The following is a 57,671-nucleotide window of genomic DNA, read 5'->3' as shown; positions in this document are numbered from 1 at the left end:
GATCGGCGAGGTCTTCAGGATGATCGCCGAACTGGCGTCCGCGCACACCGGGCGGCCGCCCGTCCCGGTGGTCTCCGTCCCGCCGCCGGCCGACGCCCCGGGCACCGACTTCGCCGGCGTGTCGGTGGACGCCTCGGCCTTCCGCTCGGTCACGGGATGGCGCCCCAGGCTGCCCCTGGACGAGGCGCTCACCATGATGACGCGGGCTCTTGCCGAAAGTGCGCGGTAAGTTCGCGGCAGCGCCGGTAGTCGGGCAGCATGCCCGCGCTCCGGGCCTGTTCGAGGCTCGGTGCCGCCCGGTCACGGTCGGACAGGATGCCCCCGGCGCCGTCGGGCAGGGGAAGCCGCAGTGCGGGGTCGAAGGGCGACAGCGCCAGCTCGTTCTCCGGCACGTACTCCTGGGACAGGGTGTAGGACATCATGCTGTCGTCCTCCAGCGCGACGAACAGGTGGCCGACGCCCACGGGAAGGTAGAGGGAGGCACGGTTGGCGGCGTCGAGGGTGACGCTGTCCCACCGCCCGAACGTGGGAGAACCGACCCGCACGTCCACGACCACGTCCAGCACCCGCCCCCGGGGACAGCAGACGAGCTTGGCCGTGCCCGGCGGGGTGGCCGTGAAGTGCACACCCCGCACGACGCCCCTGCGGGAGACGCTGTAGCTGATCTGGCCCACCGGGAACAACGGATGCCCGACCGTCTCGGCGAACACCGACTTCAGGAACGGCGAGAGGAAGAAGCCCCGCTCATCCGGGTAGACGGCCGATGCGAAGACGAAGGCGCCCTCGACCGCCAGCTCACGCGCCTGCAACGTGGACCTCGGGAACATAGAGGATCCACTGGCCGCCCGCCCTGCGGAACTCCTGCTCCTTGGCCATGATCTCCTCGGCGTGGTTCCAGGCGAACAGCAGCGCGTAGTCGGCGGGTTCGGCGGCGAAGGCGTCCGGCGGCCGGATGGGGATGTGCATCCCCGGCGTCAGCCGTCCCTGCTTGGCCGGCGTCGTGTCGCACACCCACGCCACCAGGTCGGGGCCGATGCCGCAGAAGTTGGTCACGGTGGCGCTCTTGGCCGTCGCGCCGTACGCGACGACTGTCTTCCCCTCGTCCTTCAGCCGGCGCAGCAGGCCGACCAGATTGTCGCGGATGTCGTTGATTTCAGCGACGAAGCGGCGCAGCCGGTGCAGGTCCGACAGGCCGCGCGCATCCTCCTCGGCGATCAGCCGCGCAAGAGCCTCCGAGGGGCGGCGCGCGCCGCCGCGGGCGATCGTGTAGCGCACCTCGCCGCCGTGCACCGGCAGCCGCTCGACGTCGATCAGCTCGAACCCGAAGCGCGCCGCCGCCGCCTGCACCGATCGCGCGGTGAAAAAGAAGAAGTGCTCGTCGTAGATCTGGTCGAAGGACCTCTTCTCCAGAATGTCGCCCAGGTAGGGGTCTTCGAAGACGAAGACGCCGTCGGGGGCGAGCAGCGCGTCGACGCCGCGGAAGACCGACTTCAGGTAGGGGATGTGGCAGATCGTGTTGGCTCCGTAGATGACGTCGGCGAAGCCCTCGCTCCGGTGGACCTCGATCGCGTTCGCCTCTTCGAAGAAGTCACCGCGCACCCGCAGGCCGCTTGCCCGCGCCACGTCGGCCACCTTGCCCGACGGCTCGAATCCCAGGTGCCGGACGCCCGCCTCGTGGATGGTGCGCAGCAGCACCCCGTCGTTGGAGCCGATCTCGACGATGAAGGGGTCTTGTCCGGTCAGCTCGGTTTGCAGAAAGCGGCGCGCAGTGCCCTCGAAGTGCTTCTGCATCACCGACGAGCCGGAGGAGTAGTACGGGTAGTCCTCGTGAAACATCTTCTCCCGCGGCACCTCCTCCATGAGCTGCACCATCGTGCAGGCCTCGCACACGCCGACGGCGAGGCGATATAAGAACTCGCCGGGCAGGCCGGGCTCGCTCTGGAAGTGGTCGGAAAGCGGCTGGCGGCCGAGGTCGAGGAACTCCACGACGTCGCCGTCGCACACCCGGCACGTGCTCATCACGATCTCCTTCGGTTTCACAGTGTCGGCGGCACCTCACGCAGAGCGTCGGTGGACATCGACGGATACATGGGAAGGGAGAAGACGTCTTTGGCCAGTCGCTCAGTGACCCATCCCGGTATCCGGGACGCGCGAACCCCGACATCGTAGGGACTGGCCGTGGACGGCTGATATTCAGCGTCACTCAGCTTCTCGGCATACTGTGCGGCACCCGGCGGCGGCCCTCGATGTATCGGCCGATGAGTTTCCGCCGCAGTATTTCCGCCCGTAGCTCATCCAAGCGACTGTTGTGGCCGGGTGCCCTGGCCCCATAATAACCTCCATCCATCCCGCAAAAGCCAGACGAGCCCTTCCTGCCACGCGGACCGCTCCGCGAAGCCCCGGCACAGAGCACCATAAAATATGCCTGCGGGCCGATTTGAAAGCATCCAATTGGAGATGATCGAGAAGTCTAGGAAAAACACTTGACCTTACCGAGGCGTTGCGCGACGACCGGTCGGTTGAATATACATTTAGCCGACCCGGATCGGAGGACCTGTGAAGATACTGTTTGTCGCCGGACCGACGAAGTCGAGCGTATTCGGCCTCGCTCCCCTCGCGACCGCCGCCCAGGCGCGCGGCCATCGCATCATCCTCGCCTCCTCGCTGGAGGGCGTCTCCGCGGCCGTGGGCATCGGCGTGCCGGCGTACTCGATGACTTCGCTGACCCTGACGGAGCTGATGACGCTGGATCGCGCGGGCAATGACCTGCGCATCCCGCAGAACGAGGCGGAGCTGCCGCTCTTCCTCGGCGGCATGTTCGGGCGGATGGCCGCCGCCGGCTTCGACCGCCTGCACGACCTGGTGACCGACTGGCGGCCCGACCTCATCGTCGGCGGCCCGCATTCCTACGTCGCGCCCATGCTCGCCGGCCCGCTCGGCGTGCCCTGCGTACGGCACTTGCTGACCGGGAACACGGTCGACAGGGAAGGCGTCCACCCCGGCGTGGAGGAGGAGCTCCGCCCCGAGCTGGACAAACTGAAACTCGATCACGTCCCCGCCTTCGACCTGGCCGTCGACATCTTCCCGGCGAGCCTGCTGCCCGAGGGCGCCGGCCCTGTGCAGCCATTGCGGTGGACCCCGATGAACGAGCAGCGTCCGCTCGAACCGTGGATGTTCAGCCAGGGAGAACGCCGCAGGGTGGTGGTGACCGCAGGCAGCCTCGCGACCACCGACCACAACTTCGGCTTCCTCCTCGGCCTCGTCGACGCCTTCTCGGCCCTGGACGTGGAGGTGGTGATCGCGGCGCCGGACGAGGTGGCCGAAGGGTTGCGCGACGAGCGCGGCGTCGCCCACGCCGGCTGGTTCCCGCTGGATGTGGTGCTGCACACCTGCGACCTGATCGTCCACCACTCCGGCACCATGACCGCGCTGGCCGCGCTGCACGCCGGGGTGCCGCAGCTGATCATCCCGCAGGAGAGCAGGTTCATCGAGTGGGCGCAGATGCTGGCCGCCGCGCACGCCGCGATCACGCTGCCGCCCGGAGAGGACACCCCTGACGTCCTGGCCGCCGCCGGCCGGGAACTGCTGAGCGACCCCCGATACGTCCGGGGAGCGGGCGAGATCGCCAGGGAGATCGCCGAAATGCCCGCGCCCACCGACGTCGTCGGCGTCCTGGAAGAGCTCGTGAAAGCCTAGGAGTGGCATGCGTGTGCTCGTGACCGGCGGATGCGGGTTCATAGGTTCACACCTGACGGACGCGTTGTTCGAGCGGGGAGACGCCGTAACCGTTCTCGACGACCTGTCCACCGGCCTGGCCGGACGGGTGAACCCGCAGGTCACCGTCCACCGACAGTCGATCGCGGACGCCGCGGCGCTCACCGGCGTGGTCCAGCGGGTCCGCCCGGCCGTGATCTGCCATCTGGCGGCCCAGCCCGACGTGCGGGTCTCGGTCGCCGCGCCCGCGGCGGACGCGGGGATCAACGTGGTCGGCACCGTCAACGTGCTGGAGGCCGCGCGCGCGGTCGGCGCCAGGGTCGTCTTCGCCTCCACCGGCGGCGCCCTGTACGGCACCACCACCGTGAGCCCTTCCCCCGAAGAGCTCACGCCGAGGCCCGAGTCCCCCTACGGCACCGCCAAATACTGCGCCGAGCAGTACATCGGCCTCTACAACAGGTTGTACGGCACCGGTCACGCCGTGCTCCGGCTCGGCAACGTCTACGGCCCGCGCCAGGACCCGTCGGGAGAGGCCGGCGTCGTGGCGATCTTCTGCGGCCAGATCCTGCGCGAGCAACGGCCGACCGTGTACGGCGACGGCAGGCAGACCCGCGACTACGTCTACGTCGGCGACATCGTCGAGGCGTTCCTCGCCGCGATCGAGCATGGGGGCCCCGGGGTGTGGAACATCGGCACCGGGACCCCGGCCACCGTCTTGGACGTGCTGGAGGTCATCGGGCGGGTCGCCGGCCGTACCCCGGAGCCGTTGTTCGCCCGCCCCCGCGCCGGTGAACTGCTGCACTCCGCGCTGGAGGTGAGCAGCGCGGCCGCCGAGCTGAAATGGCGCACCCGCACCTCCCTCGATGAAGGGATCGCCCAGGTTTACTCATGGGCGGCGGCCGACAGCCCCGTGCGCGCCCAGCGCTAATATTTTGGGGTTTTCCTCAGTTTCCCGGAGATTTCCTCCGCGTACAGTGATGCTATGTCTTCATCGGGAAAGGTAGTTCTTTGACGAGCGCGCCGGAACGATCCCGTCACCTTTATCGAGAGATGCGCCTGATCCGCGAATTCGAAGAACTCTGCCTTGAAATGGCCCTTTCCGGGGAACTTGTGGGTGGAATTCATCCGTACATCGGCCAGGAAGCGGTAGCGGTGGGCGTGTGCTCCCGCCTGGCCGTGAACGACGTCATCACCAGCACCCACCGGGGACACGGGCATGTGTTGGCCAAAGGGGCCGATCCGAAGCGGATGCTGGCCGAGCTGTGCGGCAGCACCGAGGGCCTCAACCACGGCCGCGGCGGCTCGATGCACGCGGCCGACGTCAGCTTGGGGATCTTCGGCGCGAACGGGATCGTGGGAGCGGGCGCGCCCATCGCGGTCGGCGCGGCGTGGGCGGCCAGACGGGCCGGCCGCGATCAGGTGGCGGTGAGCTTCTTCGGAGACGGGGCGCTGAGCCAGGGGGTCGTGCTGGAGGCGTTCAACCTGGCCGCGCTCTGGTCGCTGCCGGTCGTGTTCGTCTGCGAGAACAACGGGTACGCGACCAGCCTGCCGGTCACCGCGGGACTGGCGGGCGATCCGGTGCGGCGGGCCGCCGGCTTCGGCGTCACAGCGCGCGCGGTCGACGGCATGGACGTCGAGGCGGTGGCCGAGGCGGCGTCCGAGGCGGTCGACGGCTGCCGACGCGGCGCCGGCCCCTACTTCCTGGAGTGCCGGACCTACCGCTTCAACGGTCACCACTCCTACGAGCACCAGGTGGGACTCAACTACCGCGACGACGACGAGGTCGCCCGCTGGCGGGATCGCGATCCGCTGACGCTGCAGGCCGGCCGCCTCCCGGCAGATGTCGTCGAGGCCGCGGACGAGGAGATCGCCGCACTCCTCGCCGACGCCGTGGCGTTCGCCCGATCGAGCCCGGCGCCGGATCCAGGAGACGCGCTGCGCTACCTCTACGCCAATCCGATGGGAACGCGGACCGGGGCGGTGCTCTGATGACGCATCTGACATACATCGGCGCGCTGCACCAGGCGCTGCACGACGAGATGGGCCGCGACGAGCGGGTGTGCGTCTTCGGGGAGGACGTACGGCTCGGCCTGACCGGCATCACGTCAGGGCTGGCCGCCGCCCACGGCGAGGACCGCGTGGTCGACATGCCGCTGTCGGAACAGGGCTTCACCAGCCTCGCGACCGGCGCGGCGATGGCGGGCCAGCGCCCGGTCGTGGACTACCAGATCCCGTCCCTGCTGTACCTGGTGTTCGAGCAGATCGCCAACCAGGCGCACAAGTTCTCCCTGATGACCGGCGGCCAGGTGAGCGTTCCCGTCACCTACCTGGTGCCCGGCTCGGGCTCGCGCTCCGGCATGGCCGGGCAGCACTCCGACCATCCCTACAGTCTCTTCGCGCACGTGGGGATCAAGACCGTCGTGCCGGCGACGCCGTCGGACGCCTATGGCCTGATGCTGTCGGCGATCCGCGACCCCGACCCCGTCGCCGTGTTCGTCCCCACGTTCCTGATGGGGGCGGCCGAGGAGATCACCGGAGAGCTGGGGCCGGTTCCGCTCGGCAGCGCCAGGGTCCACCGCGAGGGCACCGACGTCACCGTGGTCGCCGTCGGTCACCTGGTGCAGACCGCCCTGCAGGTCGCGGCCGAGCTGGCCGACGAGGCCTCGATCGAGGTCGTCGACCCCAGGACCGTCTACCCGATCGACTGGGCGACGCTGGGCACGTCCGTCGCGAAGACCGGGCGGTTGGTGGTGATGGACGACTCCAACCGCGCGTGCGGCCTGGGCGGCGAGATCGTGGCCACGGCGGCTGAGGAGTTCGCGCTGGTCACCGCGCCGAAGCGGGTGTCACGGCCGGACGGGGCGGTCATCCCGTACGCGCTCGCACTGGATCACGCACTGCTGCCCAGCGCGCAACAGCTCATCGGAGCCCTTCGCGCCGTACTGAAGTGACAGCCGGCGTCATGAAGGACTGACCGTCACACCGGTTCCGTACCGGCCGCCGGTCGTGGACCCCGCGTGGCCATGCGAGCTCGTCGCCGTCGGCAAGCCGCGGACAATGGTGAAAGCGCTGCGCTGGAATTCCGCCGGGGAAGCTCACCCGCGCTACTCCCCGCACGCAAAAAGCTCCGGCCACAGACGATACACGGGGCCAGGATATCGGTCGCGATTTTGCGCCGGAGAATAGGGAATCAACTAGTGATTCCCGACTACGGTCGATTATTCAATAATCGCCGTGCAAGACTCGCCACGATGCCCTGATGATGCTGGAGCGAGTTGCCGTGACTGGATACAGCGCCACCGCGTTGGACGTCGGCGGAGTCATTTACTATGACGAACCTTTCGAGCTGGCCTGGCTCCAGGGCACGTTCGAACGGCTGTGCGCCACCGACCCGGGAATGACTCTCGGGACTTTCACCGAACAGGTCGATCGGCACTACTCGGGTGATGAGATCCTCACCCGTTCCGAGGAGGCGGCGGAGAGCTGGATGCGCGTCCGCGGCGCCTGGAGCGAACTGGCCCAGGAGATTCCCGGGGCGGTGCGGGCCATCGCCGAGCTGTCCCGGGAGACGCGCACGGTCATCGTGGCCAACCAGCCGCCGGAGTGCGCCGGCGTCCTTTCGGCCTGGGGGGTCGGCGCCGCCTGCGAGGCGGTGTTCCTCGACTCGCTCGTGGGGGTGGCCAAGCCTGACCCGGCGCTGCTCGGGATGGCTCTGGACCACCTCGGCCTGCCTCCGGCCGACCTGCTGGTGGTGGGCAACCGGGTCGACCACGACGTCCTGCCCGCACTGGGCCTGGGGTGTGCCGTGGCCTTCGTCATGGAGGACGCGGGTTACCGCCGCCCATCTGGGGTGCATCCGGATCTGGACAGGGCGTATCGCGCGATCCGCTCGTCCAGGCCCGTTCCCACCGAGGGAGAGCGGGTCACGATCATCCCCTCCCTGGCCGAGCTGAGTACACGGGTCTGACTGACCGAGAGGAAGGAGCGCACGTGCGAAAGCGCCCGCCGGCAGTGATCGGGGCCACCGGATTCATCGGATCCCGGCTCGTGTCCGGGCTGCGCCGGGCCGGGCATGAGCCGGCCTCGTTCAACCGCACCCGCCCACCCGTGACCGACGGCCGTCCCGCGCTGGGGTTGCGCGAAGCCGAGATCGCCTTCTTCCTCGCGACGCGGACGACCCCGGCGCTCGCGGAGTACCGGCCCGGGGAGATCGCGGCGGAGCGGGCGCTGCTCATCAGCGTGCTGGAGGAAGTGGCGAAATCGGGCCGTCGGCCGGTGTTCGTGCTCGCCAGTTCGGGAGGCACGGTCTACGCCCCGCACGCCTGGCCGCCGCACGCGGAGTCCGCGCCCACGGGACCGACCTCCGCGTACGGCCGGGCGAAGCTGCAGTTGGAGCGCGATCTGCTGCACTACGCGGACCGGGTGCAGCCGGTGGTGCTGCGACTGGGCAACGTCTACGGGCCGGGCCAGCGGCCCACGCAGGGCTTCGGCGTGCTCGCCAACTGGCTGGCGGCCGCGGCCCGCGACGAGCCGGTCCGCCTCATCGGCGATCCTCAGGTGGTCAGGGACTACGTGCACGTGGACGACGTCACCGGGCTCCTGGCGACGCTCCACCGGTACGTCAGGGACGACAAGGCCGACCGGGTGCCCGCCATCCTGAACGTCGGCTCCGGCGTGCCCACCTCCCTGGCCGGGCTGCTGGACATCGTCTCGGCCTCGGTCGGGCGCGAGCTCACCGTGATCCGGGAGCGCGGCCGGCACTTCGACCAGCGCAGCACCTGGCTGGACTCCTCCTTGGCCGCCGCCTCGCTGGGGTGGCAGGCGACGACCAGTCTCGATGAGGGCGTGCGCCAGTACTGGAAGCAGGTGATGCAGGCCCAGTCGAGCGTGGACGTGATCGGCAGCCTGTGATCACATCTGGTCGGGCCGGTGCTGGGAGGAGATCGGCGTGCGGGACCGGCGCAGCCGCAGCAGAAGCCCGTGGACGGCGCCGGCGGCGGTGGCGGCGCCGTACAGGCAGGCCAGCGGCCAGCCCGCGGTGCGGTGCCTGTTCCACTCTTTGCGCAGTCCCGGGACCGTCTCGTTCCTGCCAGCCTCCGTCCTCCCCTGCCAGTAGGCCCGCCGCAGGAGATAGCGCAGCCGCAGCCTGCCGCGGTCCACGTCGTGCACGACGGAGTGCTCCGGCAGCAGCGCCTCCCGCCCGCCCGCCCGTCTCATCAGCTTGATGAAGGTGGTGTCCTCGCCGGACTGGAGGCTCTTTCCGGTACGGCTGAGCTTCAGGTCGAAGCGGAGGCCGTGGGCATGGGCGAAGGCGGTGTCCACCGCCATGCAGGCCCCCCAGATCTTGATCTCGCCTTCGTCGCGGTGCCAGCCGACGAGGTGGAACTGGCCCGGGGTGAAGTACCACGGCAGGCGGCACGGCGGCCGGCGCAGCCGGACGCCGGCCATGTGAGCGCCGGCGCGCAGGGACTCGCGGACGGCGGTGACGGCCGCCTTGTCGAGCCGGACGTCGTCGTCGGCGAACATCACATGATGCTCCGGCCATTCCGCGAGCACTTCGTTGCGGGAGGCCGACAGCCCCCGGGTGGCGCCGATGATGCGCATGGTTCCGCCCGCCGCGCGCACTTCGGCGGCCACCTTCTCCGCCTCCGGGCTGGCAGGCCGATCGAGGAGCACGAAATACTCGTCTCCGGACAACTGGGCCAGGTTATGACTCACATGCTTGAGCACGTTCTCACAGCGGAAAGCGCAAATCGCCACCACCATCGGCCGGTCCCGCGGGTCGTCGTCTCGCATCGTTCAGTCTCCACCGGTAGGCATTGAAAGTTCGAGGCCAGTCTTGCCGTAGTTTTATAGGGAAATTCCTAGCCTATTATCAAGCTTATTATGCGTATGCCTGAGAATATGAAAGTAAGCTTTCCGATGGAGGTCGGGCATGTTTCCACGGGCGCACCGAGTGGCTGCGGGAGATCCGCCGCTCACCTCTCGCGCGCAGTGTCGCCGCAGGAAACCGAGAACGGCGTCGCGCCATGGCGGATGCCTTTCGCCGACCTCCTCCTCTTCTTTCCGAAGGCGGCGCGGGCCGGGCGGCGACGCCCTCGGCGGTGCGGGTGACGCTCGCGACCGACGCGAGATGGCGGCACCGCCGTCATACGGCCAAGCCGGCGCCCGAGGCGGAGCAGCCGCCCATCGTCGGGCGGGTGGACGTCGTGGTGGACCAAGACCTCGTGGCGGGCGTTCCGATCGAGACGGGGAGGCGGTCCACGACTTCCCGGTGGACACGCTGCCCGCCTCATCGGCTCCCCGGTGGGTGCACTGCGGTTCTGCTGAGTCTCAGGGGCGGGGAACCCTCTCACCCAGTCGCACCTGGCCCGCCGCGGTCGCCCGGTCTCTGAAACCGGATCTGACCTCGCCGGCCATGGGAGCGGGCTGCCAGATACGGCCGTTCTGCAGTCCGCTGACGCGAGACCTGCCAGTGGATCTCATTTCCTGCTGCCCGGTCATCAACTTCTGCGACAGACGCCTTCCAGCGCAGCCTGATCGACTTCGTTCCAACTCTCAAGGAACGGTAAAGCGTTCCAAGCGGGGCGGCGGGATGCGGCCGTCGTGCCGCGGCGCTTCCGGCGGCCACGTGCCGGGGAGGAGAATTCCCATCGAATACGCTTTGGCGACGAGCGCCGGACGGTTCGGCACTCGAAGCTGCTGCAGGAGCTTGCTGACGTGGTATTCGACCCCTTGGCGACTCAGATACAGCTTGCCGGCGATCTTAAGGGTTCGCTCACCCGCGGCGATGCTTTCGATGATTTTGACGTGCAATTCCGATAAGGGGGTAGCAGAGTTGGAGTGCATGGTCCTCTTATCTATCGACCTTGTCCATGCCTGCTGGCGTCGATCAATGCGATCGACGTCCTCGTCCTCTAATTTGTTTTCACATGGCATCCCCCTCTCGTCGGACCGAGGGCCGGTCATGCCGCGTTACACAGTGATGTCATGCCGCTACACAAGAGAGCGCTGACCCACGCCAAAGGCACGATTTGGTGGCCCATACTCTATTGGGAACATAGTTGTCAAGCACTCGGTAAGTATGCCTAACTCAACTAGTTCGGAACACTTAGCAACGATAGCACGCAAAACCGGACCAATGATGATCTTGAAATCGCTCTAGTGGATTTACTAAACGCCACCCACCCGCGCCACAGAACGTCTCTGCGGTAGACCGTGTCCATCAGCGCGTGGAATCCACGTCCGGGGTCGGCCTTGGCCGCCCGGTACAGCGCATGCTGCAGGACTCGGACCGGATCACGCGGAACCCGTGGTTCCCGCGACCCCGACGCGGCGGGACTAACCTGACCGGCACTCACCGGGCCACCTCCGTGCACCATGACGCATCGACGAAGCAGCGGCCCTTCCCTCCCCGCCGGTTGTGTTGTCCGGTCAGGTCAAGCAGTACTATGGCCGTCTCCGACGCCCACCCGGCCGGCCATCCACTTCCCGGCTCGGACCGGTTATAGGACGCCACGCTCCGGCAACATCTTCCGCAGGTCACCGGACCGGGGAGGGCCTCCCCAGTTCCCGCCGCCACTGTCGATACGTTCCGCGCCCCATACGCGGGGAAGTTCTTCGCGGCAGCGCTCCAGGCTCTTCACCGCTTCCGTGGCCTTCCCCCTGGATTCGGGGGCTCGGCTCTTCCTGTTCCCGCCTTTGCAAGCGGACCTCTAACGACGCCGCAGGCTTCGCGTCCGTTCTGCTGGGCGCACGAATTCATGAGGTCAAGAAGAACGGCGAGGTCATCGGCCGGCAGCGAAGCCACAGCGGGGGGTGAGGAGCGATCCTGGCCACGGCGAGCAGGTCATCACCCGGCGAGATCCGCGCACCCCTGGCGTCCCAGGACACCTGTGCCGCCGAGCAGGACGACATGCCCTCCGCTCAGCTGTGTCTCCTGATCGGTTCGCGGAGCGAACTAAGCCTGCGCCCGATCCCTGATCTGGTCGACCAGCTGCGCCTGAACACGGATCGCCACCTCCGCGTCGGCGGGCTGCTCCGAAGTGCTCACAGCGCGGAGGAACGCGCGGAGGGTGGTGGCGAACTGGTCCTCGGGCGGCAGGGTCAGCTCCCGCACCTCGTCCTGGCGCTCCAGCCTGATCACCGGATGCCAGGTCGGCGGAGGCGTGTAAGCGCGGTCGACGAAGATCCGCCCCCCGCTGCCCCACAACGCGTAATCGCAGCGGTAGCCATGCTCGAACCCGAAGGCGACATGAGCCGTCCTGCCGTCGGGCGTACGCAGCAACACGTCGCCCGACACGTCGACGCCGTACTCCGGATCCTGCTTCAGCGTCGCGCCGACCACTTCGAGATCGGGGCCGAGGAAGCGCTGGGCCGTGCTGAGCGGGTACACGCCGACGTCGAGCAGCGCGCCGCCGCCCAGGTCTGGCCGGTATCGGATGTCCTTCGGGCTGAGCGGGGGGAAGCCGAAGGCGGCGCTGAGCATGCGCAGTTCACCGACCTCCCCACCGGACACCAGGTCCTGGACGGCGGTGTGCAGGCCGTGCCGGAGAGATGTGAGGTTCTCCATCAGCGTCAGCCCGCGTGACCCGGCCAGCTCCAAAACCTCGACCGTGTCGACGTGTCGCGTGGTGAGCGGCTTCTCCACGAGCACGTGCTTGCCGGCGTTCAGCGTCCTGACGATCCACTCCCGATGGAGTCCGGCGGGCAGCGGGATGTAGACGGCGTCGATGTCCGGCCGTTCCAGGAGCGCCCGGTAGTCCTCCACGGCCTGGCCGCCGAATCGGTCGGCGAACACCTTGGCCTTGGCCATGTCCCTGGCCGCGACGGCCACCAGTTCGACCGCGGGCTCACACTGGATCACCGGTAGGGTGCGGCGCCAGGCGATGTCGGCGCAGCCCAGCAGGCCGAGCCTGAGCGGATGCGTGGACACGACGCTCACCACAGACTGTGCAGGCAGGTCAGCAGGCTGCGTGCTTCCACGTTGACGTAGTAGCCGTGCCGCAGCAGGGTGGTGAGCTGGTGGGCGGTGACCCAGCAGAAGTCCACCGGCACCTCCAGCGGGAAGTCCTCGTCGGCTTCCACCAGCAGGTAGCGGTTCTGCGAGTGATGGAACCTGCCGCCCTCCTCGGCGAGGACGGTGTCGTACAGGATCCGCTCGGCGGAGACGCCCAGCACGTAGTCGAGGAAGATCGGCGGGCCGCCGGGATGGTTCTCCGGGTTACACTGGACGGTTGGTCCCATCTCCATGGCGTCCAGGAGGCCCGCCTGGAAGCGCGCGTGGACGAGCAGGTGCGCCACCCCGTCGACGTTCTTCACCACGAAGGCGACCAGCCCGCACCCCTGCGGGTGCAGCAGCGGCTGGTCCCACTCGGCCGCCTCACGGTGGTTCGCGCGTACGGTGACCCCGACGATGCTGAAGTGGCGTCCGTCTTCGTGGGTGATCTCCTCCCCGGGGCCCCGCCAACCCGGCAGCCCGCGCAGGGGAACGCGACGGACGGCCAGCTCGTGGCGGCTCTTGGCCGAGGTGAACCAGCTCAGGACGTCCACCGTCCCGTGGTGGGGCGTGCCCTGCCCGTTGACGGACCGGGCCAGTGCCGCGGCCATCCCCTCCTCCGTGAGTGCGCTGCCGACGTCGGAGAAGAAGAAGGCGGGCAGGCAGGACAGCACAGTCCTGGTGTCCGTGTTCACGAGCCCGTCGATCCGCAGCAATCGCCTGATCTCCGGCAGGGACAGCCAGCGGTGCTCGTCGGAGACGTGCAGGTCGTCGTCGACCAGGACCTGCCCGGCGGGCGGGCGGGTGAAGTACTCGAGGTACTTCACGCGGCTGCCGCGGTGGACGCCGGCGTAGTTGCTCCGCGTGGCCTGGACGATCGGCGAGAGCTGCATCGTGTTGAGGTCGCCCGGCTCCATCTTGGCCTGCACTAGGCAGTGGGGAACGCCGTCCACCATCTTCACCAACAGGCCGAGGATACCGATCTCCGGCTGGTTGATGATCGGCTGGCTCCACTCGCGAACCGCGCCGTAGCTCGTGCGGACATGCAGCCCTTCGACCACGAAGAACCGGCCGCTCTCGTGCCCCAGGTTCCCTGTGGCCTCGTCGAACGCCCATCCGCGCAGCTCGGTCAGCGGCGCGCGGTCCACGTGGCAGCCGGACATCCGGGTCCGCTCCGCGAACCAGGAGAGGAATCCCTCGCTTCGGCCGCCTCCGCCGGCAGCGAGGTTATGGTGGCTATCCAGATCTGCTGAGGTCATCACGTGTCCTTAGGTCTTCGAGCCGTCCGGCACGAGGGCTCACCACAACGAGGCCACCTCGGGCGCCTTGGTGTCGAGGTCGTGGCGCGAGTCCCACAGCAGCCGCAGATCGCTGTCCACCATCATGGCGACCAGCTCCTCGAAGGAGACGGCGGGCTTCCAGCCGAGCTTCTCCCCCGCCTTAGCCGGATCGGCGCACAGCTGGTCGACCTCGGCCGGACGCAGCAGCGAGGGGTCCACCACCACGTGCTCGCGCCAGTCCAGGCCGACGTGGGCGAAGGCCGACGCGACCAGCTCTTTCACGCTGTGCGTGACGCCGGTGCCCAGCACGAAGTCCTCTGGCTCGTCCCGCGCCAGCATCAGTGCCATGCCCCGCACGTAGTCCCCGGCGAACCCCCAGTCGCGTTCCGCGTCCAGGTTGCCCAGTTGCAGGGTGTCCCGCAGGCCGAGCTTGATGGCGGCCACGCCGAGCGACACCTTCCGCGTCACGAACTCGGCGCCGCGCACCGGCGACTCGTGGTTGAACAGAATGCCGGAGACCGCGAACATGCCGTACGACTCACGGTAGTTCTGCACCGTGTAATGGCCGAACGTCTTCGCGACGCCGTACGGGCTACGCGGGTGAAACGGCGTGAGCTCGCTCTGCGGGGTCTCCCTGGTCTTTCCGAACATCTCCGACGAGGACGCCTGGTAAAAGCGCGGCTGCCCCGGCCCCGGAGCCTGGGAGGCGGTCACCCCGCTGACGATCCTGAGCGCTTCCAGAACACGGAGAACGCCCATCCCCGTGATCTCCGCCGTGGTCGCCGCCTGCTGCCACGAGATGGGGACATAGGACAGCGCGCCGAGGTTGTAGACCTCGGCCGGCTGCACCTGCTCGATCGACGCGATCAGACTCGACTGGTCCAGCAGGTCACCGCTGACGAGCCTGACCTCCGGATTGGGCCGCTTCTTCCCACGGGTGGCAGGCGGCGCCTGGCCCCGTATCATCCCGAATACCTCATAACCGGCGGCAAGAAGGTGCTCAGCGAGATAAGTGCCGTCTTGGCCGGTAATCCCAGTGATCAGTGCGCGCTTAGTCAGGATAATCTCCAGCCATGAGGCCATCCGCGCGAGGTATCGCCTTGCGCCGACGGTCAACTGTCATCCAGCCATAGTTGAAACGGACGCGTTGCCCTTATCGCGCTTCACGATACGCAACATTCTTTCCGACATCACGAATCGGCAAAACAGTGTAGTGAATCTACTAGTGAGCGCCGCCGGCGCCTGGCGCGTCTGCCCTGGGCAGACGCCGTCACGGCCGACCGGCGCCAAAATCTAGCATTTCCCTCAGCTCCAATGCCGCCGGGGCACGTTAGCCTCGGTTACTCCTGCGCCCGGAGGAACGACCTGAGTGGAGGTCGCATGAAAATCGAAGTCCTCAAACCGTCCTGCAACTTGGATACCGTCAGAGATGGGCGCGGCGGCATTTTCACGTGGGTGCCGCCCGACCCCATCCTGGAATTCAACATGCTGCACATGCACCCTGGAAAGGTGCGCGGCCTGCACTACCATCCGCACTTTGTCGAATACCTGCTCTTCGTCGAGGGCGAGGGCGTGCTGGTCACCAAGGACGACCCCGACGACCCGAAGTGCCCCGAGGAGTTCATCCACGTCGCCCGTGGGGTGTGCACCAGGACGCCGAGCGGAGTCATGCATGCCGTACACGCCATCTCGTCGCTGACGTTCATCGCCATGCTCACCAAGCCGTGGGACGAGTGTGACCCGCCGCTGGTGCAGGTCGAGCCCTTGCCGCACACCTTGGAGCGCGTGTGAGAGTCGCCGTCGCCGGCGGGCGCGGCTTCGTCGGATCGGCCATCGTCCGCGCCCTCGGCGGCGCGGCCGTACCCGTCGATCGTGAGAACTACGAGGAGGCACGCCGCAGCGGCCCGTTCGACGTGCTGGTCAACGCGGCCTGCCCGTCCCGCCGCTACTGGGCGCGCCACCACCCCGAGGACGACCACCGCGAGACGGTGGCCAAGACCGAGGCGTTCCTGCGCGACTGGGAGTGGAAGAGCTTTGTCCAGATCAGCACCATCTCCGCGCGCACCCAGCTGGACACCCCCTACGGCCGGCACCGGGCCGAGGCCGAGGAGCTCTGCGCGGGCCGGCTCATCGTCCGCCTGGGCCCCATGTACGGCACCGGCTACAACAAGGGCGTCCTGCAGGACATGGTCGGCGACCGGCCGGTCTACGCGGCGGGGTCATCACGGCAGAGCTTCGCGCCGGTCGACTGGTGCGGCCGGTGGGTGGCTGGGCATCTCAACTCCGAGGGGCTGTGGGAAGTGGGCGCGCGGACGACGATCACCTTGAGGGAGATCAGGGACGCCGTCGGCTCGCGCTCCACCTTCGACAGCGACTGGGTCGATGACCAGTTCCCCGTGGTCACCGGCCCCGAGGCCGACTGGCCGGACGCCTCGGACGTGGTCTGCTGGCTCAAAAATCACAGCCGTCCTGGAGAATCATGACAAGTCAACCGCACATGACGGTCATCGACCGCTGCCGCATCTGCGACAACACCGACCTGCTGCCCGTACTCGACCTGGGCGCGCAGGCCCTCACCGGCGTCTTCCCGCGCACCCTCGACGAGCCTGTGCCGCAGGTCCCGCTGGAGCTGGTGGTCTGCTCGCCGAGCGGCTGCGGGCTGGTGCAGCTGCGCCACACCGCGGACTTCGGTCTCATGTACGGCGAGCGCTACGGCTACCGGTCAGGTCTGAACCGTTCCATGGTCGAGCACCTGCGCGGCAAGGTCGCCGCCATCATGGACATGGTCGAGCTCGGCGCCGGCGACCTGGTGGTGGACATCGGCAGCAACGACGGCACCCTGTTGTCGGCCTACCCCGTCGGCGGCCCCACCCTGGTCGGCGTGGATCCCGCGGCCTCCGCCTTCGCCGAGTTCTACCCCCCGCACGTCGAGCGGATCACCGACTTCTTTTCCCGCGACCTGCTCGGCGGGCGCCGCGCCAAAGTCGTCACCTGCATCGCGATGTTCTACGACCTGCCACGGCCGCTGGACTTCATGCGCGAGGTGCGGGAACTGCTGACTGACGACGGCATCTGGATCATCGAGCAGAGCTACATGCCCGCGATGCTCCGCGCCACCGCCTACGACGTGGTTTGCCACGAACACCTGGACTACTACGCGCTGCGCCAGATCGAGTGGATGGCCGAGCGCGCAGGGCTGAAGGTCCTGGACGCCGAACTGAACGCGGTCTACGGCGGAAGCCTCTCGGTCGTCCTGGCCAGGCATACGGCCGGTTCCCAGGTCAACGAAGCGGCCCTGGCAGCCATCCGCAGCGGAGAAGAGGATCTCCCACTCGCCTCGTTCGCGCGGCGGACCGTGGAGCACCGCGACCGGCTGCTCAACTTCCTCGCCGAGTCGCGGAAGAACGGCCTGCTCACCCTCGGGTACGGCGCCTCGACGAAAGGCAACGTGATCCTGCAGTACTGCGGGCTCGGCGAGGCCGACCTACCCTGCATCGCTGAGGTGAACCAGGACAAGTTCGGCTGCTACACCCCTGCCACTGGCATCCCGATCGTCTCCGACGAGGAGGCCAGGGCACGCCACCCCGACCAGTTCCTGGTCCTCCCGTGGATCTACAGGGAGCCGATGATCGCCCGCGAGCGCGACTTCCTGCGCTCAGGTGGGAAACTGGTCTTCCCCCTGCCCGAACTGGAGGTGGTGACCGCGTAGGGCACCCGATCCCCGACATCAGCAGCCGGCAAGAGAATTGTCAGCGACCCACATCAAGCAGCGCCCACGCCGAAACAGTGGGCGACCACAAACCAGCAGCGACCATCTATTCCGGCCGGCCGGCGGGGGCACTGTCTTTCAGCAGGACACGATGCTCATCCGCCAGACGGCCGCCAACCAGCGAGTCCGCCCTGCAGCGACCCGCTACGACTGATAGGACACAGGTGCCGGCGGTTCAGCGAATCACCACGCGCAATGCTCGGTTCCAGCAGTGGGAGTCTCTGCTCACCAACCGCAACAAGCGGACCCGAGCCCGCGAATTCCTGGTCCAGGGAGTCCGTCCGATCTCACTCGCGGTGGAGCACGGCTGGCCCGTCCACGCGCTCATCTACGACGGGCAGCGCAACCCGTCGAAGTGGCTGGAGGAGCTGCTGCGCGCCGTGCGGGTCGACCGGATCGCGATGGCTCCCGAGATGCTGGCGGACCTGGGTGAGAAGAACGAGGCGCCGCCCGAGGCCGTCGCCGTCGTCGGAATGCCCGCCGACGACCTCGGCCGCATCGCGGTCGGGGACGACTTCCTGGGCGTCGTGTTCGACCGCCCGACGAGCCCCGGAAACATCGGCAGCATCATCCGCTCGGCCGACGCCCTGGGCGCGCACGGGCTGATCGTGGCGGGTCACGCGGCCGACGTGTACGACCCGAAATCGGTCAGGGCGAGCACGGGCTCGTTGTTCTCCCTGCCCGCGGTCCGGGTGCCCGCGCCGGGCGACGTGGTCGGCTGGGTGGCCGCGCAGCGTGACCGCGGCAAGCCGATCGTCGTGGTGGGCACCGACGAGCACGGCGACTGCGACGTCTTCGACTTCGACTTCACCCAGCCGACGCTCCTGCTGGTCGGCAACGAGACCAGCGGGCTCAGCAGCGCATGGCGCGAGGCGTGCGACACGATGGTGAGCATCCCCATGGTCGGAGCCGCGAGTTCGCTGAACGCCGCGAACGCGGCCACCGCCATCCTTTATGAGGCGTCCCGGCAGCGGATCACCGTGGCGAGGACCGGCGGCCGGCCACAGTGAGGTCGGCGGCGGCGAAGAAGGCGACGGCTCTGGTGCCGATCCGCAGTGACTGACGCGGGCGGACGCCCGCCCCCGCGGGCACGCGGCGGCCGCGGACGGCCACGGCGACCACCGTGTGCGGGGGCAGGACCTCCCCCAGCGCCGCCATCATCGCCGGCAGGTTCTTGTCCTGATGACTTCCCTGCCAGCTGGTCTGCTCGTCATAGGGCGGATCGGTGAGCACGATGTCCGGCTCGTCGCCGTCGATCGCCGCGGCCAGCTGGGCGGGGTCGAAGACGTCGGCCGGCCGGAGCACGTGGTGGGGCACCGGGCCACCGCTCGCGGCCAGCCGGCGGGCCAGCCGCTCCGCCGCCTCGGCGGCCAGCGCGTAGCCGGGTTTCCCGAAGCGTTCCGCCCGGTCTGCCAGTTCTGCCGCCCTGTCCCGCAGGCCGGTCTCGGTCAGCAGGTTCAGGTTGGCCCGTGCCGTACCCAGTACGTCCTCGGACAGGTCGGAGGCCAGCAGCGTCTTGACGCGCGGGCGGTGGAGCAGGGCCAGCACGGTCAGCAGGTAGCCGCTCCCGCAGCAGGGGTCCCACACCACGGCCGGATCCGCGCCACCGCGCAGGGCCAGGGCACGCTGGAAGATCTCGGTGGCGAGCCGTACCGGGAAGGCGGGCATGCCGGGGGCGGAGTGGAGGACGGAGCCGCTGGCGAGGTCGCTGTAATCCACCCGCGCCGTCTCGTACAGGTATACCAATCTGCCCGTCCTTGTCGTCGAGGCCCCCAGATTACCCCGGCCGCGCCTCGATCCAGCAGAAGCCGGTTGGCGGCAAGGGCTCGATCCCGGTCAGGGTGAGGCCGCCGCCGGCGCACAGCCGCTCGAAGTCGGCGCGGGTCCGCTCCAGGCCGTGGCCGTTGACGAGCAAGTTGAGGTCGTTGAGGTAGGTGAGCGGATTCGCGCCCGGCGGCACCGCGTCGGGAAGAACGTGTTCGATCATCAGGATTCGCCCGTGGGGGGCGACGCTCTGCCCGCAGTGCCGCAGGATCGTCCCCGCCCGGTGGTCGTCCCAGCCGTGCACGATGCTCTTGAGCAGGTAGAGGTCGGCGCCGCCGGGTACGCCGGCGAAGAAGTCGCCGGTCTCGACCACACAGCGTTCCGCCACCGCCGCTCTGTCAAGGGTCTGCTTCGCCGCCGACGCGCCCGCGGCGCTGTCGTAGACCACTCCTCGCAGCCCCGGGTACGCCCGCAGCACGGCGGAGATCAGCGTGCCGTCTCCACCGCCCACGTCCACGACGGTCTCGAACCTGCTGAAGTCATAGCCTTTCGCGACCGTTTCGGCCACGCTCAGCGTGCCCTGGCTCATCGCGGCGTTGTACAGCTGCGACAGTTCGGGGTGGTCGGCCAGATAGCCGAAGAAGTCTGCCTTGAACGTCTCCTCGAAGGCGGGGCTGCCGGCGCGCAGGCTGAACTCCAGGTTCTGCCAGGCGGTCAGCATGACGGGCTCAGTGATCAGCCGGGCGAGCGCGTACATCGACCCGGGCCGGTCGGCTCGCAGGAGCTCCCCCACCTGGGCGACGCCGAACCGGCCCGGACTCGCCTCCGTCAGGACCTCCAGCGCGACCAGCGCGCGCAGCAGCCGGAGCATCGTGCTCTCGCGCATGCCGTACTCGGCTGCGAGGTCGCCCGCGCCGCGCTCGCCGTCGCCGATCGCGTCGGGCAGCTTGAGCCGCGCCGCCAGGCCCACCACCTGCGTGGCCATGCTGCCGAAGACGAGCCGCACCAGGCTCTGCCACGGGGGGGTTTTCGTCCGCTCTTCCATGGCGCTAGCTCTCTTCCTCACGGCCCAGGCCGAGGCGGATCGCACGCTCGACCGGCGAACACCCTCCGTCCGCCCGGTCGAGGTCCAACTCCCCGACCGGCAGCAGCGACGGCTGGGCCATGAACCGTGGGCGCAGGCCCGTGTTGGAGATGGGCGTGTGCACCAGGAACGGATGGCAGAGGTAGGCATCGCCCGCCTCGCCCGTGGCCGACGCGAGCGGCCTCTCCACACCCACCCCTGCCGCCTCCAGGTACGTCCCCTCTGGGCCGTACGGCGCGAGCAGCGGCGGCACGTCCAGATGGGAACCAACGCGCAGGAGCGTCGGCGCGTCACGCTCGCCGGTGTCGGTGTAGAGCAGGAGCAGCAGCAACGACCGGCCCCGCGAGGTCACGTTGCAGCGAAGGATCTCGTCGTAGTTGGGCGGCACGAGCGCTAGTTCGCCCTCCCAGTTCAGCGCGTTCGCCGCCTCCGCCTCGGCCGTCAGGAAACTGGCGTCGATGTGCCAGCCGTAGTCCTCGGCCTCCTCCGGCGGCTTCGTCCGCGGAAAGCGCACCGGAAACGTGCCGACCTTCTCGATGGGCGTCCACCGTCCGGGCCCGACCAGCTGATCGAAGGCGGCGTGCAGTTCCGGGGTGTTGGCGCTGCGCACGAACGGCTCGGCGTCCTGGAGTCCCAGTCTGACCACTTCTCTGGTCCACGTCCCCGGGTCATCCGGATCCATGCCGAGCTGCTCCCACAGGAGGCCGCACGCCTCGGCGGCAAGGTCTTTGGGGAACGCACCATCCACCTTGACGAATCCATCCTGGACGAATTTTTCGACCTGCTCGTCTGTCAGTAACCGGGCACTCATCGCGCTCCTTACGGGAGAGGAAATACCCCCGCTCGTTTATATCCGCGGAAACGGTGCCAGGTGAGGGGTGGCGCTAAGAACTAGAATTTTCCTCAGACGTGTGCTCTGGCCAAGGGACGACACATCCGGCTGATTACCACCATCCTCGACCCGGCCGAGGCGCACCACAGAGCAATGCCGGCAGAAGCTCTCATCGAGCCATGTAGACGCGCGTCAGCGGCCTGGGCGTAGGGGAAGTGGCTGCGAGTCTTGACCGCCCACAGGATCCAGGCGTTCGTGACGCTGTGTGAGGGGTGGGCCGGAATATGCCAGAAACCTGCTGCGAGGGTCAGTCTCCAGCACCGCGGCCAGGGCAGATGATCCGATAACGCTGCCGCGAGGACGGACCTTGTGAGCCATCGCCGCATTTCAGAGGCACACCCGCGCTGTTCTGCCAGCGGTGAACTCTGCCAGCGGTGAACACCGGCCCGACCGGGCTCGACGATCACTACGGTCCAGTCTCATGACGACAGTGACAACCCGCACGGTCGAGTACCCGGCCGACGGCCTGACGATGATCGGGCACCTCGCGCTGCCCTCCGGCACCGGGCGCCGCCCCGCGGTGCTGCTCGGACCAGAGGGCCCAGGGCTCAGCGACGTCGAGCGCCGCCGAGCCGATGCGCTCGCCGAGCTGGGATACGTGGCGCTGGCCTTCGACCTCCACGGCGGGCGCTTGCTCACCGACCCCGAGGAGATGCTGGCCCGTTGCATGCCGCTGCTCGCCGACCCCGACCGGATGCGGGGCATCGGCCACGCGGCGCTCGACGTGCTGCGCGCCGAACCGCGGACCGACCCCGACCGGATCGCCGCCGTCGGCTACGGCACCGGGGGCGCCATCGGGCTGGAACTCGGGCGCGACGGCGTCGACCTCCGCGCCATCGGGACAGTCAACGCACTGACCACGAGCCGACCGGGCGAGGCGGCGCGCATTCGCTGCCCGGTGTGGGCCGGGGTCGGGTCGGAAGACCCGATCATGCCGCCCGCGCAACGGGACGCGTTCACCGCCGAGATGCAGGCCGCGGGCGTCGACTGGCGCCTCGTGGTCTACGGCGGCGCCTTGCACGCCTTCCACCACCCACCGGTCGACCACCCCGTGGTCCCCGGCGTCGGCCACCACCCACGGCACGCGCAGCGAGCCTGGCGCGACGTCGTCGACCTGCTCGCCGAGTGCCTGCCCGTGACGGAGTGATCTGGTCAGTCCAAGCTCGGCCACCCGCTGACCAGCGCTTACCGGTCACCACGGCAGGTTTCTGGCGTATTCCGGTCCCACCCCTGTGAGTGTGGCCAGCTGGCTTGTTCGGCTCTGGCTCGGGTTTGGGCAAGGCGGTAGGAGTCGGTGCCGGTCTCGATGATGTTGCCGGCGAAGGTGAGCCGGTCGACGATCGCGGCGCAGAGGCGCGGGTCGGTGAAGGTGCGGGTCCAGCCATCTGGAGAAGGACTCGTTGCTGGCGATGGCGACGCTGTTCTCCTCTTCGCGTTCGGTGAGGACCTGGAAGAGGAGTTCGGCGCCGTGCCGGTCGAGTTCCATGTAGCCGAGACGACCGTGCTCGGTCTGCAGGTCACGTCACCGGGATCGACTCCCTGGCAGGTAGTGGCATCGTGGCGACCTGCCGCCATGCACAAGCAGGCGATCGGCATCCTCGACCTGCCGCTGCCCGATCCGCCACCGGCCGGAGCCGAATGGATTCACGCGTTGCGGCGCTGGGCCGGGTGAGAGCGTGAGCGAGTACCAGTACTACGAATTCCTGGCCCTCGACCGGCCGCTCACCGACCGACAGCAGGCCGAGGTTCGTGCCCTGTCCACTCGGGCCCACATCACCGCCACCAGCTTCACCAACGAATACCACTGGGGCGACTTTCACGGCGATACGCGGCGCATGATGGAGCGCTACTACGACGCCCACCTGTACCTGGCCAACTGGGGCACCCACCGGGTCATGCTCCGCCTCCCCAAGGCCGTGCTGAACCCCAAGCAGGCCGAACGCTACTGCGTAGGCGACCAGATCAGCGCCTGGACCAGCGGCGAACACCTCATCCTCGACTTCACCAGCGAAGCGGAAGAAGAGTACTGGGAAGACGACGTCGAACGCTCGCTGTCGGCGATCGTCGGCATCCGCGCCGAACTGGCCGCCGGCGACCTGCGTCCGCTCTATCTGGCCTGGCTGTCGGCGTACGGGGGCTGGGAGCGTGACGAGGACGCCTTCGACTATGAGGACGAGGACGAACTGGAGCCGCCCGTCCCGTCGGGGCTGGGTTCGCTCAGCGCGCCGCAACGGGCCCTGGCCGACTTCCTGCGCCTGGACCACGACTTGCTCGCGGCCGCCGCCGAGGCCAGCCAACCGGCGCAACCCGTACAGCACGATCGAAAGACCCTGGCCGCCTGGATCGGCACTCTGCCCGCCAAGCGCAAGGACGCGCTGCTGTTGCGGGTGGTCGAGGAGGACGCCTCAAGGGTTCGCTGGGAACTGCTGCGCGAGTTCGGCGGCGAAACCACCGACCAGGAGGTGGAGACGGGGCGGACGGTCGCCGAACCGCTGGACACCGCCGCCGCCCGTCGTCACGCCCGCGAGCAACAGGAGTCGGCCCGGCGCGCCGACGAGCAGGCCCGCCGGGAACAGGAGCGACAGCAGGCCAGGGAACTCCACCTGAACCGGCTCGCCCAGGACCTGGAAGCGGCGTGGGACCGGGTGGAGGCCTCCATCGGCACCAAGAAGCCCCGCGAATACGACCAAGCCGTCGATCTCCTCCGCGACCTGCACGTCCTGGCCATCCGCGACAAGCATGCCGGTACCTTCACCGAGCGCCTCACCCACCTCCGGGAACGACACCAGGGCAAGCCCAGCCTCATCAAGCGACTCAACGACGTGGGCCTCATGGCCGAGTGACCGGCGATTTTCAGGTCTGGCAATCAGCGATCCGAGCCACCGAAATTCACCTACACCAACCCTACGAATTCACTCCACACCCCATCTGACCTGGACTTTCTGCCCGCTGATGTGCCGAACGCGCGCCGAAGAGCATGTGACGAGCATGAACTCGGCCACCTGCGCCTCGCAGAAGACGGCCGAGAACCGACGAACAGGCGACCAGCACCTCCTACGAGATGACGCCCGAGCAACGGGTCAGCGTCACTCGCTACAGCAAGCGTCCATTCCACTTCCTTGCAACCGGTAAGCGCAAACTCACGAACAGCGAACCCGATCACGGAGCGGTACGCAATAGCCCGTCGGGCAAAAATCAACTTGTTGGACAACGTCACACTGGAAACAGCAGCAATACAAGCTCCCGCAGACCGAGGGGCGATCGCCCATGGGGAAGAACCGCAACGCGGCGAAGGCGTTCGTGACGGTCAAGTAGGCCCGGCGAAGGAGCACGACTGATCATCATGCCGCACGTTCTTCTTCTCCTGATGGTCGGAGCTCGCGCACGCCACGCGAAGGTCTGCATCGCCAGGCGCAGAGCTGCCGCAGGATGAAGGCGCGGCGTCCCTCGGCGACCGCGCCTCCATCCGTATGCATCCCGCAGGATCAGTCCAGCCAGCGGCCGACCCCACGCACGGTGACCTCCAGCAGTTCCGCCGGATTGTCCGGATCCGGATAGTAGATGATCATGGTGGTGCCGGCCGGCAGCAGCAGTTTGATGGCCTGGATGCACCCGGCCACGGTCTGACGCTGCGCATCGGGCCCGGTGCCGCTGATCGGCACCGCGTCGCAGACGCCGCCGCGGTTGTTCATGACGAGCCGCAGCGTGTTCTCCTTCAGCGCCACCTCCCGCGTGGCGACGCGGTAGGCGAGCTGCGTCTCGAGGTGCCAGGCCGGGGGCGCCATGGGCAGGCCGAACTGCTGCGTGTACAGCAGGCTGAGACGTTGTTCGAGGGCCGCGAGGCCGTCGTGCAGACCGCTCTCGACGGTGTAGTTCGCCCACTTCTCCAGATCGGTGACCGGTGGCAGAGTCGCGATCGGCAGACCGTTCGCATCGAGCACCCGTCCGGACGCGTCCACGATGTAGCCCTGGTTGTTGAGCCGTTTGATGGTCTCGCTCACGTCCTTGAGCTGCTGCGCCGCGTCCTCGAACGGGCAGTGCCCGCCTTCCTGGACGCATCCGATCGGAACAGTGCGCAGTATCGACGTTGCCAGCTCGCTCTCGCGGGTCGCCCAGAGGATGGACAGATCAGATTGGCGCGCGAGCAGGTACATCGTTCCCCAGATCGAGTTGTACTCGCCGAACCGGAGTTCCTCCGGGACGTGCGACGCCACGAAGGTCCCCCTCCATTGGGACGCATACTTGTCCCAGTCGGGATCTTCGGACAGTTCCATGGCTCCAGTGAGGCAGTCCGTGATCGACAGCGCCGCACCCACGACACCGCCCTTGAGGGCGTTCTTGCAGTCGCCGGCCAAGCCGTACTGGGAGGCGGCGTTGAACAGGTCCGCGCCGGTCAGGGCTATGTACTCTTCGGCAAGGCGTTGAGCGTCGGTCTCCCGGTTACCGATTTCCCTTGCCGCGAAGGAGAATATCGGGCTCAGGACGATGGACATACAGGCGTCCTGGGCTTTGCCGACGAACTGCCTCTTGCAGTGCTCGACGTTCTCCTTGGCGAAGCCGTCCGGATCGTGGAGCAGCCCCTTGGGGTCGTTCAGGATCTCTTCAGCGCGTGCATCGCAGTCGTGGTATCCAGGATTGCCGAGTTCGGGGGCATTCTCGCAGTGCTCTTTCAATTCCCGCTTGAGCTCGCGCAAATGTCCCTCGGCCTCTTGCCGATAGGTCTCGAACACTTCTGCGGCGATGCGAGCCGCCTCGGACGCGCTCTTGCCGGCCGCGATTTGCGCGGCGTACGCGGTGTCATAGGCGGCGTAGGCGCCGGCCGCGTCCTTTGCCGCCGAGACGGCCGAGGCGCGGGCCCAGCGGGCCGAGAGGGACGCCGACCTGGCCGACTGCTGGGCCTGCTTGGTCGCTGCGGCGGCGGTGCGGACGGCCGCTGCTGCCCGTTCCGCGGACGCGGCGGCGTCGCGGGCGTGGGCGACGGCATCGGTCGCGAACTTCTTCGCCTCCTCGGCCGCCTTGCCGGCGTCGTTCGCGTAACCGATGGCCTCCTGCGCCGCACCGCGGGCCTGCGCCGCCGCAGCCTGCGCGGTGCGCGCGAAGTCGACGGCCTGCTGCGCGATCTGCGAGGTCTCGATCATCAAGGAACTGGCGATGTAGTTGTGCGTCGCGGTCGCGTAGTCGCGCTGGGCCGCACGGTGCCGCTCCACCTCCAGGAATTCGACCTGCATCGCCGTCGTGCCGGCCAGCGCGATTTGGGCGCCGTTGCGCACCTCGGTCCCGTGAGAGTCGTCCCCGGCGATCGCGCCGGCCTTCGCCCGGACGTCGATCGCGTAAGCGGTGTTGTGCTCCTTGTCGAGGAACTTCTTGAGGGCGTCCGGGTCGTCCGAACGCAGGGCGAGGTTCGCCGCTTCCTCGATGTGGGTGTGGCCGGTGCTGCGGGCCTCAGAAAGGATGCCGTTGACCTCCTCCCGGTCCTCGGCGGCTCGCTCGGGGTAGTCCGGGTCCTTGAGGAACTCGATGACGTCGGACCATCCGCTGTCGAGAGCGTCCTGAGCGGCTGCTCTCATGGCCGCGCTGCCGGTGATCATGAGGCCGGTCAGCGTCGTGCGGTCGTCCTGCTCTTCGGCGGAGGCGAGTCCGCTCTTGACGAACCCGATGACAAGGAGGTCATCGTCCTGGCCGAGAGCTGCCATGGCCGCCGAACTGGTCCACGTGCCGGGCACGGTCGCGAAGTAGCGGGCCACCTCCCGCGCCTTGAGGGCCGCCGATGCGGCCTCGGTCTCCGGCGCGTTGGCGACCTCGGCGATCAGCGCGTCGATCTGCGGGGTGTGGTACTGGCCCATTGGCACATCGAAGCCGCGAGCCTCCCCCAATCGGGCCTCGGCGGCTTTCTGGCTGATGTACCGGGCGAAGGACAGCTCAAGTTCCAGCTCCTTCTGGAGTCGTTCGGCGTCCGCCTCACGCGCCGCTTTGTAAACGATCTGGGCCGTCTCAGCCGCCCGCAACGCGTCCTCCGCCGCGCGGTAGGCGTTGTTCGCGTGCTGCGTCGCCAGCTCGGCCGCGTTGACGGCGCTGCCCGCATGCTGGGCCGCGCTCGCCGCGGCGCTCGCCGACTGCTCGGCGTAGGTCACGGCGCGCGTCGCCGCGTCGCGCGCCTTTCCGGCCGCGTCCTTGGCGATGTCGGCCTGACGTACCGTCTCCTCGGTGGCACGCCTCGCCTGGTCCGCGCTCGCTTTCGCCCGCGCGGCCGCTGCGAACGCGTTTCGGGCCTCGGCGCTGGCCTGCCCCGCATAACGCCCGGCGGCCTCGGCCGCGCGTCCGGCGGCCTCGGTGTTCGCCCTGGCCGAATCGGCGGCGGCGACCGCGGCGCGCGCCTGCTCGGTCACGGTGATGATCTGATTGATGGGCGAGATCAACGCGGTGATCTCCGGACCGATCCGCTGCATGTCCCGGTTGTACTTCTCCGCTTTGGCAGCGGCTGCCGCGTCCAGCTCTGCCGCCGTCGCGGCCGACCACGCCTCGTCCGACTTCGTGTGCGCCCGCGCCGCCGCGGTCGCCGCGCGTACGGCGGCCACGGCGGCCGCACGCGCGGCCGTCGCCGCTGTCCGCGCGGCCTGTACGGCGACCCGGGACGCGGCCGCGGCCCGGTCGGCGGCCTCAGCAGCGCGTTGGGCCTGACGCTTGGCCTCCACCGACTCCTGCCCGGCCAGCGAGGCGAGACGTTGCGCCTCTTCCGCGTCGCTCTTGGCCGCCGCGGCCTCGGCTTTCGCACGGTCGGCCTGCGCGACCGCGGAGATCGTCTCGAACGCCGCGCGGCGGGTCGCCTCGGTGGCGCTCGCCCGCAGATCGTTCAAGGTCTGGTTCTCGTTGTCCCGGGCCTGGGCCACACCCCAGTCGATCTGGGCGAAACGCTCCAGCATCTCCTGGCTGCCGTCCTGGAGTGCCTGGTTCGCCGCGGCCTGCACCTGCGGGCCCCCTTCGGACATCGCCCGGTTGACGACCACGCGCAGGTCGATCCGGTACGGCACCCGCCAGCCAGAGTCGATGAACTTCCCCAGGTCCGCACGCGACCCGTTGCGCAGCACCGCGTTCGCGGCAGCCTTGACCTCCGGTCCGCCGGCCGCCTTCATCTTGTTCACGCTGGCGCGCAGGTCGATCTCCCGGGCAGTCTCCCAGCCACCGTCGAGAAACTTCGCCACGGCGCCGGGGTCGTCCGAGAGCAGGGCGGCATTGGCAGCGGCGGCCACCTCAGGCTCGCCCTGGGACTTGATGCGGCCGACCTGCTCACGATCGTCCTGCGCCACGAGCCGGGGAAGCTCGGCGAGCAGGGCACAGACCGCCGCTCTGTCCCCGAGCAGCGCCCTCTCGGCGGCCGGACGCACGTTCACGCCGCCCGTCACCCACGCTTCCAGAACCACCTGACGTTCGCATACCGGTGCTGGGGGCGGGTCCGCCGCCGCTTTCGCCTCGGTGATGGGGCTGCCTGCGAGAAGCAGCGAGAGCACGGTGCCGATGATCCCTGCCGTCCTGCCACCACCACGTAACGCTCGAATCGTATTCATTTCCACCATTTCCATCGATGTGGTCAATGAATGGGCGGAACGGCCGGCCGGAGCTCATGCGCCCGGCCGGCCGTTCCGTCCTCAGCCGACGACCCGCAGTTCCAGGAGGGTCTCGCTACAGTTCTGGGGATAATCGGGGTGGCTCGCGTCACAGGTGGTGGCATCTGAGCGTCCGAACTGCTCGCTCTCGTCCCGTTCGACGAGCTTGGTCCGCTCCGTTCCGGTCTCCACGTTGACGACTGTCGCGTCCACGTCGTGGCCGGCGCCCGGCGAGCGACTGTCTCCTTGAACCTCGAAGACGTTCGGGATCCGGAGCTTCACCCATCCCGTGGGAGCGAGGACCTTGAAGCACACCGCCATCACACCCAGGTGCGGCTCACCGACCACGGGCTGGCCGTTCAGCAGGCCCGGGAACACCTTGAGCACGCCGACCCCGTTCTCCGGGGACGAGCTGCACGAGACCCAGATGATCCCGCCGTTCCCGGAGATCAGCTCGAAGTTCTTCTCCTCGGCCTTTTCCGTACCCCAATCGGTCTGACCGGAGGTGCCCGCGTATTCGTGCGGGAAGTGCGCGGGGTAGGCGAACCTCTCCACGATGGAGTCCGGGCCGATGACGGGCGTCACGGTGACCGGAACCACCCGTACAGGAGGAAGAGCCCGTCCCGCGAAATAGGCGATCTGGTCCCCCGGACGGTAGGCGAACAAATGGCTCTGCCCGCCCGTGCTCCTGTAATCGAAGGCGATAATGCGGTCCTTCGCCAGCTCAAGGTCGTAGCCACCGATGCCGGTCGAGCTGTGGAACACCGCTGTGAACGAATTGCCCGCGCCGTGCTTCAGGATCCAGGCCGTCTTCCCGCCCGGACGGTAGAGCAGAAGATGGTCCAGCTTTCCCGAACCCGTGTAGTCAAAGGCGATGATGCGGTCCCGATTGTCCTTCAGGTCATAGCCACCGATACCAGTGGTCGAGGAGAAGACCGGGGCGTAGGTGCCGTCCGTCCTCCGCTTGACGATGAAGACGATCTGCGAGCCCGGACGGTAGAGCAGCAGGTGATCCAGCTTTCCCGAATGGTCGTAATCGAAGGCCACCGCCTGATCACGGTTGTCCTTCAGGTCATAGCCGCCGATACCGGTCACGCTGCCGCCGTACTGTGAGAAGGACGTGGTGGGCTCGATCGCGACCGTGCGGATCCAGCTCGCCAGGTCGTCCACCCGCGCCGCATCTCCCCCGCGCGCCCCGTCGCCGGCCGCGCCCAGGCAGCCTCCCTGGCCCGCGCCGGAGCTGAGCCCGACGAGTTCCGCGCGGTCCCCGCTCGTGCGCAGCACCGGCGTGCCCGCGTCCCCCTGACAGGCGCTCACGTCACTGCCGTTCGCCCCGGTCCAGCCGAACGAGCCGGCGGCCACGGCCCCCGCCACGACCGGCGCGGCATGCACCCGGTTGGGTGCCCACTGCTCAGCCGTTCGTCCATAGCCCACGACCTGCAGCGCGTCCCCCGCGGCAGGAACGGTGGAGCCGAACACGGCAGGCGTGATGCCGACGGCCCGCAGCGCCAGCTTGACCAGCACGACGTCCCGGTCGCGGTGCGGGTGGATCCATTCCACGGGCAGTACCCGCCCGCCCGTACCGGACAGGTCCGTCCTGCCGACCGTCACCGTCGTCGCCGTCTTCGGCGCTCCGCTCGTGACGGACTGCCCTTGGGAGGCGAAACAACTGGTGGCGGTGATCACCCATTGCGGGCTGACGAGGGCTCCGGTGCAGCTATGCGTCTCGCCGACGTTCACCTTCGCTACGAAACCGTACGTGCCGTCGGCCACCGGGCCGGCTCCCTTGACGGCCTGGGCCGGCGTCGCCCCTGCCCAGAGCACCGCTGAGGAGGCGACCATCAGGAGGGAGAGGGTCGTGATGTGTAAGGACCGAATGATCCGCTGGAGGTTCACGGCACGATTGTGAAGATCACGCCATCGGCCAGCCAGGGCGCTACCCGGACATAAGCCGGACATTTGCCCAACGAGCTTTTCGGACACTCTGTATCGCTTCTTCTGGCCTCCCGGTGTTGATGTGTAGGACATCGGTGACCGTCCGGCCGGCGTAGCCGTGCACCCGACCGGTCAGCGCCCCACACACCGGGCACGGCGCCGCCTCGTCACGAGTACGGGCCATGACCCGAATGAGGTCATCCTCGTCCTATACTCCCTCGATGACCAGGGCAGACAGTCCCGCAAACACCACACCCGCAAGATCGCCGATCTTCAGCACGGCCCAGCCTGGCAGGGATCACGCAGCGCCACCACCGATTACGGGCCAGAGCCGTTCACTGGACAGACCCTGTTGGATTTTGTCCAGGACCCGCGTGGCGATGCTCAGCTGCATGGTTGGGTCGAGGTTTCCGATGCGGAGAAGGATGTGGCGAGCGCCGGCGTTCCAGTAGGACCGCAGCCAGTCGACGCAGCCGTCAAGGGGGCCGGCGTAGCAGGCCTGCAGGAGCGATACAGCGTCTGACGAGAAGCCGTAGAAGTTTCGGACGTAGTGGTCCAGTTCGATGCCGGCTTGTTCCGGGTCGTCGTTGATGGCAACTGTGACCATCAGCGCGGGTGTTATGCGGTCGCTGTCGCGGTCGGCGTTGCCTGCGGCGGCGTGCATGGTGGTTGTCAGCTCGCGGTACTGCTCGGCGGTGGGCGGGTAGGGCAGGATGCCGTCGAACCGTTCGCCGGCTCGGCGGGCTCCGGCGGCCGTGCCGGTCGCCAGCCACAATGGCGGGCCACCCGCTTGCTGCGGTGTCGGTGCGATACTGATGTCGTTGAGGGTCCAGTATCGGCCGGTGAAGGTGACTCGGGCACCGGTCCACAGCCGTCGCCAGATTTCGGCGGTTTCCAGCAACCGTCCGACGCGCTGATCGAAGGGTGCGCCGACGGCTTCGAATTCGGCGCGGTTGGCGGGCAGGCTGAAGCCGCTGCCCAGCGCGAGCGCCAGCCGGCCATTGGCCAGCCGGTCGAGTGTGGCCAGGGTGTGCGCGAGCGTGATCGGGTTGCGCAGGACGGGCAGGAGGGCGGCCGTGCCGATGGTGACTCTGGTTGTTCGCGCCGCAACCGCACTCAGCAAGGTCAGCGGTTCGGGGATGGGAGTGGCGAGCAATGAGTCGCCCGTCCACACCGAGTCGAACCCGGCGGCCTCCGCCTGTGCTGCGAAGTCGAGCAGTTCGGTGATGCTTGTGCCGTTGAGGAGCGCTTCTCTGGCGGGCAAGAACACGCCGACCATCGGTGTCATGAACGACCCCTGGACCCGGCCGTCACGGCGGTCAGCGCCGCCTGTGCCTGGGGCAGATCGATGAAGGTGTCCTTGCGTTCGACCAGTCCGTCCTCGGCGAGCGTGACCACATCGAGGCAATCGAAGCGGATCGGCCGCTGACGGCCGTCCGGGCCGGAGAGAACAGCGGTGAGCACCCAGTCAAGTACCCAGTGGCGGTCACCGATGATGGCCCGTTGAATGTCGAACCCCATCTCCGGCCACTGGGCGAACAGCGCGGCGAAGGTGTCGCGGAGCGCGGATCGACCGCGGACCGGCTGCTCGCCGCTGTGTAGCCAGTACTGGGTTTCTGGCGAGTGCAACGCGACGATCGCGTCCACGTCGCGAGTGGCGAAGGTCATGACATAAGTGTCGAAGACTTCCCTGGCCTCGAGTGAGGGCGGTGTGGTGGTGGGCATGGCGCTCTGTTTTCTGTCCTTCGGCTCGTTCGGCAGGCCGGTTGCTGGTCACTTGATGCTGTAGATGCGGTAGTTGACGTGGTCGAGGGACAGTTCGTTGACGGCGATGGCGACGGTGGAGTTCAGCCACGTGTAGGGATCCGCGCCGGTCTCGAACAGCGGCGCGGACCGTGCGTGCATCTCTTTCCAGCCGACCGTCTCCCCGGCCCACAGCCGGCCGATCGCCTCGTCCGGGAGCGTGGCGCGGCCTGTGACGGTGACGAACACCAACGCGTCGTCATGGGTGCGGATCGTCGCCCGTACGTCGAGGCGGGCGACGCGGTCGGATCCGATGGTGATCCAGTCACCACCCCCGGGCAGAAACTCGCCGCGCAGCCGCGGTCCCTCGACAGTTCCATGGTCGATGACCGCGATCATCCGCGTGCCCAGCGAGGTGACGAACGTCTGCATGGTCTGGAACCTGATGGCGAAGTCGCACAGGTGCTCAACTGTGATCATGGTGGCGGCTGGATCGCTGTCGACAAGGGTCATGGGGTCCCCTGGGTTCGTTCGTGGGAGCAGGTCCGGATCGTGCGCCCTGCCGTGCATCACCTTCAGGGAATAACTTGGAGAAATCAAGTCTTAACTCTGTTTTTCCAAGTAGATGCTTGGATGTCATGAAGCCCGCGGTAAGCTGCCCTCATGGCATCGCGGTCCTACGGTCACTACTGCGCGGTGGCCAAGACGCTCGACGTAGTCGGCGAGCGGTGGTCCCTGCTAGTCGTCCGTGAGCTGCTGGACGGGCCGAAGCGTTACGTCGATCTGCTCGCCGGGCTCGTGGGCATCTCCACCGACATGCTCGCCACCCGCCTGAAAGCTCTGGAGGAAGCCGGAATCATCGGCCGGCGCACGCTTCCCGCGCCGGCCGCATCAAAGGTGTACGAGTTGACGCCGCTCGGCCGAGACCTGCAACCGGCGATGACCGAGCTCGCCCGGTTCGGCATGCGCGTGCTCGGAGAGCAGGGCGACGACGACGCCTTCCAGATTCACTGGATCACACCGTCCCTGCAGGCGATGTTCCGGCCCGAGCGGGCCCCGGCCATGTCCCTCACCGTCGAGTTCCGCGTGGACACCGACGCCATGCACGCCCGCGTCACCGAAGGCACGCTGCACACCTTCCCCGGCCACGCCGACGATCCCGACGTGGTCCTGACCTTCACCGATGCCGCGGCGCTCGCGGAGATAGGGCGCGATCCCGCCGCGTCGCTCACCGCCATCTCCACCGGCCGCCTCCACGTACGAGGAAGACCCGACGCCGTCCAGGCCACGAGAGAACTCTTCGGATTCAACTGACGTCGACAATGCCCGACAACGCGCACGAGAGAGGCACAGCACCGACGAATGGCGGCAACGCTACGCGATCCGGGCAGGCGTCGAGAGCACCATCGCCCAGGGTGTCAAGGGTTTCGGCCTGCGGCGCTCTCGCTATCGCGGGACGTCCAAGACCCATCTCCAGCACCTGCTCATCGCCACCGCGATGAACCTCACCCGGATAGATGCCTGGCTGACAGGGACCCCGCCAGCTCCAACCCGGATCTCACACTTCGGAGCTCTGCGCCCTGCGAAACCCGCCGATGACCATATTCCAGGTGCCAGACGACCTACCGGGCCGCCTCATCACGCCGAACCCTGCTAACGCCTTGACAGACGAGCCGACGACCGAGCCGGTGCTGTGGATCAGCGAGGACCTGTTGCGCCATCAGGAGGCAAAACAGCTTTGGGCCGACCTTCTAACCTGCCACCACGAGACCGGCCTGTGGCCCCTTTTGCTGGGCAACCATGGAGACCGCGGTACTCCCTGGCACACCGGAGACCTGGCCCCCGTTCCGTCGAGCTGGGCCGATGAGCTGGACGTGGAAGGCGAGCTGTCCAAGACGTGGGAAAAGGAGCGGGAGTTCGCTCGCCAATTTGAGGCGGAGCCGCCCCCGATTGACACGTGGCCCGGTCTGGCCCTGGCGGGTGAGCCGAACTCAGACCCCAGCCGGCGGGCCATCGAGCTGGCCACCAGCAAGCCCGGCACCCGTGGCTTGCTGTCCGGGATCGTCGGCGGGAGCTGCGTCGGTCCCTTCCTCGGTCTGGTTCCGGCCAGTGACGGCGCCGAAGCCATCATCGCCGTCGGATGGAGCTCAGAGGCGGGTGGAGAGAGGGCAACCATCGTGCTGCGATCCTGGCAGAAGCGGTTCGGCGTGCGGCTCTTCTCACTCGGCCCAGACACGCTCAATGTCACCGTTGCCTGGCCGCCTCGCACTCTGGAGCACGCGCGCCGCGTCGCCGTCGAGCATTACGCGTTCTGTCCCGACCTACGTCAAGACAACGATTTCGAAGAGTACTCGGCCGAGATCGTGGACGCTCCCGTCTGGTCCTTTTGGTGGGACTGACCGCAGTGCCACGCCACATCAAAGGTACGCGGTCCAGTGCCTGCCCCCCTGGACCGTCCGCCGATACGCGAGTGGGCGGTGCCCACCCGGCGCACCAACACGGTAGCTTCACCCTGACCAGCCAAAACCCGAAGAAATCCTGGCCGACCTGCCGGCCTGGGAAGACGCCGCATGACTCTCATTTAGAACAGCGAAAGTCGAGTTTGGCGACATACCACCCTAAATATCGCCGCAGCCACGGTCCCATGCAGCCTGCTGCTCGACATCTAGCCGAATAGCGGGAAATGACCCTAGGAAGCGATGCGCAAGTTCAATTACGGCGAATTCTTGCAGATCTGGAAGTGAATTAAATTCATCTCGCGCGACATCAAGCCCGAAACAACCCCCTCCCCCTCCTCTGAATAGCACCGTTACGGAGCACCGAAAGCAGCCTTCGGACTCCTCGTGCAGGAACGTAAGGTAGAGATTTGAGATTGATGCACGATGCTCATCCAGCCAGGCTGGGCGCCCTTGGCCGCTCCAATGATGAACCTTCGCCTGTCGAGCCATGCGCTCGACCTCATCAAGAGTAATCCCTTTGATGTCTCCCCTGCCGAGGACACCAGCTCGATTCTCGACCTGAGGCCAGACGCGCTTGCGGCGCCTAGCCCACCAGAAACGTATCACCGATCGAAACCTCTAATGTAGATAGGTGTGTCATCTGTAATATCTGAACCCAGAATATCCGCCCGTCTCAAAAGCTTGCGCATTCGGTGATTGCCATTCCCGACCGTATTGCTACCTTTGTAAATGTACATCCCATGCTCCAAGTCAGCCTGCCGGGCTGCGGCTATCAGTTCTTCGGGATCAAGGTCGCGTAGATCTGCGGCCTTGTCTGCGTCGTAGCTACCGTCAGACTCCAGCCTTCTTAGATCACCGACAGCAGCATTCGACTTAGGAGTCGGTGCCGGCGCTGCTCAGGGCCTCGGCATGGTGTTCGGACACCGACTCCGCCCGCGCCGAGCCGACCGCCCAACTCGGGCTGACCACCAGCGACTACCGGCCCGAGCCCACCTGCGACGTCTAGCTGATCGCCGATGCTGAGCGCGCCTCAACCGGTAGCACTCTCCCAACATCGCCCCGTCCGCCCTTGGCCCCGGAGATGCCGAGCAACCGCGTGACCTCCTCGCAGCGGAAGGAAACGAGAAGGAGATCGGAAGTGGCCGCTCCTAACATCGTCCGCGATCCCTTCTAGGGAAGTCCAAGATCGATGAAAGGAACACAGCATGACGATCGAGATCAAGAAGGTCGAAGAAGTCGAGACCACCGCCTCCGGCGCCAACTGCTGACCCTCACGCGGCCTCCTGCGGAGCTCCCACGCCCGCAGGAGGCCCTGCCTCGAACCGTCGGGAGTCGCTTCCATGCCGAGGATTCAAGTGAATCCGGCCTTCCCTCTTTTCATCGACGATGCCGGCGAGCGCGTGCGGCTCGGTGATTTCCCGCCAACAGGCCAGACGCTGGAACGCGCGCAGCCGCCGCTGCGTCGCCTGATCCACCTGTGCGCGCAGGCCCCCGTCGAGCAGAGCGACCTGTACGCCCTCATCGACGACGTCACTCCCGAGGACATCGACACCGCCGTCGAACGACTGCGCGCCAGCCGGATCCTTGTCACCGACGCCGACCTTGGCACACTGGCCGCCGACGCCGCCCTGTCCAGGTTCGCGCTGTGGTTGTCGATGTTCCACCCGGCCGAACGAGCCGCCGCCGCGCTCGGCGACCTGGCGGACAGCCACGTCGCGGTGCTCGGCGCCGGCGCGATCGGCGGCCATGTCGCCCTCCAGCTCGCCACCTCCGGCGTGGGCCGGCTGACCATCCTGGACGACGACCGGGTGGAGCTCAGCAACCTGCACCGGCAGCATCTCTACGCCATGCGCGATCTCGGTGAGCTCAAGACGGCCGCGGCCGCGCGCACGCTGGCCGAGCACTGCCCCCAGCTGGAGGTCCGGCAGGTCGAGCGGCGTATCACCGGCCCCGAGGACGTGATCACCGACGCCGATCTCGTGGTGAACACCGTCGACACGCCGCAGCCGCACATCCGCCGATGGGTCAACCAGGCGTGCGTCCAGGCGGGCACACCGTTCGTCACCGGCGGCTTCAACCAGCACGTCGGCCTGGTCGGGCCGCTGGTCGTGCCCGGCAAGACCGGCTGCCTGACCTGCCAGGAACGCGCGCTCTCCGAGCGGTACGGCTCCGCCGAGCTGCCGGTCGCCGACAACGCCGGGCGGATGATCCCGTCGTTCGGCCCGCTGTGCACGATCGTGTCCGGCATGCTCGCCGCCGAGGTGATCCGCCACCTGACCGGCACCGGCGCGCCCGCGATCGAGGGCAGGACCGTCTGGCTGGACCTGCTCACGCTCACCACCACCGCCAGGGACTTCGACCGGCTGGACGACTGCGAGGTCTGCGCGTGACGTCCGCAGGGCTGGATTCGAAGACCGATCTGTCGTTCCTTACCGTGGTCGCCGACGGACCCGACGACTACGTGATAGGCAACGGCGAGACGTTCGTCAACGTGCCGGGAGTGGCGGCAGCCGTCATCGCATCGCTCGACGGCACCAGAACGGTCGCGGAGGCGCGTGCCCGGGTGCTGGCCGAGCAGGGCGTGGACGTGGACGTGGACGCGTTCCTCACCGGGCTTGGAAGCGCGGGGCTGCTCAACCGTCCCGAGCGGCCGCCGAACCGGTGGGACCGGATCCGGCCACACCACGTGGCCTGGCTCTTCTCCAGGCCCGCGCACGCCGTGCTGATCCTGCTGACCGCCTGTGCCATCGCCGCCGCCGTTGCCGACCCTGGCATCCTGCCGAGCCTGTCCGACCTGGTGTGGTCCGACAGTCTCACGTTCACTGTCGCGTTCGTGGCCGGCTCGTGGCTCCTCGTGCTGGTGCACGAGCTCGGCCACATCTCCGCCGCCAGGTCCCTGGGCGTGCGGGCGGAGCTGTCGCTCGGGACTCGCCTGCAGTTCCTCGTCGCACAGACCAAGATCACCGGCATCTGGGCAGTGCCCAGGCGGGCGCGCTACCGCGCGTATCTGGCCGGCATGCGGGTCGACTGGTTCCTCGTCTGCGCCGCGACGTGCACGCTGTACATCGTCGAACTCCCCCTCGTACGGCTGGTCTTGGTCCTTTGCCTGTCGCAGATCGCCTGGCAGTTCATGTTCTTCATGCGGACCGACGTCTACTACGTCTTCGCCAATGCCAGCGGGAACAAGAACCTCATGGACGACGCGCAAGCGCACCTGCGAGCCACGCTCGCCAGAAAGGCGCGTTCGGCGGAGACGGGGAAGGCGCCCTTGAGCGTGCGTGTGTACGCATGGTTTCTGGTGATCGGGCGGGTGCTCGGCCTGGGGTTCTTCGCCGCGTACACGGTGCCGGTCACCATGGCGGTATGCCGGCAGTCGATCGCCGAGTTGCCCGGGTGGCAGCCAGTGGCCACGCTCGCCCTGGTGGCCGCCGGGTGGCTGCTCTACCTGGGCCTGCTCGGCCGCCGGTTGATCAGGTCACTCAGACCTCACAGGCCTGCCGGGTAGCGGGCAGGAATCTCACCTGCCCGCCCTCACAGACCCGGACGTCAACTTCTCGATGTGCACGTGGGTCTCATCGGCGGCCCACATCACCGCCCCACGCGGCAGCGCGCGGAGCCGTGCGGTGATGTCGGCGAGGGTCCACGGTCCCGGCCGGGCCAGTAGCGCGGCGATGCGCTGCACCAGCCGTCGGCCACCGCGCCGCGGACGTCCAAGCCGGGACGGTCGGCCAGGCCCAGCCGGTTGAACCGCCCGATCCAGCGGCGCACCGTGCCGGCGTAGCCGAGCAGGTCAGCGATTTCCGCCGCCGACAACCCGTGCAGCGACAACAGCACCATCACCGCCCGCGTCGCCTGCCGCCAGCGGCCCGTAACTCCGCCCGCAGGCGCTCGATCGACGCGGCCGGAACCCCCGGCGAGGCCCATGTCAATGCCTGGCCGCCTTGACGATCTCACGCCCAGTTACGCGCTTGGCACAGGCTCACCGCCTGAAGTTGTGTCCGCATCCATGGGGAGCCTCCATCTGAGCGCCTTCACTACAATCTTGTGGAACCGAGGGATGTGAAGGGGACACATGGAGTCGGAGACTCGGTTCGCGCTGCTCGGGCCGGTGTCAGCCGAAGGGCCTGACGGGCCGATCGTGCTGGGCTCCCCGAAACAGCGGACTGTGCTGGCCGCCCTGCTTCTCAGCGCGAACCGTACGGTGTCGGGCAGCCGGCTCGTCGCCCTGACCTGGGGCGATCGCGCGCCGCGCACGGCGGTCGCACGCCTGCAGGTGTACGTCCACGAGCTAAGGGCGCTGATCGGCAAGGAGCGTATCAGCCGGGGCGGCGCCGGCTACCGCATCCGCATCGGCGCCGACGAACTCGACCTGCACCTGTCTGAACGCTACCGGGCCGCCGCGCGCGCCGATGCCATGGAGGGGCGCCATGCCGACGCCGCGACACGATTACGCGCGGTAGCCGATTTGTGGCGCGGGCCTGCGCTGGCCGGGACCAGCGCCGCGCTGATCGACCAGGAACGCCCCGGCCTGGAGGACAGCCGGCTCTGCGCGCTGGAGGAGTTGTACGACGCGGAGCTGGCGTCCGGGCGGCACGCCGAGGTTGTCGCTGAGCTGCACACGGCGGTGGCCGAGCACCCGCTGCGCGAGCGGCTGCTCGGGCAGCTCATGCTGGCCCTGGCTCGGTGCGAGCGCCGCGCCCAGGCGCTGGCCGTGTACCGTGACGCGAGAGCGCGGCTGGTGGACGAGCTGGGCATCGAGCCAGGCCAGCCGCTGCGCCTGCTGCACCAGCGGCTCCTGGAGGACAAACCGGACACCCCAGCCGCCCGGTTCACCACTCCCCCGCCGCAGCGCCCCCTCGTGCCACGGCCGGCCGAGCTGCCCAGAGACATGCCCGGGTTCGCCGCCCGCGACGCGGAGCTGGCGTGGCTGGAGGAGTGCCTGGGCGGCGGCGACGGCGTGTGCGTGCTGAGCGGCACGGCCGGCATGGGCAAGACGGCCCTCGCGCTGCGCTGGGCGCACCAGGCCAAGGACCGTTTCACCGACGGCCAGCTCTACCTCGACCTTCGCGGCTACGACCCGGACCACGAGCCGCTGACCACGACCGCCGCGCTGACCCGGCTGCTGGTCTCGCTCGGCGTCGATCCCGAACGGGCACCGGGCGACTTCGAGACCCAGCTCGGCCTTTACCGCTCCCTGCTGGCGGAGCACTCGTACCTGCTGGTCCTGGACAACGCCCGCTCGGCGGCCCAGATCGAGCAGCTCCTGCCCCCGACCGGCGTGACGCTCGTGACCAGCAGGCACCGGCTCGGGGAGCTGGTGGCGTACGCGGGTGCCAGGCAGCACTCGCTCGGCCCGCTGTCCGAGGATGACGGCCGGGCGCTGCTGGACGGCGTGCTCGGCCCGGCGTCCGGGCCTGCCGAGTCGGACGCGCGCGGCGAGCTGGTACGCGTGTGCGGCGGGCTGCCGCTCGCGCTGCGCATCGCCGCCGCGAATGCCGCCACTCGCCCCGCCGACGGCACCGCGGCGGTCGCGGCGGAGCTGGCCGCCGGGGACCCGCTGTCGGGCCTGACCGTGGACGGCGCCAAGCACAACACCGTCACCCTCGCCTTCTCCGCCTCCTACCGCGTGCTCGCCCCCGACGAACAGCGGGCCTTCCGTCTGCTCGGGCTCGTTCCGGGCCCCGACGTCACCGTGAGGGCCGCCGCGGCGGCTATCGGCCTGCCCCTGGACGCGGCGCGGGCCTCGCTCAAGGCGCTGGCCGCGGCGCATCTGCTCGAACAGCACGTCACCGGCCGGTACCGCTTTCACGACCTGGTCCGGCTCTACGCCGTGGCCGAAGCCGGGCGCGATCCCGAGCGTGGGCCCGCGTGGCGCCGCCTGTTCGTCCACTACCTGGAGCTGGGCGCCACCGTCGCCGCCCAGTGCGCGCCCGGCGAGGTCCTGCTTCCCGGCCCTCAGCCGCACCCCGACCTCCTTGAGCGGGCTTTTCCCGAGGCGGCCGACGTCATCAACCTGATGGCCGCGCTGGTGCGCGCGATCGACCGGCACCCGGGCCCCGAGGTCTGGCGGCTGGCCGACATGGTGCGCGCCATCTGCGCCCGTACCGGCCGCATCGGTGAGTGGGTGGAGATCGCGCCGGCGCTGCTGGAGGCCGCCTCCGCCCACGACGTGCCGGCCGTCATCGCCATGCTGCACACCGGCATGGGGGACGGTCTGTTCCGCACCGGCCGGCGCAAGGAGGCCATCGTGCACCTGGAGCAGGCCGTCCGCATCGCCCGTGACAGCGGCGGGCGGGAGAGCGAGGCGGCGGCCAGGATGGGGCTGAGCTTCGCGCGAGCGTGGACGGGCGACCTCACCGAGGCGATGGCCGACAACGTACGGGCCACGCGGCTCTTCGCTGAGCTCGGGTCAGTGCCCGGCTACATCCGGGCGCTCAGCGCGCTCGGCAACCAGTACCACCACCTGGGCCGGCTCGACCTGGCCGAGGAGCACTGCCGTCAGGCCCTCGCGCTCAGCCGGCGCCACCACCTGCCCTACGCCGAGGCCGCAGACCTGCGGGAGCTCGGCTCCGTACTGCTCGACCAGGGCCGCTACGACGAAGCCGGGGTCCGCCTGCGTCGGTCGGCCGCCCTGATCACCTCAATCGGCGGCCACGGCGCGGCCACGACTCTGGTCTGGATCAGCCGGCTGCACTGGGAGAACGACCGGTGGGCGCAGTCGCGGGAGGAGGCGCTGCGCGCCCTCGACGTGTGCCGCAGCCAGGGTGACCGGCTGGTGGAGGCGGCGGCACTGGTCGCCCTGGCCGATGCCGGCATCCCCCTCGGCCTGACCGCGGAGGCCGCCGACAGCCTGAACCTGGCCGACAGTCTCATCAGCACGGGCGACCTGAGCTGGCATCTGGCCTACGCGCTGCTCGCCCGCGCCCGGCTGGACGACGCCTTGGGCGACCTCGAGGGCGCCGTCCGGCATGCGCTGCGGGGGCATGCCGTGGCGGCCGAGCACACCTACCGGCTGCCGGAACTGGCAGCGCTGACGGTGCTGGCCCGGCTGGAACGGCGGCGAGGCGATCCCGCGGCGGCGGCGCACCTGGCCGGTCAGGCCCTGCAGCTGTGCCGGCAGATCGGGCACGCGCCCTGTGCGGACAGGCTCGCACCGCTGCTGGACGAGGTGCCCAGGTCTCAGGCGTACGGGGGCGTGTAGCACGCGTGTTGCCGTGCTCTGCGCGACCAGGACACCGTCCGGCCGCCTGTGGTGTCGGCTGGTTCGTGATCTGATGGCTTCTGCCCTTGATCACGCCCGTAGGAGCAGCCGTCGTCTTTGCCCTGGCTGCGGGATGGATCGAGGTGGCCGTGTCGATGCGGCCGGAGCCGGCGATCTACCGGGGAAAGCGGCAGGCGCACAGCGCCCGGCCGGCCGGTCGAGGTCCCGAGCGACCATGGGATCGGCCGAGCCGGGATACCTCGAATGGCCTTCCATCGAGGTCGGTCTCAGGGGCTGATCGGCTCAGCACCCGGAGGTCAGCACTGGGCTTCGTCACCGCGTACGACCGCTTCTGCAGGGACGACGGATGACCGCGACGCCGTGTCAGCCGCCGTCCGGCCCTTGTCGCCATTCCAGCAGCACCGCGGAGTGACCACCAGAGCGATACACCGACACGATCGAGGTTCTCCATCACAAGGTGGAGAATGCCGAGAACCTGCGGCGATCAACGTCATGAACGCCGCCGCGCCAATTCGCCACCGCAGTGTGAGCCTCATCACGTTCGCCGGCCGTCCCGACGCGCCGGACTCATCCGTCGATGATCTGTAACCGCCACCGCGGCAAGAAGATCACCATGGACGATCGCTCCGGCTGAGCCGGCAAGCGGATAGGGGCAGATGGCGCGGCGAACTGGGAGGCAGGCCCAGCCACCAGACCTAGACGTTCAGTGAAGCGCGCTGGTGCGGACGCACCCTGCAGCACCCTCCGGCAGGAGCCCGATGCCGTCATCCATCACGTTCGCAGGAGAGAGAGAACCGATGAGAGATCTGCAGACTATCGCCGACCGCGTCGAGATCGAGACGCTGCGGGGCGAACACGCCGACGCGGCAATGATCGGCGACTACGACCGTTTCGCATCGCTGTTCACCAGGGACGCGGTGTGGCGGATCCCCCCCCGCCAACATCGAGTTCACCGGGCGGAAGGAGATCCGCGCCGGTATCGAACGGCTGCAAGGTGCGTGGGAGTTCTGGGTGCAGAACGTGCACCCGGGCACGATCCAACTCGATGGTGACACCGCGACCGGCCGGGAATCCATCTTCGAGATCGGTCGCCAGCGCGACGGCAGGTCGGTCCTCATGTACGGCCTGTTCCACGACCGCTACCAGCGCACCCCGGATGGCTGGAAGTTCACCGAGCGCGTCCTCGATCCCAGGTACCTCGACACCACTGCGCTGACGGGTTCGCCTCATGTGATCTGGGACTCCGCCGGCCCAGAGGCCGCAAACACCTCCTCTGCGGAAGAAACCCGATAACCACGGCTCAACCGATATCTCCCGACGCCCTTCCGCATCTGGACAAACCGCATCAGGGATGTGATCCCGCCGGCTGATCCGGCAACGCAACATCCCGGAAGGTGAGGCGACCTGTGGGGCGACGCGCCAGCCTCACAGGTCCACTCCGCTGTCCTGTCGAACTGCCCGCTGGTATGCCATGTCCCGGCAGCAGCGGGACACCATCGCATCCCCCGGCGGCTGGTTGTACCACGGTCGCCGGTCGTATCTGCCTGGACCTGTTCTCCTCGCCACGGCGCGAGACCTACGTGGACAAATAAATCCTCGAGCCGCTACCCGAGCCCGCAGAGTGGATCAGCGGCCGGTCGGACGACATCACCGTCGACCCGGCCGGTGCACACGTCGTCGGCGTCGCAGTTGTCGTTGTAGCTGAACACCTTGCCGTGTACGAACGAGCTCAGCAGCCGGGTGACCTCGACGGCCGCGCCGCCGTTGTTGCCGCGCAGGTCCAGCACGACGCCGCGGAGCCGCCTGTCTTTGCGCAGGTCGGCGAGAGCCGCCAAGGCCCGGTCGGCGGTGCCGGGGGCGAAGCCGCTCAGCCTGAGGTGGGCGATGTCGCCGTCCGCCACCGCTGGGCGGACTCGATCAGCTTGAAGGCCATCGCCAGGCCGGCAGCGACAAGAGCATCCACTCCCGACAGCTGGCACTACCGCTTGCACACCTGCTGGGGATCGAAGCTGCCCGCCACGTCGCGCGGCACCCACACCTCCACCGGGCCGACGTTGGTCACCACAGTCTCGGTGCGGCTGCCGTCGCGGCTATTCCGCTGTTCCTCCCGGTCAGTCGTGCCGGTCGTAGCCGAGGTGATCGGTGATCTCGCCTTCCAGCGGGGGCTCCAGCACCCGCCACCGCGGGTCCGTGGTCACGTCGAGACGGCCGTGCGCGACCACTGCTGATTGGTGCCGGTGTTGCACGGATACTGCTTGAGGATCACGCCGTCCGCGGTCGATGCGGACGGTACGTCCACGCATTTGCTGCTGTGTCGTGCCCGGAGCTGGAAGTAGCTGCCGTTGGCGACCATCTGGAACTGCTGGTTGGTGCCGGTGCCGCAGGTGTACTGGATGAGCTCGGCACCGTCGGCGGTTGAAGCGCTCACCACATCAAGGCACTTTCCGCTGTGACGGCTGATGATGCGCCAGTAGCCGCTGCCGGCGTCCTGGAACTGCCACTGCTGCCACGCGTTGCCGCCGTACGTGTACTGGCCGATGCGCGCACCGTTGTCGGTGTTCGGTTGCTGGACGTCCATGGCCTTGCCGCTGTGGCGCGCGTTTATCGTGTAGACCGTCGGCGGAGGGGTCGGGTCGCCGATGGTGTCGCCCCAGCCATATCGGATCCGGTCAGCGCCGGAGGCGTTGCGGACGGTCAAGTTGAGATTGGTGCCGCTGCCGCTCAGGGCGTACATCGAGTAGTAGTCGTAGCCGAGGCTTTCGGTTGGCTTGCCGCCGAGAGCGGGCCAGTAGGTACCGCCCATGTGGTTGTCGCGCATGACCTGGGCCATGGCGCGGATATGGCGCACGAAGTTGTCGGTGCTGTTGGCCTCGCCGTAGTTGAGGCCGGTAGACATCGGTGCGCCGAACTCGGTCGCGACCGCGCGGGAGGCGCAGTTGCCCAGACGCGTCTGAATGTGGGTTCGGAAGGCGTCGTAGGTCATCGCGCTGTAGAAGAAGGCGTAATGGTGGAAGGACAGCAGCGTCGAGTTGAAGCGGCTGTCGTTGCAGACGTCCCGCAGGTCCTGGCTGTAGCCGGTGCCACCGATGAGCACCCGTCCGGGCACTGCCGAGGTGTGGTAGCTGAGCCAGTTCGCTGCGACGTTGCGCCAGTCCGCCGAGGTGTAGCCGTGCGGCTCGTTCATCGGCTCGAAGTAGACGTTGCTGTTCGAGCCGTAGGTGTTGGTCACGCTGGACCACATCGTGTTCCATGCGGCGAGGTTCGTGATCTTGCCGCCGGAGGCGGCGCCGTCCTCCCAATAGGCGAGGATGACCTTGAAGCCACGGGCGGTGGCGGCGTCAATGGCTCCGCGGTAGGCGTTCCACCAGGTCGTGTTGGCCACAGTGTGAGTGTTGATAGGCAGCCGGACGGTGTTGACCCCCATGGTGGAGGCCATGTCGTCGTAGAGGGCGTTGGCCTTGGCCCGTACTGTCGCGTTGCTGTCGGACTGGCTCAGGCCCTGCACGACGAGCGTACCGGTGCTGAAGTTGTCACCCAGCACGGCCCAGTTCATTCCTCGGAATTGGCTGGTGGCGGCGTTGGCCGGCGGCGCGGGAATGACGAGGCTTGCCACTGCGGCGAGCGCGGTCACCACGAGAGGGACCAGTAACCGGCGCGACGACCGGGTGCTCCGCGACGGTCCTGGCGAGTAGGCGTCAGACGCCTTGGTCGGTGTCATGAAATTCCCATCACTGGATCTGAGTTCCTGGGTCTGTGAAGATCATGTTGCTGACGTACGTCCAAGCCGCATCGTGCTGCTCCAGGAGCAGGGCCGGCGGCTCCCCGGCCCGGGCTGCACCGATCGCTGTGCGAGGCTCCCTGCCACCGGAGGAATCAGCTGGTGATCCGGAAGGTGGCGTCCGCCCGACCGGTGGCCGTGCTGATCGGATCCAGGCGAAGCAGGTAGTTGGAATGGCGGATGTACCGGTCCGGGAAGTTGTATGACTGGAACGACGCCGCCGAGGAGTCGGCCAGGCCCGCCACCCGGCGGAAGGTCGCGTCCCCGCGGAAGGTGGCGGTGCCGTCATACTTGGCCAGAACGAAGTCGTAGTCGTAGTGCCGCAGGTACCAGCCGGGGAAGTTCGACGACTCGAGCGACACCCCCGCCGGATCGGCCAGGCCCGGCACGATACGCCACTGCGAGTCGGCGAGCGGGCTCACGTTCGGGTCGATACGGACATCGAAGTTGCTGTGCCGCAGGTAGCGGTCGGGGAAGTTGACCGACTGCAGGCGCCGGGTGCCGGCCGAGGCGGGGCCGCCCCACTTGGCCTGCAGCGCGATGAGCTGCGCCTGGGTGATGCCAATGATCGAACCGTGCCGTTTGCGGCTGGCGCCGAGCGCGTATTCCGAGGCGACGCGGACGCGGTAGCCGCTGGGAGCGGCGAGATTGGTCGTGGTCAGCGGAAGGTAGCCGCGGCCGGCGGCGTACTGGTCGACCCACAGGCCCCACTCGTCGCGGCCGTTGTACTGGTGCAGGATCGGGCCCTCGACCTGCGCGCCCGTGTAGCCGAGGTGGGAGATGTCGCCGAGCCGGGTCCAGCCGGTGAGGATCTGGTTGCTGCCCTCGATCGTGATCTGACCGTCGCCGGACGCGCGGATGTAGCGGTAGCCGCCAACGCTGCCGGGGATCTCCAGGATCTGCGTGTCTATGATGCCCTGGGTGCCCGGCCGGTCGATGTAGAGTTGCGCGGCGGTGAACGTGCGGAAGTCGCGGGTGCGGGAGTAGTAGATGCGGGCTTTGTCGACGCCGTTCCGCGGCGAGATCGTCGCCCAGTAGACGACGTAGTCGCCGCTCGCCGGGTCGTAGATCGCCTCGGGCGCCCACGCGCAGCCGGCGTCGGGGATGGTCCCGGCGACGTTCACCAGGCGCGGCGCCGACCAGGTGACGAGGTCAGGTGACTCCCATACGACGAGCGAGGTGCTGCCATCGTGCTGGGCGACGTCCCAGCCCTTGCCGGCGGCGATACGCAGGTCGGTGGCGATCAGATAGAACCGGTCGCCGGACGGCGCACGGACGATGGCGGGGTCGCGGACGCCGAGTTCGCCGATGCTGGAGGTAAGCACCGGCAGCGAACTATTGAGATCGGTCCAGTGCAGGCCGTCGGCGCTGGTGGCGAAGTAGATCTGCTCGCCGTTGGCGCTCTCGCCGGTGAAGTGCGCCATCAGATAGGCGGTGTAGGGGGCCGCGGCCTTGGCAGGGCGTTCGAGAACGGGAAGGCCGAGGGCGAGCAGCAGGGCGCCGGCCAGGCAGATCAGCGCCGTTCGCCGTAAGAGGTGTGTCATGGTCGCTCCGAAGATGCGGTGGGGTCAGGAGGAGGTGCGGGTCCACTGCTGGTCGGTGCCACTACCGCAGGTGTACTGCTGGATGTCGGCGGCCGAGGCGCCGGACACGTCCCGGCATTGCGGCTGTGCCGGGCCGTGGTCCGGTACGACGGCGTGGCGCCTGAGCCCGTGATCACGCCGATGGCGACCTCGATCGTGGTCTGCGAGTGCCGGCTCAGGCTCATGCTCGTCGCGGACGGGAACGTGATCGGCAGCCGCACGTCCTGCGAGCCGTTCACGCGGCCGCCCCGCGCGCGCCCGCCGGTCGCCCATGGAGAGACTTGTCGTCGAGATGCCCTGCACCGGCAGGATGCGACCGAGCTCAACAGGACCACGACTGGCGCGGTGAGCATTCGGCACAGGGACACGGGACCACCCTCCGGAATCCGCGGCAGAAACATTTGTTAGCGTTAACAGAGAGCTGCGAGTCCCACGAAGAGCCTGAGACAGGATCCCCCTGGGGGAACTGGGACGACCGAATTGCGCGCGACGTTTGAGGCGTCTTGCCGCAGATCGTTTACGTAATCATCTGACTTTGTCAAGAGGCGGCCGGGAAAGGGGGAATACGCTTTCCGTGCACAGCGCGGGCAATGGACCAATCAGGCTCGCCAAGGCCATCTCCGACTGCGGGTGGGGCGAATTCCGCCGCCAACTGCCCTGTCCCGTGGATCACGAGTCTGAATGATCAACACCGGCGTGCTGACCGGTTCGGCGTTCCTGGCCGGTTCATGACGTGGTGAGAATGATCTTGCCTGGGGCTTCGCGCCGTTCCAGAGCGCGGTGCGCCTCGGCGGCCTCGGAGAGTGGGAAGCAGGCCCCGATTCGTGGTCGGATGTGACGCCCCAGTGCGAGCTCGAAGAGGTGCGTGAGTAATGCCTGGTGCCGGGACGGGTCCGAGGCGATCTCCCGGGGCAGCGTGCAGAGGGCCGTGCGCTTGCCGGGCAGCAGGTTCAGCATTCTGTTGCGCAGCGCGCCGCGGACGGTGTCGGCCAGCACGTGTCCTGGCCGGCCCATGAAGGCGTAACTGACCAGCACGCCGCCCGGCGCCAGGAGGCGATGGTTGGCGCGCATGCTGGAGCCGCCGAGGTGGTCGTAGACGATCCGGACGCCTTCGGGGTGCTTGGCGCTTACGACCTGGGCGACGTCCTGGCGGCGGTAGTCGATGGGCACGATGTCGTAGTCGCGCAGCCGGTGCAGGCTGCGCTCGGAAGCGGTGCCGTACATGACCAGGCCTCGGTGAGCGCCAAGTTGGCACAGCGCGTCACCCACGCCGCCGGTCGCGCCGTGGATGAGCACGGTGTCGCCCGGACGGGCCCGGCTGTGGCGGTCAAGGAGACTCAGCGCGGTCAGGTAGTCCAGCGGGAGCGCCGCCGCCGCTCGGGTGTCCAGGCCATCCGGTACGGGGGCCAGCAGTTGCACGGGAAGGTTGGCGTATTCCGTGTAGCCGCCCATCCTGGTCAGGCAGGCGGCAACCCGGGCACCGGGCACCAGCCAGGGCGGCACCGGCCCCGCGTCGTGGTCGACCACCTGGCCCACGACCTCGTATCCGGGCGTGAATGGCAGCCCGCGCTGGAAGATGTACTCGCCCTTGCGCGCCATCACGTCGGTGTAGCCGACCGCCGCGGCCAGAACCCTGACGCGGACCTGGCCCCGCCCAGGGGCGGAGGTGACCGCATCGGCCTGTTTCAGCACCCCGGCATCGCCGAAGCGCCGCACCACGATCCGCCCGTGCTTGATCGGCTCGCTCATCGGCCTGCTCCCTTGATGGTGGACGCCCACTGGCCGTCGTCGTATCTGCCGATCTCTGCGATGAGGTCGGGAAGAGTGGCCACTCCGAACGTCCACAGCGCGTTGCCGAGCGCCCAGCGCAGCTCGGCGTCATAACGTGCGTTCAACCTGATCAGCAGCTGAAGCCAGGCGGGCATGGCGCCGATCCGACCGCGTAGCAGCCGGGGCATCGCGAAGGCTCGTAACATGCCGGGGAAGTAGTCGATCAGCACGATCGCGCCGGCGCCGATGACGAAGTACAGCTCCTCCGGCGTCGAGTCGAAGCCCCCATGAACCACCAACACGTCCCGGGCGCCCGGGTGCGGTGACCGTAGGAAGATCGTCTCCATCTCGGCGCCCTCGTACGGAGTGCGCGAGCGAGTGGCGTCCACGCCGAGGGTCGCCAGTCCGGCATCGAACCATGTCCGGGAACGGCTCGCGCACTCCATGCGACGAGAGTCGCCGGGCTCGCGGGAGAACTCGGCGGTTCGCATGTAGTTGCTCGCCCGCAGCAGCGCCTTGCCCCGCGAGACGCGGTCGCTCAGCTGTTCGCCGCGGCCGTGTGCGGTCATGGCCAGGCGGTTCCATTGCCCGTGCCACGATTCGAAGTCGCCCGGTCGTACCCGTGAGACCGCGGAGACGACCTCGCCGTAATCGGCTCCGTCGAACGGGCCGGACCACAGTGCCCGGACCGCTTCGAAGTGAAACGTTGATGTTCGTGACAGGACGGGGCCGCGCATACCACTCTCCAGAAATATGTCATGACATCTAACGACATGACGCACAATATCTATGTCATGTCATCGATTCAAGTAGACTGCCGCCCGTGGACCAGGTGCTGGAATTCGTACTCGCCGTCAAGGCCGCGCATCGAGAGATCAACCGGCGCTTCAGCGAAGCCCTGAAACCCCTGGGCATCACGGTGGTCCAAGCCGAAGCGATCCTCATCCTCGCCGACGATCAACCCCTCACCCTCGGTGAACTCGGCAGCCGCCTCATCGCCGAAACCGGCAACCCCAGCCGGCTCGCCGACCGCCTCCACACCGCCGGCCTCGTGCACCGCCGTCCGTCCCTGAACGACCGCCGCCACGTCGAACTCACCCTGACCCGCCACGGCCGCGAGATGGCCACCCGCATCCAGCAGGCGCGCCGGCCACTGCTCGACTGGGGCCGCACACTCCTGGACGACTCCCAATTCACCGCCGCCACTACCGCACTGCACCGCGTCCGCGAGCAATCCTGACCTATACCTCCGGGTGGCTTGGACGGGACACAGAGGTTCTGGATCAATGGCGCGCTGACTGCCACCGGCCTTGACCAGGTCGGCGTGCCAGAATCGCGGCAGCTTCAGATCCAGCAGACACAGCGTGACCGCCTCACCGAGAACCCAGGTGTGCAGCGATCGACAACAAACTGTGCACTGGTGGCGAATGACGTGCGCACGTCATCCTCGCCGCCAGGCCCTGCTTGGATTCGAGCAGCCTGGAAAGCGCGGTTGTCGCACACCGTCGCCCGGCTGGAGACCCGCCGGCGTTCGGTCTTGGGCCGTGAAGACGCCGCGCGGATGCGCAGGGCTCACCGCAGACGTACGCGGCCAAGCGCAGCGTCGGCGACACCCTCCAGGGTGGAGGGGGTGGACAAGGTCAGCATCTCATGACGGGAATCCAGTTCGACCGTGACCACCACGTTCGCCCGTCGGGCCCGGACGATCCACATCCCGGGCGCACCACCGGGCACCGCCGCGTACGACTCCTCGCCCAGCCTGCGTGAGGTCGCGTGTCGACGCAGTCCCGCCGCACCGTCCCGGTTGCGGTGTTCGGTGAGCTGGCTTGCGGCACGCTGCGCTCCGGAGCGGCGGGGATCCCGCTCGTACCGGTCGTACTGCAGGGTCACGCCGCCCGCGTCGAAGATCATCGCCATCACGCGCCACCTGCACCGGCTGCTCTGCGAGGTGAGTGCGTCCTCCGATGGCGTTGACGCGATCATGAACGACAGGGGCACCTCGAGTTTGTCGACCGTGCTCTTGTCGAGGACCTCGCAGGCACGAGGCACGGCCACTGCTTCCGGCCCCGTCAACCGGGTCCAGGGCTGGTCCACCGCGGCCAGCAGGGCGAGCACGAGCACGACCGAGGTCAGCACGCGCCGGCTCACCGCCCACCGGGACAGATGCAGTACAGGCGCCGGAGACCCCCAGGCATGGCTCCACTCGCGGATCTTCTCGATCTCCTCGGGAAACCACGGCCCCGGAAGCATGCGGCGGTGCACCAGGGTGGTGTCTGCCCTCCGCACAGCGACCTTCCCGCCGAACGAACCCGGCCACACCTCGATCGCCAGCACCGACGGCCACCGCACCAGCTCCGACAGTGCCGGACGGATACGGATGCCCTCGTGTCCGACGCTCGTCGAGCCGAACTGCGACATCGCCAGCCAAAGCAGGCCGCGACCCGCCAGCCACCCGCCCGCCAGCAGCAGGGCGATCAGCTCGGCCCAGGCACCGAGCCAGACCAGGCCCGCGCCCGCGGCGAGCGGCAGCGCGGCCAGCAGGCCGGCCCGGCGGGGCGGGCGCAACTCGTCCGGTTGCGGTACGGGCATGGGCGGCGGATCGGGTGTGGGACCACGACGGCGGCCTATCACGAAGCGCCCCTGGCCGCCGAACACCCAGCAGCACGGAGTCTGTGCCGGATTCTCCCGCTTGACCTCGTTGAAGACGTAGCCGTAGAGCTCGTCGAGCGTGATGTCCTGGTCGCGGTCGAGGTCTGCCGCTCCGCTGTCGAGACCTTCGATCAGCGCGCGGGTGAAGGTGGAGGGGCGGGGGGCGGTCTCGGTCAGTACGCCGTCCTCGAACGCGTACTCGATAGCCGAGGATGCCGTGATGATCGCAAAGCCCCTGCCGTGAAAGCGCTCCTGCACGTGCACCGCCCGGTCTCCCCGCACCACGATGCCGCGCGCGAACGCGCCGCTGTAGCAGCAGTCGAGGATGATCACAATCCGGCGTGAGCGACTGTGCCGGACGCACGTGTTGACGAAGTCCGACGTCACGCCGGTCCCCGCCAGATCTGAGACGAGGCTGTCGCGCGCAGCCAGGTACAGCCCGCCGGTGGCGTCCTTGAGCCCGTGCCCGGAGAAGTAGAGCAGGAGGACGTCGTTCGGACGACGCCCGGCGAACAGGGCGCCGATCCGCTCCTGTACGCGCGCGGCTGTCTCCTCCTGCAGGACCTCGACCTCGAACGCGCCGACGGCCGGGTCGGCCAGAACGCGTTCCAACTCCGCCACGTCCGCGGGCGGCGCGCGTAACCGCCGCAGCCGTGGGTCGTCGTACGACGAGTTCGCGATCAGAAGCGCCCGGCGCGTCATGGCTCTCTTGTGGTGTGCCGGTCCACGAACAGCTCGATCAGCCGGTCCAGGTCGGCTGCGCTCGCGCCGGTGATCTCGAGGCGGTCGCCGGCGAACTCGATGACGACCGATCGGGCCGACGAACGCTCGGTCCATGCCTTGACGACCGCGACCACGTTCTCCAGGAGTTGGCGGGAGGCGGTGACGGTGAGCATGAGGACGCCGATCACGACCTCGATCCCCTTCGCACCGGCAGGATCGCGAGCGGAGGTGGTCGTTCCCACGACCGTGCCGAGCGGGCTCAAGGACTGTGCGAGCGAGGCGGTCTCCTCGTCGATCTCCTCCGGTTCGAAGTCGTCGGGCAGGCTCAGGACGAGTGCGAGGCGGAGCTCTGAATCGTCACTCATGCCTATATCCACATCCATGATCAGCGTGCTGTCAAACCTCCGGCTTCGAGCGGCGGCGAAAGCGCTAGTGACCCCGCGCCGGTCGTCCCCGGCTACACATCCGCAACCAGCCGAAATGGGTGCCGACACCGATAGCGGCCCCCGGGCTCCGGCCGCGAGACTGACGGATGGGGATCCCCACCACGGTTCGAACAGCAGCACGACGACGGACGACAACGACAAGGCCGACCTGGACGAACGACGCCGAAGGCAGGCCCAGAAAGGGGTCGTGAGAGCGACAGTGACTTCGCAGCAGCCGTACGGGGACTGGCGCAGCACGCCACGCCGTCAGCCGAACCGCCTGCGCGGCGAACGCGGCGACCTCCACCGACCTGCCCGCCCCATCCCGAACAGAGGCGCCACACATGGAACACGTACCTGTCACCGTCCCAGGCACCGGGACAGTTCACCACTTCAGCACTCGGCGTGGTGAGCGGCTCGGGCTCATCACCGGCGCATCAGGTGAGCGGACGCTCCTCGTCTACGACGGCGCCGACCCCGACCAGCCGACGCACTCCGTGACCCTGGACGCCGACGAGGCCGACCAGCTCGCCGAGGTGCTGCACACCCGCCCGTTCGCCGACCGCCTGGCCGCCGTGGAACGACGGCTGGCCGAGATCATCGCGCGACACCGATGACGTCGCGATCGGCGTCCGGTTCGGGTTCCACTGGAGCACACTGACTCCAACTTTGATACAGCAGATCCTGAATCAACTCTGGGCTTGATTCAGGATCGACTGTATCGTCGAAGGTATGGAGATGACCAACCCCCATGCCCTGGCGGTGGCCGTGAACGCCGAGGCACTGGCTCGGGTGGGCACCGCGCTGGCCGACGAGAACCGGCGGCGGCTGCTGCTGGAGCTGCTGAACGAGCCCGCCTACCCCGCCGACCTGGCCGAACGGCTGGGCATGACCCGTGGCAACGTGTCGAACCATCTGGCTTGCCTGCGCGGCTGCGGTCTGGTGCGCACCGTCCCGGTGGGCCGCCGGGTGCGCTACGAGCTGGCCGACGCCAAGCTCGCGCACGCGCTGGCGGAGCTCGCCTCCCTGGTACTGCTGGTCGACCAGGGCGAGAGCGCCCCCGCCGACGAGGCGTGCACGCCCGGCGACCACGCCCGCACGGCGCAGGACCCCCCGGCCCAGGAGGAAAAGGTGGACCGTGTCTGACGCGTGCTGCGCCGCCGACACCCCCGCCACCACGAGCTCGGAAGCTGAGGACGCGGCGGCTCCTTCGGCGATCTGGCAGGTACGGGAACTGCAGGCCGCTGCAGCCTCCGGGGTGCTGCTGCTGGCCTCCCTGCCGGCGTCCGGCATGTGGGCGACGGTGCTGCAGCTGGCGGCGCTGGTGACCGGTGCGGCCACCTTCGTCCCCGCAACCGTGCGCGCCCTGATCCGGGGCCGGCTCGGGGTCGGGCTGCTGATGACCATCGCCGCCGTCGGCGCGGTGGCCCTGGGCGAGTACGGCGAGGCCGCCGCGCTGGCGTTCCTGTTCGCCATCGCCGAAGGGCTGGAAGGTTACGCGGTGGCCCGCACCCAGCACGGCCTGCGCGCTCTGCTCGACCTGGTGCCGCCCACCGCCCGCGTGCTGCGCGACAGCGCCGAATACGAAGTCGCGCCCGCCGACCTGCGCGTCGGCGACGTGCTGCTGGTACGGCCAGGTGAGAAGATCGCCACCGACGGCGTGGTGGCCTCCGGCCGCAGCGCGCTGGACACCTCGGTCGTCACCGGCGAGTCGGTGCCCGTCGAGGTGGGTCCCGGCGCGGAGGTCTTCGCCGGGACGGTCAACGGCGCCGGAGCGCTGGAGGTCACCGTCACCGCCACCGCCCGCGACAACTCGCTGGCCAGGCTGGTCCACATCGTGCACGAGGCCCAGGAACGCAAGGGCGCCAGCCAGCGCCTGGCCGAGCGCTTCGCCCGCCCGCTGGTGCCCGGTGTGCTCGTGCTGGCCGCGCTGGTGGCCGGCCTGGGCAGCCTGCTGGGCGAGCCCGACGTGTGGATCGAGCGTGCCCTGGTGGTGCTGGTCGCCGCCGCCCCCTGCGCGTTCGCCCTGTCCGTCCCGGTCGCCGTTGTCGCCGCCATCGGCGCCGCCTCCAAGGCAGGCGTGCTGATCAAGGGAGGCGCCGCGGTCGAGGCGCTGGGCAAGGTCAAGATCGTCGCGCTGGACAAGACCGGCACCCTGACCCGCAACGAACCCGCCGTCATCGACGTCGTGGCCGCACCGGGCAGTGACCGTGACCACGTCCTGGCCGTGGCCGCCGCGCTGGAGGCCCGCAGCGAACATCCGCTCGCCGCCGCGATCCTGGCCGCCCACCCCGTCCCCCAGACGGCCGGTGAGGTGGAGGCCGTACCCGGTAACGGACTGCGCGGACAGGTCGGCGGGCATCCCGCACGCCTGGGCAAGCCCGGCTTCGTCAACCCTGGCTCGCTCGCCGGTGAGGTGAGCAGGCTGCAGGACGCCGGCGCCACCGTCGTCCTCGTCGAACACGACGGCACCCTGCTCGGCGCCGTGGCCGTCCGCGACGAGGTCCGCCCCGAGGCCGCCGAAGCCGTCGCCCAGCTCAAGCGGCAGGGCATCGAGGTCGTCATGCTCACCGGCGACAACGCCCGCACCGCCGCCGCGATCGCCGCCGAAGCCGGCATCACCGACGTCCGCGCCGAACTCCTGCCCGCCGACAAGGCCCGCATCGTCACCGAACTGAAAGCCCGGGGACCGGTGGCGATGGTCGGCGACGGCATCAACGACGCCCCCGCCCTGGCCACCGCCGAGGCCGGGGTCGCCATGGGCGCCATGGGCAGCGACGTCGCCATCGAGGCCGCCGACATCGCCCTCATGGGCGAGGACCTGCGCCGCCTGCCCGACGCCATCGCCCACACCCGCGCCGCCCGCGCCATCTTCACCCAGAACCTGCTGATGTCCGGCGCCATCCTCATCACCCTCGTACCACTGGCCGCCGCCGGCGTCCTCGGCCTGGCCACCGTGGTCGCCACGCACGAGCTCGCCGAAGTCCTGGTCATCGCCAACGGCATCCGCGCCGGACGCCGCATCCACCTGCCCCACCACGCCGCGCTGCGCGCCGCCGCCCGAGCCCACACAGCCCCGCAACCGGCCGGCAGGACGCTCCTGCCGATCGCGACCGGCGCCGGCGGGGGCGGCGGGACCGGGGACTGCACCGACGGTTGCTGCTCGCCCGCCGCTGAGGAGTCTCGGTGATCGGCGGCCGGGACGGTCGTGGGGGCGTTCACCGATATCGATGGAGGTCGCACTATGACGACTCACCGCCGGCCGCTGAGTGTCCGGCCCTTCCGATACACCGGGCGAGCCCATTCGACCCACCGGCGGAGTAGGCACGACTGCGTGCGGACAAGCCCATATCGCCGTGACGTTGCCGACCGGGCGGACAGCCTGGCTGATCATCAGCCATGAGGACGTGCGGCAGATCCTGGCCGACCCCCGGGTCAGCGCCGACCGGTTTTCCTGTCACGCACCTCGCCCGCGGCAGAGTCCTGCCCTGGTCGGGGTGGACCCGCCGCAGCACGCCACGCACCGGCGCCGGCCGACATCGAAATCGGGGGCGTCCTGATGTTCACGCCTCGGGAGGACGTCCGGCGGCGCTGATCAGCTTTACCGGTGCTGCGGGTCCGGCGCGTCGCTCAGCGCGCTGAGCAGGAGGTGGCGTTGGCGCAGGGTGAGATCGCCGATGGTGGCGGCAGTGTCGATCTTGGCCTGGCGCAGTGTCTGGGTGATCTGCTCGGGGCTGTGCCCGGGCAGAACGCGCAGCAGGGTGACGGCGTCGGCGCCGATGGTGACCGGATCTCGGCGAGCGAGCAGTTGTTCGAGGCTCAGCCGGCCGGTTGTGACGGCGGCACGCACTTGGGTCGCCGTCATCTGCTGGGGCAGTGGGACGGCGGGTGGAGCGAGTGCTTGGGCGCTGCCATGAGCAGCGGCGATGGGCTGGGGCGGCCCGTCGGCGAGCAGGGTTTGTGCTGTGACGAGCAGGCCGCCGATGAAGGCCACGGCGGCGGAGGCGATGACGAGGTGGCGCCGGGACAGGCGCCGGCCGTCGCGGGCGATGGCGAGCCCGATGACGGCGGTTCTGAGCAGCACGCCGGTGATCATGCCGAGCAGGATCGGCACGCTCTGGGCGGGCAGGGGCGCCACGGTGGCCAGGACGACGCCGGCGACCGGGGCCAGGCAGGACAGGGTCAGCCAAGGGGACGCCGGCTTGCGCGCGAGGTCGAGCATGGCGGTCAGCGCCAGCCCTTCGCTGGCCGAGTGGATCACCAGGGCGGCCACCACGACGGC

General features: G+C 68.5%; 50 protein-coding genes and 4 pseudogenes (2 of these 54 cut by a window edge). 27 read left to right on the top strand and 27 right to left on the bottom strand.

All coding sequences use genetic code 11. The features are described from left to right. A protein-coding gene (locus ACFOY2_RS41260) for an NAD-dependent epimerase/dehydratase (protein WP_379533565.1) crosses the window boundary here: on the top strand, nt 1-229 show its 3' end. The gene continues 731 nt to the left of window position 1, outside the view; only the last 229 of its 960 coding nucleotides appear in the window; its start codon lies beyond the left edge, outside the window; the stop codon is at nt 227-229. On the opposite strand, the gene ACFOY2_RS41255 is transcribed toward ACFOY2_RS41260, so the two are convergent. Continuing rightward, the gene (locus ACFOY2_RS41255; RefSeq protein WP_379533564.1) at nt 189-827 is read right to left on the bottom strand and encodes a dTDP-4-dehydrorhamnose 3,5-epimerase family protein; all 639 of its coding nucleotides are present in this window, start codon (nt 825-827) and stop codon (nt 189-191) included. The genes ACFOY2_RS41260 and ACFOY2_RS41255 overlap by 41 nt on opposite strands. Continuing rightward, the gene (locus ACFOY2_RS41250; protein ID WP_379533563.1) at nt 796-2,019 is read right to left on the bottom strand and encodes a methyltransferase domain-containing protein; all 1,224 of its coding nucleotides are present in this window, start codon (nt 2,017-2,019) and stop codon (nt 796-798) included. The genes ACFOY2_RS41255 and ACFOY2_RS41250 overlap by 32 nt, the downstream gene beginning before the upstream one ends. 537 nt (nt 2,020-2,556) lie before the next feature. Between ACFOY2_RS41250 and ACFOY2_RS41245 the strand changes: the two genes are divergently transcribed. From ACFOY2_RS41245 to ACFOY2_RS41220, 6 genes are all read left to right on the top strand, one after another. Beyond that, nucleotides 2,557-3,696: a glycosyltransferase gene (locus tag ACFOY2_RS41245; RefSeq protein ID WP_379533562.1), complete on the top strand. Its 1,140-nt coding sequence runs from the start codon at nt 2,557-2,559 to the stop codon at nt 3,694-3,696. A gap of 7 nt (nt 3,697-3,703) precedes the next feature. After that, nucleotides 3,704-4,642, top strand: a complete 939-nt coding sequence (locus ACFOY2_RS41240) for an NAD-dependent epimerase/dehydratase family protein (RefSeq protein WP_379533561.1) — start codon at nt 3,704-3,706, stop codon at nt 4,640-4,642. A 122-nt stretch (nt 4,643-4,764) separates the two neighbouring features. Continuing rightward, nucleotides 4,765-5,703, top strand: a complete 939-nt coding sequence (locus ACFOY2_RS41235; protein ID WP_379533560.1) for a thiamine pyrophosphate-dependent dehydrogenase E1 component subunit alpha — start codon at nt 4,765-4,767, stop codon at nt 5,701-5,703. Beyond that, complete coding sequence (locus ACFOY2_RS41230) at nt 5,703-6,665, top strand: alpha-ketoacid dehydrogenase subunit beta (protein ID WP_379533559.1); 963 nt, start codon at nt 5,703-5,705, stop codon at nt 6,663-6,665. The genes ACFOY2_RS41235 and ACFOY2_RS41230 overlap by 1 nt, the downstream gene beginning before the upstream one ends. 329 nt (nt 6,666-6,994) lie before the next feature. After that, complete coding sequence (locus tag ACFOY2_RS41225; RefSeq protein WP_379533558.1) at nt 6,995-7,681, top strand: HAD family hydrolase; 687 nt, start codon at nt 6,995-6,997, stop codon at nt 7,679-7,681. 23 nt (nt 7,682-7,704) lie between these two features. Then, nucleotides 7,705-8,625 carry an NAD-dependent epimerase/dehydratase family protein gene (locus ACFOY2_RS41220; protein ID WP_379533557.1) on the top strand — a complete coding sequence of 307 codons (921 nt, stop codon included), beginning with the start codon at nt 7,705-7,707 and terminating at the stop codon, nt 8,623-8,625. Here the strand turns inward: ACFOY2_RS41220 and ACFOY2_RS41215 are convergent, their stop codons facing one another. Then, complete coding sequence (locus tag ACFOY2_RS41215) at nt 8,626-9,510, bottom strand: hypothetical protein (RefSeq protein WP_379533556.1); 885 nt, start codon at nt 9,508-9,510, stop codon at nt 8,626-8,628. Nucleotides 9,511-9,600: 90 nt separating this feature from the next. Between ACFOY2_RS41215 and ACFOY2_RS41210 the strand changes: the two are divergent. Beyond that, nucleotides 9,601-10,109, top strand: a pseudogene (locus ACFOY2_RS41210) (hypothetical protein). Between the two features lie 163 nt (nt 10,110-10,272). Here ACFOY2_RS41210 and ACFOY2_RS41205 read toward each other — a convergent pair. The 4 genes from ACFOY2_RS41205 to ACFOY2_RS41190 all read right to left on the bottom strand — a co-directional run bounded on the left by ACFOY2_RS41205 (nt 10,273) and on the right by ACFOY2_RS41190 (nt 15,075). Beyond that, complete coding sequence (locus ACFOY2_RS41205) at nt 10,273-10,563, bottom strand: LuxR C-terminal-related transcriptional regulator (protein ID WP_379533555.1); 291 nt, start codon at nt 10,561-10,563, stop codon at nt 10,273-10,275. 1,111 nt (nt 10,564-11,674) lie between these two features. Beyond that, on the bottom strand, nt 11,675-12,649 hold the full coding sequence (locus ACFOY2_RS41200) for a Gfo/Idh/MocA family protein (RefSeq protein ID WP_379533554.1): 975 nt from the start codon (nt 12,647-12,649) through the stop codon (nt 11,675-11,677). A 5-nt stretch (nt 12,650-12,654) separates the two neighbouring features. Further along, nucleotides 12,655-13,956 (bottom strand): NDP-hexose 2,3-dehydratase family protein, encoded by a 1,302-nt coding sequence (locus ACFOY2_RS41195; RefSeq protein WP_379533603.1) that lies wholly within the window; start codon nt 13,954-13,956, stop codon nt 12,655-12,657. A 54-nt stretch (nt 13,957-14,010) separates the two neighbouring features. Beyond that, nucleotides 14,011-15,075: a GDP-mannose 4,6-dehydratase gene (locus ACFOY2_RS41190; RefSeq protein WP_379533553.1), complete on the bottom strand. Its 1,065-nt coding sequence runs from the start codon at nt 15,073-15,075 to the stop codon at nt 14,011-14,013. 297 nt (nt 15,076-15,372) lie between these two features. Between ACFOY2_RS41190 and ACFOY2_RS41185 the strand changes: the two genes are divergently transcribed. From ACFOY2_RS41185 to ACFOY2_RS41170, 4 genes are all read left to right on the top strand, one after another. Further along, nucleotides 15,373-15,783 (top strand): cupin domain-containing protein, encoded by a 411-nt coding sequence (locus ACFOY2_RS41185; protein WP_379533552.1) that lies wholly within the window; start codon nt 15,373-15,375, stop codon nt 15,781-15,783. Further along, entirely contained in the window at nt 15,780-16,475 is a 696-nt protein-coding gene (locus ACFOY2_RS41180; protein WP_379533551.1) for a hypothetical protein, read from the top strand. The genes ACFOY2_RS41185 and ACFOY2_RS41180 overlap by 4 nt, the downstream gene beginning before the upstream one ends. Continuing rightward, on the top strand, nt 16,472-17,701 hold the full coding sequence (locus ACFOY2_RS41175) for a class I SAM-dependent methyltransferase (RefSeq protein ID WP_379533550.1): 1,230 nt from the start codon (nt 16,472-16,474) through the stop codon (nt 17,699-17,701). Before ACFOY2_RS41180 ends, ACFOY2_RS41175 begins: the two co-directional genes overlap by 4 nt. A 224-nt stretch (nt 17,702-17,925) precedes the next feature. Continuing rightward, nucleotides 17,926-18,771: an RNA methyltransferase gene (locus tag ACFOY2_RS41170; protein WP_379533549.1), complete on the top strand. Its 846-nt coding sequence runs from the start codon at nt 17,926-17,928 to the stop codon at nt 18,769-18,771. Here the strand turns inward: ACFOY2_RS41170 and ACFOY2_RS41165 are convergent. The 3 genes from ACFOY2_RS41165 to ACFOY2_RS41155 are packed head-to-tail and all read right to left on the bottom strand — an operon-like array spanning nt 18,737 to nt 21,420. Beyond that, nucleotides 18,737-19,507 carry an rRNA methyltransferase gene (locus ACFOY2_RS41165; RefSeq protein ID WP_379533548.1) on the bottom strand — a complete coding sequence of 257 codons (771 nt, stop codon included), beginning with the start codon at nt 19,505-19,507 and terminating at the stop codon, nt 18,737-18,739. The two genes, ACFOY2_RS41170 and ACFOY2_RS41165, sit on opposite strands and share 35 nt — an antisense overlap. Before the next feature lie 31 nt (nt 19,508-19,538). After that, nucleotides 19,539-20,570, bottom strand: a complete 1,032-nt coding sequence (locus ACFOY2_RS41160; protein ID WP_379533547.1) for a methyltransferase — start codon at nt 20,568-20,570, stop codon at nt 19,539-19,541. A 4-nt stretch (nt 20,571-20,574) separates the two neighbouring features. Next, entirely contained in the window at nt 20,575-21,420 is an 846-nt protein-coding gene (locus ACFOY2_RS41155) for a phytanoyl-CoA dioxygenase (RefSeq protein WP_379533546.1), read from the bottom strand. A 502-nt stretch (nt 21,421-21,922) separates the two neighbouring features. Here ACFOY2_RS41155 and ACFOY2_RS41150 point away from each other — a divergent pair. Beyond that, complete coding sequence (locus ACFOY2_RS41150; RefSeq protein ID WP_379533545.1) at nt 21,923-22,648, top strand: dienelactone hydrolase family protein; 726 nt, start codon at nt 21,923-21,925, stop codon at nt 22,646-22,648. A gap of 38 nt (nt 22,649-22,686) precedes the next feature. Here ACFOY2_RS41150 and ACFOY2_RS41145 read toward each other — a convergent pair. Then, a pseudogene (locus ACFOY2_RS41145) lies at nt 22,687-22,996 on the bottom strand (ATP-binding protein); the annotation flags it as partial. Between ACFOY2_RS41145 and ACFOY2_RS41140 the strand changes: the two are divergent. Then, a complete protein-coding gene (locus ACFOY2_RS41140; RefSeq protein WP_379533544.1) occupies nt 22,970-23,173 on the top strand; it encodes a hypothetical protein in 204 nt (67 codons plus the stop codon). The pseudogene ACFOY2_RS41145 and the gene ACFOY2_RS41140 overlap by 27 nt on opposite strands. Before the next feature lie 4 nt (nt 23,174-23,177). Beyond that, a complete protein-coding gene (locus ACFOY2_RS41135; protein WP_379533543.1) occupies nt 23,178-24,344 on the top strand; it encodes a hypothetical protein in 1,167 nt (388 codons plus the stop codon). Nucleotides 24,345-24,986: 642 nt separating this feature from the next. On the opposite strand, the gene ACFOY2_RS41130 is transcribed toward ACFOY2_RS41135, so the two are convergent. The 6 genes and pseudogenes from ACFOY2_RS41130 to ACFOY2_RS41105 form a co-directional block, all read right to left on the bottom strand. After that, nucleotides 24,987-29,006 carry a DddA-like double-stranded DNA deaminase toxin gene (locus tag ACFOY2_RS41130; protein WP_379533542.1) on the bottom strand — a complete coding sequence of 1,340 codons (4,020 nt, stop codon included), beginning with the start codon at nt 29,004-29,006 and terminating at the stop codon, nt 24,987-24,989. 138 nt (nt 29,007-29,144) lie between these two features. Then, nucleotides 29,145-30,998 (bottom strand): S1 family peptidase, encoded by a 1,854-nt coding sequence (locus ACFOY2_RS41125; protein ID WP_379533541.1) that lies wholly within the window; start codon nt 30,996-30,998, stop codon nt 29,145-29,147. Between the two features lie 127 nt (nt 30,999-31,125). Continuing rightward, nucleotides 31,126-31,317 (bottom strand): annotated as a pseudogene (locus tag ACFOY2_RS41120) (ISL3 family transposase); the annotation flags it as partial. An 18-nt stretch (nt 31,318-31,335) separates the two neighbouring features. After that, nucleotides 31,336-32,325, bottom strand: a complete 990-nt coding sequence (locus tag ACFOY2_RS41115; RefSeq protein WP_379533540.1) for an LLM class flavin-dependent oxidoreductase — start codon at nt 32,323-32,325, stop codon at nt 31,336-31,338. Further along, nucleotides 32,322-32,762, bottom strand: coding sequence for a nuclear transport factor 2 family protein (locus ACFOY2_RS41110; RefSeq protein WP_379533539.1), 441 nt, complete (start codon nt 32,760-32,762; stop codon nt 32,322-32,324). Before ACFOY2_RS41110 ends, ACFOY2_RS41115 begins: the two co-directional genes overlap by 4 nt. Nucleotides 32,763-32,810: 48 nt before the next feature. Next, on the bottom strand, nt 32,811-33,293 hold the full coding sequence (locus ACFOY2_RS41105; RefSeq protein ID WP_379533538.1) for a DUF3237 domain-containing protein: 483 nt from the start codon (nt 33,291-33,293) through the stop codon (nt 32,811-32,813). A gap of 150 nt (nt 33,294-33,443) precedes the next feature. Between ACFOY2_RS41105 and ACFOY2_RS41100 the strand changes: the two genes are divergently transcribed. The 6 genes from ACFOY2_RS41100 (at nt 33,444) to ACFOY2_RS41075 (ending at nt 38,744) form a co-directional block, all read left to right on the top strand. Then, on the top strand, nt 33,444-34,094 hold the full coding sequence (locus tag ACFOY2_RS41100; protein ID WP_379533537.1) for a winged helix-turn-helix transcriptional regulator: 651 nt from the start codon (nt 33,444-33,446) through the stop codon (nt 34,092-34,094). Beyond that, the gene (locus ACFOY2_RS41095; RefSeq protein WP_379533602.1) at nt 33,994-34,437 is read left to right on the top strand and encodes a transposase; all 444 of its coding nucleotides are present in this window, start codon (nt 33,994-33,996) and stop codon (nt 34,435-34,437) included. Before ACFOY2_RS41100 ends, ACFOY2_RS41095 begins: the two co-directional genes overlap by 101 nt. Next, nucleotides 34,391-35,179 (top strand): DUF4253 domain-containing protein, encoded by a 789-nt coding sequence (locus tag ACFOY2_RS41090; RefSeq protein WP_379533536.1) that lies wholly within the window; start codon nt 34,391-34,393, stop codon nt 35,177-35,179. Before ACFOY2_RS41095 ends, ACFOY2_RS41090 begins: the two co-directional genes overlap by 47 nt. A 943-nt stretch (nt 35,180-36,122) precedes the next feature. After that, on the top strand, nt 36,123-36,245 hold the full coding sequence (locus ACFOY2_RS41085) for a hypothetical protein (RefSeq protein ID WP_379533535.1): 123 nt from the start codon (nt 36,123-36,125) through the stop codon (nt 36,243-36,245). A gap of 334 nt (nt 36,246-36,579) precedes the next feature. Next, nucleotides 36,580-37,629, top strand: coding sequence for a TOMM precursor leader peptide-binding protein (locus ACFOY2_RS41080; protein ID WP_379533534.1), 1,050 nt, complete (start codon nt 36,580-36,582; stop codon nt 37,627-37,629). Further along, nucleotides 37,626-38,744 (top strand): PqqD family protein, encoded by a 1,119-nt coding sequence (locus ACFOY2_RS41075; RefSeq protein ID WP_379533533.1) that lies wholly within the window; start codon nt 37,626-37,628, stop codon nt 38,742-38,744. Before ACFOY2_RS41080 ends, ACFOY2_RS41075 begins: the two co-directional genes overlap by 4 nt. Before the next feature lie 51 nt (nt 38,745-38,795). Here the strand turns inward: ACFOY2_RS41075 and ACFOY2_RS41070 are convergent. Then, nucleotides 38,796-39,168 (bottom strand): annotated as a pseudogene (locus tag ACFOY2_RS41070) (helix-turn-helix domain-containing protein); the annotation flags it as partial. A gap of 143 nt (nt 39,169-39,311) precedes the next feature. Here ACFOY2_RS41070 and ACFOY2_RS41065 point away from each other — a divergent pair. Then, a complete protein-coding gene (locus tag ACFOY2_RS41065) occupies nt 39,312-42,440 on the top strand; it encodes an AfsR/SARP family transcriptional regulator (RefSeq protein WP_379533532.1) in 3,129 nt (1,042 codons plus the stop codon). Between the two features lie 963 nt (nt 42,441-43,403). Beyond that, nucleotides 43,404-43,754 (top strand): nuclear transport factor 2 family protein, encoded by a 351-nt coding sequence (locus ACFOY2_RS41060; RefSeq protein WP_379533601.1) that lies wholly within the window; start codon nt 43,404-43,406, stop codon nt 43,752-43,754. A gap of 311 nt (nt 43,755-44,065) precedes the next feature. Here the strand turns inward: ACFOY2_RS41060 and ACFOY2_RS41055 are convergent, their stop codons facing one another. From ACFOY2_RS41055 to ACFOY2_RS41030, 6 genes are all read right to left on the bottom strand, one after another. Beyond that, the gene (locus ACFOY2_RS41055; RefSeq protein ID WP_379533531.1) at nt 44,066-44,362 is read right to left on the bottom strand and encodes a S41 family peptidase; all 297 of its coding nucleotides are present in this window, start codon (nt 44,360-44,362) and stop codon (nt 44,066-44,068) included. A gap of 77 nt (nt 44,363-44,439) precedes the next feature. Then, nucleotides 44,440-44,601 (bottom strand): transposase, encoded by a 162-nt coding sequence (locus tag ACFOY2_RS41050; RefSeq protein ID WP_379533600.1) that lies wholly within the window; start codon nt 44,599-44,601, stop codon nt 44,440-44,442. 54 nt (nt 44,602-44,655) lie between these two features. Further along, a complete protein-coding gene (locus tag ACFOY2_RS41045; protein WP_379533530.1) occupies nt 44,656-46,092 on the bottom strand; it encodes an RICIN domain-containing protein in 1,437 nt (478 codons plus the stop codon). Between the two features lie 242 nt (nt 46,093-46,334). Continuing rightward, entirely contained in the window at nt 46,335-47,783 is a 1,449-nt protein-coding gene (locus ACFOY2_RS41040; RefSeq protein ID WP_379533529.1) for a glycoside hydrolase family 43 protein, read from the bottom strand. 765 nt (nt 47,784-48,548) lie between these two features. Beyond that, entirely contained in the window at nt 48,549-49,571 is a 1,023-nt protein-coding gene (locus ACFOY2_RS41035; protein WP_379533528.1) for a quinone oxidoreductase family protein, read from the bottom strand. Then, nucleotides 49,568-50,161, bottom strand: a complete 594-nt coding sequence (locus ACFOY2_RS41030) for a hypothetical protein (RefSeq protein ID WP_379533527.1) — start codon at nt 50,159-50,161, stop codon at nt 49,568-49,570. Before ACFOY2_RS41030 ends, ACFOY2_RS41035 begins: the two co-directional genes overlap by 4 nt. 254 nt (nt 50,162-50,415) lie before the next feature. On the opposite strand from ACFOY2_RS41030, the gene ACFOY2_RS41025 reads away from it, so the two are divergent. Further along, complete coding sequence (locus ACFOY2_RS41025; protein WP_379533526.1) at nt 50,416-50,832, top strand: MarR family winged helix-turn-helix transcriptional regulator; 417 nt, start codon at nt 50,416-50,418, stop codon at nt 50,830-50,832. Between the two features lie 332 nt (nt 50,833-51,164). On the opposite strand, the gene ACFOY2_RS41020 is transcribed toward ACFOY2_RS41025, so the two are convergent. Beyond that, nucleotides 51,165-52,943, bottom strand: a complete 1,779-nt coding sequence (locus ACFOY2_RS41020; RefSeq protein ID WP_379533525.1) for a caspase family protein — start codon at nt 52,941-52,943, stop codon at nt 51,165-51,167. Next, on the bottom strand, nt 52,940-53,329 hold the full coding sequence (locus tag ACFOY2_RS41015) for a hypothetical protein (RefSeq protein WP_379533524.1): 390 nt from the start codon (nt 53,327-53,329) through the stop codon (nt 52,940-52,942). The genes ACFOY2_RS41020 and ACFOY2_RS41015 overlap by 4 nt, the downstream gene beginning before the upstream one ends. 404 nt (nt 53,330-53,733) lie before the next feature. On the opposite strand from ACFOY2_RS41015, the gene ACFOY2_RS41010 reads away from it, so the two are divergent. From ACFOY2_RS41010 to ACFOY2_RS41000, 3 genes are all read left to right on the top strand, one after another. Continuing rightward, complete coding sequence (locus ACFOY2_RS41010; protein WP_379533523.1) at nt 53,734-54,006, top strand: hypothetical protein; 273 nt, start codon at nt 53,734-53,736, stop codon at nt 54,004-54,006. Nucleotides 54,007-54,127: 121 nt separating this feature from the next. After that, a complete protein-coding gene (locus ACFOY2_RS41005) occupies nt 54,128-54,535 on the top strand; it encodes a helix-turn-helix domain-containing protein (RefSeq protein ID WP_379533522.1) in 408 nt (135 codons plus the stop codon). Further along, entirely contained in the window at nt 54,528-56,579 is a 2,052-nt protein-coding gene (locus ACFOY2_RS41000; protein ID WP_379533521.1) for a heavy metal translocating P-type ATPase, read from the top strand. The genes ACFOY2_RS41005 and ACFOY2_RS41000 overlap by 8 nt, the downstream gene beginning before the upstream one ends. A gap of 411 nt (nt 56,580-56,990) precedes the next feature. Here ACFOY2_RS41000 and ACFOY2_RS40995 read toward each other — a convergent pair whose 3' ends face one another. Next, nucleotides 56,991-57,671, bottom strand: the 3' portion of a protein-coding gene (locus ACFOY2_RS40995; RefSeq protein WP_379533520.1) for a hypothetical protein. The gene runs 525 nt beyond the window's last position; the window shows 681 of its 1,206 coding nt (coding positions 526-1,206); its start codon lies beyond the right edge, outside the window; it ends in the stop codon at nt 56,991-56,993.

This window comes from Nonomuraea purpurea, from assembly GCF_042650645.1.
GTDB classification, from domain to species: domain Bacteria; phylum Actinomycetota; class Actinomycetes; order Streptosporangiales; family Streptosporangiaceae; genus Nonomuraea; species Nonomuraea purpurea.
Note: the sequence above shows the minus strand (reverse complement) of the source record. Positions and strands in the feature narration are given on the sequence as shown.

What these genes read in the sequence shown, in the direction of transcription:
- ACFOY2_RS41150 (WP_379533545.1), top strand. Translation starts at nt 21,923, where the DNA reads ATGACGACAGTGACAACCCGCACGGTCGAGTACCCGGCCGACGGCCTG.
- ACFOY2_RS41040 (WP_379533529.1), bottom strand. Translation starts at nt 47,783, where the DNA reads ATGACACACCTCTTACGGCGAACGGCGCTGATCTGCCTGGCCGGCGCC.
- ACFOY2_RS41185 (WP_379533552.1), top strand. Translation starts at nt 15,373, where the DNA reads ATGAAAATCGAAGTCCTCAAACCGTCCTGCAACTTGGATACCGTCAGA.
- ACFOY2_RS41250 (WP_379533563.1), bottom strand. Translation starts at nt 2,019, where the DNA reads ATGAGCACGTGCCGGGTGTGCGACGGCGACGTCGTGGAGTTCCTCGAC.
- ACFOY2_RS41205 (WP_379533555.1), bottom strand. Translation starts at nt 10,563, where the DNA reads ATGCACTCCAACTCTGCTACCCCCTTATCGGAATTGCACGTCAAAATC.
- ACFOY2_RS41175 (WP_379533550.1), top strand. Translation starts at nt 16,472, where the DNA reads ATGACAAGTCAACCGCACATGACGGTCATCGACCGCTGCCGCATCTGC.
- ACFOY2_RS41005 (WP_379533522.1), top strand. Translation starts at nt 54,128, where the DNA reads ATGACCAACCCCCATGCCCTGGCGGTGGCCGTGAACGCCGAGGCACTG.
- ACFOY2_RS41030 (WP_379533527.1), bottom strand. Translation starts at nt 50,161, where the DNA reads ATGACCGCACACGGCCGCGGCGAACAGCTGAGCGACCGCGTCTCGCGG.
- ACFOY2_RS41240 (WP_379533561.1), top strand. Translation starts at nt 3,704, where the DNA reads ATGCGTGTGCTCGTGACCGGCGGATGCGGGTTCATAGGTTCACACCTG.
- ACFOY2_RS41190 (WP_379533553.1), bottom strand. Translation starts at nt 15,075, where the DNA reads ATGGCCTCATGGCTGGAGATTATCCTGACTAAGCGCGCACTGATCACT.
- ACFOY2_RS41105 (WP_379533538.1), bottom strand. Translation starts at nt 33,293, where the DNA reads ATGACCCTTGTCGACAGCGATCCAGCCGCCACCATGATCACAGTTGAG.
- ACFOY2_RS41080 (WP_379533534.1), top strand. Translation starts at nt 36,580, where the DNA reads ATGCCGAGGATTCAAGTGAATCCGGCCTTCCCTCTTTTCATCGACGAT.
- ACFOY2_RS41215 (WP_379533556.1), bottom strand. Translation starts at nt 9,510, where the DNA reads ATGCGAGACGACGACCCGCGGGACCGGCCGATGGTGGTGGCGATTTGC.
- ACFOY2_RS41115 (WP_379533540.1), bottom strand. Translation starts at nt 32,325, where the DNA reads ATGACACCGATGGTCGGCGTGTTCTTGCCCGCCAGAGAAGCGCTCCTC.
- ACFOY2_RS41015 (WP_379533524.1), bottom strand. Translation starts at nt 53,329, where the DNA reads ATGAGTGACGATTCAGAGCTCCGCCTCGCACTCGTCCTGAGCCTGCCC.
- ACFOY2_RS41100 (WP_379533537.1), top strand. Translation starts at nt 33,444, where the DNA reads ATGGCATCGCGGTCCTACGGTCACTACTGCGCGGTGGCCAAGACGCTC.
- ACFOY2_RS41160 (WP_379533547.1), bottom strand. Translation starts at nt 20,570, where the DNA reads ATGGAAGAGCGGACGAAAACCCCCCCGTGGCAGAGCCTGGTGCGGCTC.
- ACFOY2_RS41020 (WP_379533525.1), bottom strand. Translation starts at nt 52,943, where the DNA reads ATGACGCGCCGGGCGCTTCTGATCGCGAACTCGTCGTACGACGACCCA.
- ACFOY2_RS41235 (WP_379533560.1), top strand. Translation starts at nt 4,765, where the DNA reads ATGCGCCTGATCCGCGAATTCGAAGAACTCTGCCTTGAAATGGCCCTT.
- ACFOY2_RS41155 (WP_379533546.1), bottom strand. Translation starts at nt 21,420, where the DNA reads ATGAGTGCCCGGTTACTGACAGACGAGCAGGTCGAAAAATTCGTCCAG.
- ACFOY2_RS41065 (WP_379533532.1), top strand. Translation starts at nt 39,312, where the DNA reads ATGGAGTCGGAGACTCGGTTCGCGCTGCTCGGGCCGGTGTCAGCCGAA.
- ACFOY2_RS41110 (WP_379533539.1), bottom strand. Translation starts at nt 32,762, where the DNA reads ATGCCCACCACCACACCGCCCTCACTCGAGGCCAGGGAAGTCTTCGAC.
- ACFOY2_RS41035 (WP_379533528.1), bottom strand. Translation starts at nt 49,571, where the DNA reads ATGAGCGAGCCGATCAAGCACGGGCGGATCGTGGTGCGGCGCTTCGGC.
- ACFOY2_RS41230 (WP_379533559.1), top strand. Translation starts at nt 5,703, where the DNA reads ATGACGCATCTGACATACATCGGCGCGCTGCACCAGGCGCTGCACGAC.
- ACFOY2_RS41010 (WP_379533523.1), top strand. Translation starts at nt 53,734, where the DNA reads ATGGAACACGTACCTGTCACCGTCCCAGGCACCGGGACAGTTCACCAC.
- ACFOY2_RS41255 (WP_379533564.1), bottom strand. Translation starts at nt 827, where the DNA reads ATGTTCCCGAGGTCCACGTTGCAGGCGCGTGAGCTGGCGGTCGAGGGC.